The following is a 57,671-nucleotide window of genomic DNA, read 5'->3' on the forward strand; positions in this document are numbered from 1 at the left end:
TTGGCATGCAGCCAATATTTTACGGGAGATTTTCCTGTACTGGCTTCGGCCTGTGCAATTTCGCATTCATGGTGCGGAAATTTAAGGTCCATTCCACCGCCATGGATGTCAAAGGTTTCACCCAAATATTTGGTGCTCATAGCCGTACATTCCAAATGCCATCCAGGGAAACCATCGCCCCAAGGGGAAGGCCAACGCATAATATGCTGGGGCTCTGCCTTTTTCCAAAGGGCAAAATCCTGTGGATTATGTTTTTCATCCTGTGCGGTAAGCTCTCGGGTATTGGCGATCATGTCTTCCAATTTTCTTCCGCTGAGTTTACCGTACTCATGATCCTTGTTAAACTTGATCACATCAAAATAGACTGAACCGTTGGCTTCATAAGCATACCCTTTTTCAAGAATCTCCTTAATGATTTCTATCTGTTCAATAATATGCCCGGTGGCGGTAGGTTCAATACTTGGAGGCAATAAATTGAACTGTTGTAGTGTATTATGAAAATCCACGGTGTAGCGCTGTACCACTTCCATGGGTTCAATCTGTTCCAATTTTGCTTTTTTGGCGATTTTATCCTCGCCATCATCCGCATCGTTTTCCAAGTGTCCGGCATCGGTAATGTTGCGGACATAACGCACTTTAAACCCCAAATGCTTAAAGTACCTAAAAATCATATCAAAAGACATAAACGTGCGGCAATTGCCCAAATGGACATTGCTATAGACCGTGGGGCCGCAAACATACATGCCCACGTGGCCTTCATTTATGGGTTGAAAAACCTCTTTTTTTCCTGTAAGTGAATTGTGTACTCTAAGGTTTTGGTCCTTGTAAAGTTGCATTGAAAAACGTGGCGTTAAAAGTCGGTATCCAGATTGATGTAGTCCAAAAATTCTCTACGTACGGCTTCGTCCTTGAATTTGCCCCCGTATTCTGCGGTAACGGTACTGCTCTCAATATCGCGAATGCCTCGGGAATTGACACATAGGTGCTTGGCATCTATCACGCAGGCTACATCTTCGGTTCCCAATACTTGTTGGAGTTCCTTTACAATCTGTATGTTCAAACGTTCTTGCACCTGTGGGCGCTTGGCATAATAGTCAACCACACGGTTCATTTTTGACAAACCAACCACGGTACCGTTTGAAATATAGGCAATATGGGCCCTACCGATAATGGGCAATAGGTGATGCTCACAGGTGGAGTAGAGCACAATATTCTTTTCCACCAACATTTCACCGTACTTGTATTTGTTTTTAAAAGTGGATGATTCAGGTTTGCGTTTGGGATGTAGTCCGCCAAATACCTCTTTTACATACATTTTGGCCACTCTTTTTGGAGTACCGGCCAGACTGTCATCGTCCAAATCAAGACCGAGGGTCAACATAATTTCACGGACATTTTTCTGTATTCTCTCGATTTTTTCCTCATCACTCAATACAAAAGCATCCTCCCTAATTGGGGTCTCCGTTGAAGAGCCAACATGATCGTTGCCCCTTTCCTCATACTGTTCTTCCAAAGCCTGCTCTAATTTCATAGCTGTTTCTTCAAGACAGCAAAGATAACATTAATGTGTGATTTAACATCCGGTATGGGGAGTTTGACAACATAAATTATTGTTAAGGCAGAGGCCGTACTATTTTTATAATGCCCAAACCTACAGTCCTTTATGGTAAAATTGGTTGTAAGAACTTTACTCTTTTGCCTCTTTTGGCAATTTTCGCATGCCCAAGTTTCGCAAGAATGTGGCAATGCTATTCCTATATGTAGCAATACGCCCATTAATGGAGGAACCAATGGTTTTGGTATGGATGATTTTAATGGGGCGGCCTCCAGCGGATGTTTGGAACAAACCTTATCCGGAGCCATAGAATCCAATTCGGCTTGGTATAGATTCAGAACCTCAGCTTCGGGTCAACTGGGCTTTAATATTGGGCATAATAGTAATGAGGACTGGGATTTTGCACTGTATCAAGCTTCTGATTGCAATAATTTGGGAGAACCCATTCGCTGTAATTTTTTCGATAACAGTGAAAACAAAAGTTTTATTGGGGTAGGGGTGGACCCAACAGGGGATGAGGATTCCGTACACTATGAGGATTGGCTTCAAGTAAACGCTGGGGAGGATTATTATCTCTTCATCAATAATTTCAGCAATATAAATTCAGGATTTTCCATCCAGTTTACGGGAGATATCTGGATTACCAACCCAACCGATGCGTTGGACTGCTCCATTATCAACAATCTTCTGGGACCCCCCGTGGCCGCTTGTGAAAATGAGTCGGTACTTTTGGATGCTACCACTTCTGGAGCAACGAGTTATGAATGGTATAGTGATACCGGAAATGGATTTCAACTTATTTCAGGGGTTAATTCGTCTACCTATACCCCCACCAACTCAGCACAATATCGCGTGGTGGTTGTAACCAGTATGGAAACCATTATAAGTGATGTCCAGGTTGGATTTACTCCAGCACCTGTTACAGAGACTATGGCAGATGTGGTTTTTTGCCATGAGCCCGATATGATTTTTGACCTTGGCACCAAAGATTCAGAAGCCTTGGGTTCCCAAGACCCAGCTAATTTTGTGGTAAGTTACCACAGTTCCCAAACGGATGCCAATTTGGGAGTCAATCCCTTACAAAAACAATACGCGAAGAGTCCTGGACAGGAAACAATTTATGTAAGAACTACCTCTTTGGCCAACCCAGATTGCTATGACGCTTCCCAAAACTTTATTTTGGATGCCATTGAAACCCCAGAACTTACTTTTTCGGAAGAAGCGGTTATTTGTGAAAGTATAGGCTATGTTGAAATCGGCGAAACCATGCCCAACCCTTCATTTACCTATACCTGGAGTACAGGGGAACAGGCCCCTACGATAGTGGTGTCGGAAGATGGTGACTATACCTTAACAGTGACAAATTCTTCCAATGGATTCTCCTGTGAGGCCACTGGAACAGTTACGGTGAGCATGTCTACTTTGCCGAGCATAACTGATGTCTCCATTGATATCCAAGATTTGCGCACCAATAATACGGTGACCATAATTACTGAGGCAGATGCCACAAATTTGGAATATCGGATGGATGATGGCCCGTACCAATCCAGTAACGTTTTTGAAGGTGTTCCCCCAGGCAATCACAAAGTATACTTGCGTGATGTTTACGGTTGTGGAGAGGTTGAGGACGACATTGTTGTGGTTGGATTTTTAACTACTTTTTCACCGAACGGGGATGTTCTTAATGAAAGTTGGCACATTGAGGGATTATCCGAACTCAATTCTGCTATTGTGACCATATATGATCGGTATGGAAAGTTGATAAAACAAATGACCGAATTTGACGCCGGCTGGGATGGCAGCCTTAATGGGCAACCACTTCCTTCCACCGATTATTGGTTTAAACTGTCCTATGTGGACGATAATGGAAATCGGGTCAATGCCAAGTACCTTCAGAGCCATTTTTCCTTAGTGCGATAAGCTAACGTGCATTTTATCGATTAACTGCATATTATTTCGGTCAACGTATACTAAAATTGTGGTTACCGGAGTTATACAGATTAGATTGTAGAATAACCTTTAGCCCCAAAATTCTATGAGAGCTCTATTTAGCGCTATCTGTTTATTACTATTTTCCGTTGCAGTCAGCGCCCAAAACTCCCCAGATTGTAGAACAGCCATACCTGTTTGTGCCGATGCCCCTATTTTGGGAATCACAGATGGAGGTGGTGATATTGACGATTTTGACCCTGAAGTGATTCTTCAAACCGGTTGTTTGGAAAAAGGGAGCAATAGTTCTGCCAATATTGAAAACAATTCGGCGTGGTATGTGTTTAGGGCTGGAACCGATGGACAGATAGGCTTTGACATTGAAGCCCTCCCAGGTCCTACTGGAATTATAACTGCCGAATGGGATTTTGCGTTGTACGGACCTTTTGATGAAACCTCGGGGCAAACCTTTTGTACCATTATTGGAGATGGAAGTGCCCAACCCATTCGATGTAACTACGAGACCAATGATACCAACTTTACTGGAATGGGCGTAAACCCTGTTGATGGTAGGGAAGGGGCTCCTTTTGTAAAACAGAGTCAGAATACATACGATGAATGGTTGGATGTAAATGCTGGTGAAATCTATTATCTATACATCAATAACTACAACACTAATTTTGATGGTGACCCAGAAACGTTTGAATTGACCTTTACGGGAACTTCTGTGGACGCTGATCAAGACAATGCACTGGATTGTACGTTGCGAGATCAATTTTTGGGATTTGACATTTATGCCTGTGAAACTGATCCTCCCATTGATTTAACAGCATTAAATTCTCCCGCAGGTTCCAGTATTACATCAGTGGAATGGACTGTGGATTATGATGATGATGGTACTATTGATGATACTTTAGCGGGAACGGGTCCTTTTGGTGCCGAACTAACGGTAACAAGTCCTAATTCTGGGAGATATTACGTTACTATTGAATGGCCTTTTGGCACTCCAATTGTAGATGATATTTTAATCACATTTTATGGAACTCCGGAACTGGATGAGGTACGGGTTTTGGACGACTTGGTCAATAGTGACCAGACAGATCCCTACAATATTGAAATTGTTCCCTTAGGTGATGGTGACTACGAATATGCCATTAATGGAGGGGAGTTTCAAGATGACCCTATTTTCTTGGATGTTCCTCCTGGGCTCAATACTGTGGTCATTAATGATAAAAATGGTTGTGGAACCAGTGAGCCTTTTGAGTTTTTGGTGGTGGGTTACCCCAAATTTTTCACACCCAATGGTGATAGCTTTCACGACACATGGAATGTTTTTGGTATTGAGGAATTGAGCAATCCGGTGGTGTATATTTTTGATCGCTATGGAAAACTATTAAAAGAATTGGATCCCAGTCTTGGGTGGGACGGCACTTTTAATGGTAGGGAACTACCTTCTTCAGATTATTGGTTCCGTTTGGACTATGAACGTGATGACACTGGAGTTTTGGTAGCACGTTCTGTGCGCAGACATTTTTCCTTGGTTCGCTAGGCACTCCATAAAAAAGGCCGGAATTGCTTCCGACCCTTGTTTCATGTTTTTTTCTGATGGTTTAGAACTTAAAGGTGTACCCCAATGAGATGTTGGTGTTGATTCTATTCACCATAGCTGCACTGTCTATACCGGAGTCAAAAAAGAAAGCATTTACATCTTGTTCTGTTCTGCTGTAGGCCAAATCCAAACGGCTTCCGCCAAAACTGTAACCAATACCTGCGGAGAAACCATTCAGGTCGCCCACAATATCTCCATTTTCATAGGGACTGCTTTCATAACGGTACCCTCCTCGTAGACTAACCTCATCAAAACGAATCTCACCTCCCAATCTGTAGCTATTCACGACTCCCAATGCGTCGGCAATAAAATCATTTTCAGCCGAAAAATTAGGATCAGAAGTAGGTCTAAGCTGTGCTTGCGACATATCTTGATAGCCATAATCAAAGCTCAAGAGTCCATCTTCCCCAAAAACAACGGCAACGCTTCCGGTCAGTTTTCCAGGTGTTTTGATTCGGTATTCTTCATAAAGATTCACAATGCCAAAATCTATAAAGTTGATATCTGACACGGCCAAGTTGGAATTGATGCGTTGCGAAAAATCATCCATCAATTCGTACCAAGTGGGAGATTGATAGCTACCGCCCACACGGACACTTTCATTTAATTTTGCAATGGCCCCCAAACTAAAGGAGAATCCGTAACCTTCGGTATGCAAGAGGTTATCAAATGAGCTAAACTGAACTGGGGAATCCTGATCGTATCCATCTTCATCCAAAAAGCTTACTCTATCATAAAGGACGGTATGAAAATTCAAGGATGCTCCCAAAAATAAATTCTCCTCATACTGGCTGGCAAAGTTCAGCGTGAATTTGCTATTGTATCCTGATGTATTCTGCACATATTCCTGACGCACATTGCTGTAGGCGGCATTGGAAAAGTAGGAGGTGTTGGCATCGTCATCCTCAGTAGGTTCAATAAGACCGGCCTGAAAGCCTAGAAAAGCCTGTTGTGCACCAAAACCAAGACTAGATCCAATATCCAAATAGGCCTCTTCAATGTACTCACCTTGTTGTACGCGGAGTGGGCCCAGGGATTCACCTTGGGCAAAGTTCAAAAAGTAGTTGTCTATGCCCAAAGCCGTGTTTCCAGCGGCATAAAATTCATTGTCAAAATTTTGAACCATGTCATAATTAAAGGCGATAGCAATTTTTTTCCAAGGGCTATTGTTGGACCTAAAGACAAGTACGCCACCCACTTGGTTCAACTCCAATGAGTTTAGGGTGGTATTTCGAACACTGTTGCCGAAAAAAGCATCATTGTTTCTATGGTAGTTGGATCCCGTTACGGTCATTTCGCTGTAATTAAAGATGGCGGATCCTGCTGGGTTAACGTTAAGGGAGGACAAATCGCCACCAAGGGCTCCAAAAGCACCTCCCATGGCCTGAAATCTGGCGGTACCCTGTATATTTTCCGTGCTGTATTTAAGTACATCATCAATAATCTGGGCACTTGAGTATGCACATACCAATACCATGATGAAAGTTGAAATTCGTTTCATTTCCCGAGATTTAGTTTTACGATAAATTTTAAAGGAATTTTAGTTTCTTCCGTTGCCTCTTCCACCTCTTGAAGATCCTCCAGATCTACTGGCACCACCAGAACTTCTGGAGCTTCCACCAGAGCTTCGGTAACTTCCACTGGAACTTCTGGAACTTGAACCACTACTTCTGTAGCTTCTAGAACTGGAACCACTGGAAGACCTGTTATAATTGCTTCTGCTTGGCGTTGAGGTCCTTGGAGAAGATTGATAGCTTCTTGTGCTTCTTCCAGAGCTTCGGTATGTTGGAGAAGAAGAGCTTCTATTCACAGAACCACTTCTGCTATAGGTGCTACTACTTCTGGATGAAGGCGAAGTGCCATATGAACGATAGGTTCTGGAATTATTGCTATAGTTGGGAGAAGTACGGGTACTTCTACTGGTCCTGTAATTTCGGTTTCTTGACATAGCATCGGTGCTAACTGTTCTTCTGGCCGTAGTTCCACTGCTGTATGATCGAGATGTTCTGGATGTGCCCACAGATCTATTGGAGCGACCACTATCTGCTCTGTACCTAGAACTATATCCACTGGTTCTTGAGGCCAAATTAGATCTTCCCCTAAGTGAAGTGCCTGGTATTGTGGAAGAGGAATAACCCCTTCGTCCACGGGTGTAGGCATAGTTTCGGCCATAGTAGTTGTTGTAGTAATAGGGTCTCCAACCGTAGTTGTAATAGCCACCCCAGCCCCAGCCGGCGTAGCCCCAGCCACCACCATAATAAGGGTATCCACCCCATCCATAGTAGCCGCCCCAGCCCCATCGGTTCCATCTCCAAGGGTTGTTCCATCCCCAACCCCAATTGTAATAGGGATATCCGCCCCAGCCATAACCGAAGCCCCAGTATGGACTGTTCCAACCCCATCCCCATCCAGCATTCCAACCCCAACTATTGTCATAGACATTGATGCTGAGACTAGTGGGATTATCGCCCCATCCGGGATTACCATTATAGGTATTGTTGTAGGCAAAGTAATCGGTTTGTTCACCATAAGGAATGGTGTCGTTTTGTGTTTGACTTGAATAGCTGTCGATATCGGTGAAAATCTCATCATCAAGAATTTCTCCATATTCATTGGCTTTATCACCAAAATAATCACCATAAAGGTTGCTTTCTTGTTCTTCAATACGAACGGCCTCAGGAGATTTTTTCTCTACATAAACTGTTCTATTGCCACTGGCATAGATGCCATCATCATAATATGAGGCTTGCTGGTACGATCCACATGATGCTGCAAGAAAAGCAGCCACAAGGAGTACGGCGAAAACCTTAAATTTTGGAAGGGGTGTAGACTTTATCATTGTGCAATTTTTATTGTTGAACATACTAAAAATAATTAGTTTTACCGAATTATTCTTGCTAATAAAAACACAAGTTTTGTGCCAAACTACAGTAGATGGGTAAAAATTTAACAAGTCGAGCCGAAGATTATTCCAAATGGTATAATGAACTTGTCGTAAAATCGGATTTAGCTGAAAACTCAGGAGTTAGAGGCTGTATGGTGATAAAGCCCTATGGGTACGCCATCTGGGAAAAAATGCAGGCCCAATTGGATAAAATGTTCAAGGAAACGGGTCATGAGAATGCCTATTTTCCGCTTTTTATCCCAAAATCATACCTCAGTAAAGAAGCAAGCCATGTAGAGGGTTTTGCCAAAGAATGTGCCGTTGTAACGCATTATCGTCTAAAGAATGCCGAGGATGGTAGTGGTATTGTGGTGGATGAAGAGGCAAAGTTGGAAGAAGAGCTTATTGTCCGTCCCACATCAGAAACCATTATTTGGGATACGTATAGAAGATGGGTGCAGTCCTACCGCGATTTGCCCATTTTGGTAAACCAATGGGCCAATGTGGTCCGATGGGAAATGCGAACCCGTCTTTTTTTACGTACGGCTGAATTTTTATGGCAAGAAGGTCATACTGCACATGCTACTAGACAAGAAGCTGTAGAGGAAGCCGAACTGATTATGAACTTGTATGCAGAATTTGCAGAAGAGCACATGGCCGTTCCAGTGATCAAGGGAATTAAGACCGAGAGTGAACGGTTTGCCGGAGCAGAAGAGACTTATTGTATTGAAGCACTGATGCAAGATGGAAAGGCGTTGCAAGCTGGTACATCCCACTTTTTGGGGCAAAATTTTGCTAAAGCGTTTGATGTAAAGTTTGCCAACAAAGAAGGGCAACAAGAACATGTTTGGGCCACATCATGGGGGGTTTCTACCCGATTGATGGGAGCTTTGGTCATGACCCATAGTGATGACAATGGATTGGTACTTCCTCCTAAATTGGCACCTATTCAAGTGGTGATTGTACCTATTTATAAAGGATTGGACCAGCTGGATGCCATTTCCGAAAAAGTGGAACCTTTGGTGAAAGAACTTCGAGCCAAAGGCATTTCGGTGAAATACGACAAAAGGGATACCCATAAGCCAGGGTTCAAATTCAATGAATATGAACTCAAAGGGGTTCCTGTACGTTTGGCGGTTGGCCCTAGGGACTTGGAAAACGGAACGTTTGAGGTGGCTCGAAGGGATACGTTGCAAAAAGAATTGGTGAAGGCTGAGGATGTTGTGGAAAAGGTAGAATCGTTGATGACCGAAATACAGGAAAACATCTTTAATAAAGCTTTGGATTATAGAAAAGAACACATCACCACGGTTGACTCCTATGAAGAATTCAAAAAAGTGATTGAGGAGAAAGGTGGATTTGTTTCGGCCCACTGGGATGGTACCACCGAAACTGAGGATAAGATAAAAGAAGAGACCAAAGCTACCATTCGCTGTATTCCTTTAGATGCAAAACAAGAGGATGGAAAATGTATGGTGAGCGGAAAACCATCCACGCAAAGAGTGCTGTTTGCAAAGGCCTATTAAACAGAGGTTCAAAAAATAAAAATTACTGTTGCAAGACTTAAAAATAGTTGTATTTTTGCATCCGCAATTGTGCAACCTTATGGCCCGTTCGTCTAGGGGTTAGGACGCCAGGTTTTCATCCTGGTAACAGGGGTTCGATTCCCCTACGGGCTACTGAGATAGATGTAAGACGTTATGATATAAGACAAAAGACGATTAAGGTTGGGGTGCAATCCACAACGAGAAAGTCTAAAATCCAAAGTCTTGCATCTTACGTCTCATGTCTATAATCTAAAAAAGACGGCCCGTTCGTCTAGGGGTTAGGACGCCAGGTTTTCATCCTGGTAACAGGGGTTCGATTCCCCTACGGGCTACAAAAAAGGAATTAGAAAGTATAAATTAAGACAATGGCAAATCATAAGTCAGCATTAAAGAGAATCAGAAGAAACGAAGCGGTTCGTTTGCGTAACAGATACCAACACAAGACCGTGCGTAATGCTATCAAAAAGTTGCGTACCGAAGAGGACAAGAAAGCTGCTGAGGCCTTGTTGCCCACTGTAGTTGGTATGATTGATAAATTGGCTAAGAAAAATATCATTCACACTAACAAAGCCGCCAACTTAAAGAGCAAATTAATGAGCAAGGTTGCAGCGATGTAATCTTTTTTCAATACCATATATTATATGAAGCGTCTCCATCAAGGGGACGTTTTTTTTGATTGTATTTGAAAATTTATTGAAAAAGTTTTCTGCGATGAATCAATATGCCGATTAAAAAGGATCCGTACATGAAAAAAATGAATCCTATCAACCACCCGCGCAAATGAAAATCAAAATAGGTTGAAGGAATAAGGTAGGATAAAAGCGAGTAAATGGGGAAGTAAATATGAAAGCCCAATAGCCCCAAACTTGTCCAGAACATCAAATTATGCCAAGTTGGGTAAATTTCCTGTTTAAACTTCTCTTTAAAATACAGGAGAACGCACATAATCAAAAAGCAAGAAGCAATAGAGTCGGCGTAGAACAACCCAGTATAAAAGGGATCCTGAAAAAATAGGCTGATCAGATAACCTGCCATACTGATTGTAGCGCCAAGCTTCACCCATTTTTTATACTTTTCTGTCCCAAGAACTTTCAAATAGATATAAAAAAAGTACAGATAGGTAACTACGGAATAAATATTATAAATGATAATGTTGTACCAATAATACCTATCGTCTGATACCAGTTGAAAGCTGTCATGGTATTTTACCAGAAACCCCAATAGCTCCGTTAATAGGGTGTACATCAGGAAAATGGGAAAATATTTTAAGACTGTGTCGTAATATGAACGATACCGGATTACCGATGCCAACCACACGATAAAGTAAAAGGGGAGGATTACAAAGGTGGGGTTCATGATTTTTAAGAGTTCCTCAATCATATAGGTGTTGGCATATTAAACAAAGAAATGGGTTTTAAATGGAAAATATAAAAAAAGCCCCAATGTTAGGGGCCTTTATTTTTTTGATGGGATGAAATTTACCGAAATGCTTGTCTTTTTCCTGCCAAAAAGCCTATAATGAAACAACTGTACATAAATGCGATAAGGAAAAGGAATATTTGCCTAAGGTGTAATTTGTAATAGAGTTCTTGCTGCGTAATTCCTACGAGCATCATTACGGGAAAGAAAATATAAAATATCAATAGCCCTATACTTGTCCAAAATAAAAGATTCTGCCATTGGGGAAATGGATTTTTTTCGTCTTTTTTTTCAATAAAATAATATATAATAATAATTACCAACATGATTGATCCTAGAATGTCTCCATAGGTCAAATGATTATGCAGAGGATTAGATATAAATGCATTTATAACATAAGTTAAAGTACATAAATAAGCCCCGTATTTAATCCATTTTTTCGCTGACTTTTCCCGAAGGACATTTCGATAAACCCAATAAAAAAATAAAAAAGTGATTAACTGGTAAAAATTATATATTATCACATTGTGCCAAGAATATCTGTCATCAGAAAAAAACTGAAATTCATTGCTGTATTTAATCAAAATTCCTAGAAGCTCAGTACAAAATGTATAGACGATAAATATGGGAAAGTATTTTAGTGCGGTATCGAAATATGTTTTATATCGATATACAGCGACCACCCATGTAATGAGATACAATGGAACATAGAACTGCTCCATTAACAGATTCATGAACTCTCCAAGCATAAAAAGTTCTAAAAATCACCCCAGGGAGGAGGTCCTGAGCCGCCTTGGTTCATATTAAGGCTTTTGCCTTGTTGTAATGTGGGTGTGGCAAAACTAGGGGCAAAGCTTGCATAAGATCTATTTCCATTTTTTGAGGCGTTGCCTACGGCAGTCTCCCCAACCGCATTTTTAATCAGTTTGGCCTTGCCATCTTCACCAATATAGAAGCCATATTCTCCATCAGGGGTTTCCATTGTGGGCACAATAAAAATGGAATTTTGTCTCGGGTGCACTATTTTTTTGCCATCGGGAAAATCTTCTTTATCCGGATAATTGGCAAAATAGAAGCGCAATGAGGAAATATCCACCTGGGCATCTTTGGACTCTTGCTCAATATAGTCCATATACTGCTTTATGTCGGCATAGCTGAAAGAGGTAAAACGAGCCGCTTCAAATTCCTTTTCGGGACTCCTTTGTGCCTCATATTCTTGAATGATTTCCAACCGGTTCCTTGTGTAATTGTCATACAAAGACTTTGATTCTTCCAAAGAGATAATACCTTTTGGAGGCTCCACTCTTTCTTGTTCCACAGCCGCTTTAGACTCGATGGGCTCTTCTTTTTTTGGCCCTTGTTGGCATGATACAAGCACAAGCAAAATACCACCTAACAAGGTGGCGGTAACTTTTTTGAGGTTTTTCATAGTTAAAGTGTTATAAAGTTCAGTATTGGGGAAACTGATTTAAAGATAGGTTTTTTCTTTAAAACTATTCAAGAAAAAACCCTTTAAGAAATCTTAAAGGGTTTTTAATAATCTGAAAATCAATTGATTAATTTATTCGTTCATCGTAAGCAGAAACTCTTCGTTGTTTTTGGTCTGCTTAATGCGCTGTTCCATAAATTCCATGGCTTCCACAGGATTCATGTCCGCTAAATACTTGCGCATAATCCACATACGTTGAATGGTATTTTCGTCCAGCAACAAATCGTCCCTTCTGGTAGAAGAGGAAATAAGGTCGATGGCAGGAAAGATTCTTCGGTTGGAAATTCGTCTATCCAATTGAAGCTCCATGTTACCTGTACCCTTAAATTCTTCAAAAATTACCTCGTCCATTTTAGAACCAGTCTCTGTAAGTGCAGTAGCAATAATGGAAAGAGATCCTCCATTTTCAATATTACGCGCCGCACCAAAGAAACGTTTTGGCTTATGTAGTGCATTCGCATCCACACCACCACTCAATACCTTACCAGAGGCAGGTTGAACGGTGTTATAGGCACGGGCCAATCGGGTGATGGAATCCAAAAGGATTACCACATCATGGCCACATTCTACCAAACGCTTGGCTTTTTCCAATACAATATTGGCCACTCGAACGTGTTCCGTAGCTTCCTTGTCAAAGGTTGAAGCAACCACCTCACCACGAACATTACGTTGCATATCGGTAACCTCCTCAGGGCGCTCATCAATTAAAAGGATGATTTGGTACACCTCTGGGTGGTTGGCCGCAATGGCATTGGCAATATCCTTCAACAACATGGTTTTCCCTGTTTTGGGTTGGGATACAATCATACCGCGTTGTCCCTTGCCAATAGGCGAGAACAAATCCATAATTCGTGTGGAAATGGTACTCTGCCGTTCGGCCAGTTTAAATTTTTCCTTTGGAAATAGTGGCGTAAGGTGCTCAAAAGATACCCGATCCCGAACCACTTGAGGGTCCAGGCCATTGATTTTGTTCACTTTGATCAATGGGAAATATTTTTCGCCCTCTTTTGGTGGCCTAATGTTCCCAAGGATGGTGTCCCCAGATTTTAAGCCAAACAATCTGATCTGTGATTGCGATACATAAATGTCATCAGGAGAAGACAAATAGTTGTAATCTGAGGAACGCAAGAATCCATACCCATCCTGCATAATGTCCAGTACGCCTTCGCTTTCAATAATACTGTCAAACTCAAATTCAGGCTCTTTGTACCTGTTTTTTAAGTCCTTGTCAAAATTGCTGTTCTTTTTATCGTGACCACCACTTTTTTGGTGCTGGTTGTTTCTCCTGTTGTTGTTTTGGTTCTTTTGGGGATTATTGGGCTGTTTGTTTTCCTTTTTTTGAGGTTGTTGCCCTTGGGATTCCTCATTTTTAACGTTGGAATCACCCGCTGGAGCAGATTGCTTTTCTGTGGTCTCGGCCACTTTTCCCTTTGGCTCATTATTTTTTGGCCTTGGGGTTCTGCTACGCTTGGGTTTTGGAGCAGGGGTACCATTGTTTTGGGGTGCTGAGGTGCTTTCTGTCACTGCTTTTGGATTGGAAGCTTGTACATCTAGTATTTGATACACTAAATCCAGCTTTTTCAGGGATTTGAATTTGGGAACATTAAGACCCTTTGCAATTTCTTGCAACTCAGGAAGCTTTTTAGCTTTTAGATCTGAAATCTCGAACATTAAGTAATGAATAAGTTAAACTGTGTATAATCTGAAAATATTGAAGTAAAAAGTTATTTGAGTGCTACTGGAGGAAAGATTTCCTAGGTAAGTGCTTCGCTAATAACGACACAAGTATACAAATTATTTTTCAAGAATAAGCCCTCATTTCTCAAAAAGACGCCTATTTTTGCATTTTGAAATCAATTTACACAATGATTCAACGAATTCAGACGTTTTTTTTGGTGGTTGTTGCCCTCATAACAGGTGTACTGCCCTTTTTTCTGAATTTATGGATTGATGTGAATGGAAAGGAAATCTATGCCGAAAACGAACTGTGGCTCAGCATTGCATTTTATGCCTCTGCAGTTTTGGCGGTGATTTCAATTTTTATGTACAAGAACAGACAAAATCAATTTGTGGTAAACAGATTGAATATGATATTGAATCTTTTTTTACTAGGATTTTTCGTTTATCGATCGCTAAGCTTATCCGGAGAAGCTGTGGTTTCTGAGAAGGGTATTGGGATGCTGATTCCTGTATTTTCTATCGTTTTTCTGGTCCTGGCCAACAGGGCTATCAAAAAGGATGAAGATCTTGTAAAATCTGTTGATCGCTTACGTTGAACCTAACATCTTAGTAGTATTAGTGCGAGAAAACCCTGGCTTTGGCCGGGGTTTTTGTGTTTTAAAAGCTACAGTTTGAATTGTTGGTCAAAAGCTGAGACATTGTAACCAGCCTCAATAACCTTTTTAAAGGATGTGCTGTTTGGATCTAAAAGTGCATTGGTGTGATTAAAATGGATAAAGTACACTTTGGATTTTTCACTTTTGGGAAGATTTTTGAACAAATCCATACTTTCCACAACAAACGGATGAGGAATTTCAGCAATATTTCTTGAGTTGATTTCAGGCCCATCAAAAAAAGTGGCATCCAAAAAAGCAAAATCTACTTTCCCGATTTCCTTTACAATATCTTTTCTCCATTTAGACCATTTATCAATATCGGGAATAAACAAAGCCGATTTATTTGGTCCGATTATTTTATAGCCAACCGTTTCCGAGTACTCATCACGGTGCGGAACAGTAAATGGAATCACTTTTAGGTGCTCCGTAAGTTCAATTCCAACCTCATTTTGAATGGTCAGGATATCTATGTTGTTCAATTGCACAAGCTGCTGCCAAGGGCCATTGGTTTCTAAAAAAGTTTTCATTTTGGGCATGGCATACACAGGGATCTTTTTTCCGCCCAAAGCTTCTCTTCCAAAATACATGAGGCCAGCATAGTGGCCCACATGGGCATGGGTCATAAAAACCCCATCAGGCGTTTCCTTACCACTTTTTTTGTGCCCTTTCAACATTTTCAATTGGGTGGGCATGTCTGGAGTGGCTTCAAAGAGGTAACTTTTCTCGTTTTGATGATCCACCACGCCCAAGGAAACTACTTTTCTGGATGGGTCTGGATTCGTGAAGAGATTTTCGCAGCATGACTTTTGACAACCAATATGTGGACTGCCTCCATCCTGAACAGTTCCTAAAATATAAAGAGAGACCAAACTCTGTTCATTTTTGGTGGAAGTTTCAACTTTTTGAGAGGAACTGCTGTTGCACGCCTCCAAGAATATCACCAAAAGGATTAAAACGTATTTCATGCTTATCTTTTTCCAAGTTCAACAACCTCTAAATCTGAAATTTTATCCCCATCAATGACAAATCGCAACATAGTACGCATTTGGTGGAATCCCTGTTTCCCACAGGCACCCGGATTCATGTGAAGTAACCCCAATTTTTTATCGTTCATCACCTTAAGGATGTGGGAATGCCCGCAAATTAACAGTTTTGGGGGATTCAACTTGATTTCTTCCCGTATTCGTACATCATAACGATTGGGATATCCACCAATGTGCGTGATCCAAACATCAACCCCCTCACACATAAAACGATTGTGTTCAGGGAACTCCTTTCTAATAACATGGCCATCGATATTTCCATATACGGCCCTGACTGGTTTCAATGCCTTTAGTTGATCGGTAACAGTAATACGGCCTATGTCACCTGCATGCCAGACTTCATCGGCCTGGGCTGCGTACTTTAAAATGGTGGTATCCATATGTCCATGAGTGTCCGACAACAATAGAATTTTGGTCATAACGCTAAAAATATGCTAAAAAATAAGGGTTGGATTCCTATTGGAAGGGATTGAATTATCTTTAACGACTTAAAAGTAAGGCATTCCTTTGAGATATTTTATCCAATTTTCCTATTTCGGAAAAGCATATCACGGGTGGCAGAACCAACCCAACGCCATTACCGTGCAGGAGGTATTGGAAAAAGCCCTATCTACCTTATTGCGACAAAAAGTGGAAGTCGTAGGAGCAGGAAGGACCGATACTGGGGTGCACGCCAAGGAAATGTTTGCCCATTTTGATTTCGATGAAATTGAAGATCGAGAGGAATTGGTCTATCGACTTAATGCCTTTTTGCCTGAGGACATTGCAGTGCAACATTTACACAAGATGTCCCCAGAAGCCCATGCCCGGTTTGATGCGTTGGAACGTACCTACGAATATTGGGTGGTGCAGGAAAAGAACCCTTTTTATGTGGATGCTGCCCATTTTTTAAAATATCCTTTGAATTTGGAAGCCATGAATAAAGCGGTAACCTATTTATTGGAGCACACAGATTTTGAATGTTTTTCCAAATCCAATACCGATGTAAAGACCTACCGATGTGATGTTCGGCATGCTAAGTGGGAAAAAAAGGAAGATAAATTAGTATTCACCATTACTGCCGACCGTTTTCTAAGGAATATGGTACGTGCCGTGGTGGGAACCTTGTTGGATGTAGGTATGGGCAAAATGTCGCCGGAGGAAATCCATACCATTATCGCAAGTAAGAACAGAAGTGAAGCAGGGGTATCCGTCCCCGCAAAAGGATTATATTTGACCAAGGTTTTGTATCCAAAAGAACTATTTAATGAGCAAAAGTGATGAAATAGGTAAAGCGTTTGATTTTAGGTTATTCAAACGGGTCTTTGCGCATACCAAACCCTACCGGGTTATTTTTTGGGTTGTTGCCATCGCGGCTATTTTATCCGCAGCATTTGCTGTTGAGATTCCCATTTTGGTGAGGGATATTATCAATGAGGCACTGGACAATAAAGACAGTCAACAATTATTGACGTTGGTTCTTTTAATGTTGGCCGTACTCATTGGTCAGGTGACCACACAGTTGGGCTTTAACTACTACGCTAACCTTTTGGGGGAATCCGTGATCAAAGACATTAGGGTGAGGCTCTTTCAAAAAATGATGAGCTTTAAAATGACCTATTTTGATAATTCTTCCATCGGTGTCCTCGTCACCCGGGCTGTAGCCGATATGCAGCGCATCGGAGAAATTTTCAGTCAAGGATTTTTTATGATTGTGGCCGATGTGCTTAAAATGTTGTTGGGTGCAGCCATCATGCTTTATACCAATTGGAAGTTGGCACTCATCGTTTTTGCTATTTTACCCGTAATCTTGATTGCAACACGACTCTTTCAGCAAGCCATGAAGGTGGCCTTTATTGAAGTACGTGCACAAGTGTCCAATCTCAATTCCTTTGTGCAGGAACGTATAGCGGGAATGAAAATAGTTCAACTCTTCAACCGAGAGGAGATAGAGAAGGAAAAATTTAGGGTCATCAATGAAAAACACCAAAATGCTTGGTTGAAAACGGTCTGGTACAACTCCATTTTCTTTCCAGTCGCCGAGATTTCTTATTCCATTGGTATTGGATTAGTAGTGTATTTTGGAGTGATTCAGAATATTGAGAATGTTGGGTTGGATGATACAGGTTCCATTTTTGCTTTCTTCTTTTTGATGGATCTTTTGTTCCGTCCTTTGCGACAGATAGCGGATAAATTCAATACCCTGCAAATGGGAATGGTGGCCGCCAATCGGGTTTTTAAGATTTTGGACACCGATAGCCATATTGCGGATGAAGGTTCCTTAGTAAAAGCAGATGTTAAGGGCGATATTGAGTTCAAGGATGTGCGATTTGGGTACATTAAGGACGAAGAGGTGCTGCATGGCATTTCATTTAAGGTGAAAGCCGGGGAGACTGTGGCCATTGTTGGGGCAACGGGAGCTGGAAAATCGACCATCATCAACCTGCTCAACCGTTTTTATGAAATCAATTCAGGAGAAATATTGATTGATGGCGTGGGCATTCAGGAATATACCTTGCAATCATTGCGTTCACACATTGCAATTGTGCTACAGGATGTTTTCCTTTTTGCGGATACCATAGCCAATAATATTTCGCTTCGCGATAAAAACATCTCCGTTAATGAGATAGAAGCGGCTGCCAAACAAATTGGGGTGCACGAGTTCATTTCAAGCCTTCCGGGGGGGTATCAATATAATGTAAAGGAAAGGGGAACCATGTTGTCTAGCGGACAGCGACAGTTGATCGCCTTTTTGCGGGCCTATGTGAGCAATCCCAGTATTTTGATCTTGGATGAGGCCACCTCGTCCGTGGACACCTATTCAGAACAATTGATTCAACAAGCCACGGACAAGATTACCGAAGGTAGAACATCTATCATTATAGCACACCGACTGGCGACCATCAAAAAAGCCAGTAAAATTATTGTGATGGATGAAGGACAGATCGTAGAGATTGGAACCCACAAGGAACTCTTGAAAAAAGGCGGGTATTACAACGACCTATACACAGCCCAGTTTTTGGAGGAAGAGGTAGCTTGATACTACGCCCGAAATTCTTCGAGGGATATACGTCCGGTTGCTATAGAAACAACAACTATTAGCAATCCAATGACCATCATTAGTATGGCAAAGAGGATGAGGTAAATAAATCCGCGGAGAAAAGCGCTCCAAAAACCAATTTGGTATATTTTCTTGAATACATAAAACTGATAGGATATGGTCAGGAACAAGAAAAACCAAGTGAAAAGATCATATTTAACGTCAAAAAGGCCAAATAAAGGTAGACAAATCAAAACCTGAACAAAAGACACCTGCCCAGTGATATATGTATTCACAACCACATGTTCCGTAAAATTAAATTTTTTCTTGTCGAAAAAAAGGAACCAAGTCATTAGGGCATACATAGGCACGATCAAGTACATCAATAAGCCTTGATAATCAAACACATAATCCATATTGGGGCCTTCTGTATCAGTAATACTGTTTGGCGTAAGATCAATGAGATATACATTTCGGAGTACAAAAAAGAGAACTCCAACAAAGGTTATGGCTATGGCAAAATAGCTAATGGGATTCATGTATTTTTTTCGGGTCCCCAAAATGTAACTGGTAATGACAACCTCTGGTTGCGTAAAGAGATGCCTAAAGGTCTTCAATAGTTTGTTATCCAGATTAAAGACCTGGTAGCTTAAATCTTGGCCAACATTTTTTAAGGTGAGCCTTTTGCGAATGACCTTGGCACCACAGGTAGGACAATAACTAAAGTCTGACCTTAGGCTGGTATGGCAATTCTTGCAGTTCATTACCCCAAATCTTTCTTGATGTATTGTGTAAGTTCTTCTGAAGTTTTAAAAGGTACAAACTCCCCATTTTTAATATAGGAAATTGACCCTGTCTCCTCACTCACCACAAGGCAAATGGCATCCGTTTTTTCGGTGATGCCCACAGCGGCACGATGGCGCAGTCCAAATCGGAGGGGGATGTTTCGGTCGTTGGAAACAGGTAAAATTACACGGGTTGCTGTGATAAAGTTATCCTGAATCACAGCAGCACCATCATGCAGCGGGCTGTTTTTGAAAAAGATGCTTTCCAAGATGGGTTGGGTGATTTCAATATTCATGGCATCTCCGGTGGATTTAATAAAATCGAGGGAATTGTTGCGCTCAATAACAATGATGGCCCCCGTTTTGGTGCTTCCCATCCGTTCACAGGCCCCTACGATGGACTCCACATCCGTATCTGTGGGAACCACTTCTTGTTTCAAGAATTTAAAATGACGCATAAAGTTCCGTTTGGAAGCAAAATTGGTGGAACCAATCATCAATAGAAATTTTCGTATCTCTTGTTGAAATACAATGATCAAAGCGATAAGTCCAATGTTCATAAACCCGCCCACCATACTGCTGATCATTTTCATTTGGAGGAGCTCTGTGAGTTTCCAGAGAGCCCAAACAATAACAATTCCAATAAAAATATTGATGGCCACCGTACCTTTGACCAACTTGTAGATGTAGTAGAGTAGCGCGGCCACGAGCACAATGTCGATGATATCTGTGATTTTAAACTCTAGAAAATTTAAAAATTCCAACCGCGGTGTTTTTGTAAAATTAGCAAAAATAGAAGAATCAAAAATTATAGTGCGTTTGCTTTCAACGCTTCCACAAGTTTAACACATTCCACAGCTTCTTTTACATCGTGGGCCCGTAAAATATTGACTCCTTTTAAAAGTGCAATGGTGTGCAGCGCAGTGGTGCCGTTCAACGCCTCTTTCGGGGATGAGTTCAAGACCTTGTAGATCATGGATTTTCGGCTTAATCCGATTAGTAGGGGTGCTTCATAAGTTTTAAAAAGGTCGAGATGGTTTAAAAGCGTATAGTTCTGCTCCGTGGTTTTGGCAAACCCAAAGCCGGGATCAATGATGATGTCATTTATTTTTTTTGAAGTGGCCTCTTGCATTTTTTGTGAAAAATAAAACCGAAGGTCCTTTATTAAGTCATCATAAACTGCCTCTTTTTGCATGGACTGTGGAGTTCCTTTCAAATGCATCATAATATAAGGTACCTGAAATTTTGCAATGGTGCTGAACATTTCGGGATCCAAATTTCCCGCGGAAATATCATTGATGATGGCCGCGCCCCTTTCCAAACTTTCAGCCGCTACTTTGCTTCTAAAAGTGTCCACTGAGATTAAAGTGTCTGGAAAATGGCTAAGAATCAACTCCACAATCGGAAGCATCCGTTTGAGTTCCTCATCTTCGTCAACATGTTCAGCACCAGGTCGGGAACTGTACGCACCCATATCAATGAAAGAGGCACCATCTTCGAGCATTTTCTCAACTTGTTTCATAATAGCGGCTTCATCCTTGTATTTTCCGCCATCATAAAAAGAATCCGGAGTAAGGTTGAGAATGCCCATTACTTTGGGCACGGATAGGTCGATGAGTTTACCTTTGCAGTTTATGGTCATAAAGAATACCTGCTTCGTTTGGGTTTCATTATCTTTGGCAAAGTGCTTTTTTAGCACGCTCATTTGGACGAAATTTACGCAAATTAGCAACAATACATGCAGCAGACTTCCCAACAATATGATGCGGTGATCCAAACCTGCCGGGAATTGTTTTTAAAAAAGGCGCAAGACTATGGTACCGCATGGCGTATTTTGCGACTTCCTTCCCTAACTGATCAGATTTTTATCAAAGCGCAACGCATCCGTAGCCTGCAACAAAATGCAGTTCGGAAAGTGGACGAGGGAGAACAATCAGAATTTATTGGGATTATCAATTATTCCATCATGGCACTCATTCAAATAAAGAAAGGTATTGTGGAACAGCCGGATTTAACGGCTGAGGAAGCCATTGCCCTGTACGATGAGGAAGTTGCTATCACCAAAAAGTTGATGGAGGACAAAAATCATGATTACGGCGAAGCTTGGCGCGATATGCGGGTGAGTTCTTTGACGGATTTGATTTTGCAAAAAGTACTTCGGGTAAAACAGATTGAGGACAATCAAGGGGCTACTTTGGTGAGTGAGGGCGTGGATGCCAATTATCAGGATATGGTCAATTATGCAGTGTTTGCGTTGATACATTTAAACTCCAAATGACAAAAACCAAATTGATAGTAAGGGAATTAGTATTTAGGAGTAAAGAGTAAAGAGTAAAGAGTCAAGAACCAAGACAAGAAGACTGTTGAGTTTTTTGCAAATCACATCTATAACCACCAACGCATTGGTGAAAATTCGTGAGATTTGTGTCAGATTGAGATTTTTTGGTTTTTGTTTAATTGGAATTTATAAGTTGGGATTTAATAAATGACATGAAATATTTGGTTTGGATTTCAAGAATCCTAGTTGGGGTGTTGTTCATTATAAGCGGACTCATCAAATTGAACGACCCGGTTGGGTTTTCGTTTAAATTGGAAGAATATTTTAGCCCCGCCGTGTTGGATTTGCCTTTTTTGGAGCCCATCGCTTTGGGAATCTCCATTTTTGTGGTCATTGTTGAGGTGCTATTGGGTGTCCTATTACTGATAGGCTTCAAACCCAAGTTAACTGTCTGGAGTCTCTTGGCGATGATTATTTTCTTCACCTTCCTCACTTTTTATTCTGCATACTTTAATAAAGTGACCGACTGTGGTTGTTTCGGTGACGCTATAAAATTGACGCCGTGGGAATCCTTCACTAAGGATGTTATTCTATTAGTGCTGATATTGATTTTATTTTTTGGACAGAAGTACATCAAACCGCTTTTCAATACAAAAACCAACTGGATTGTGGGTGGAGCAGCGCTATTGGCATGTATCCTGTTTGCCAACCATGTATTGAACCATTTACCGTCGGTGGATTTTAGGCCCTATAAAATTGGAGCCAATATTGAAGAAGGAATGACCGTACCAGAAGGTGCCCCAGAGCCCATTTATGAATACTCATGGCGATTTAAGGTAAATGGAGAGGACCAAATTGTGGTCACCAATGGTGATTATCCCTCCGTGGATGGAGAGTTTGTGGATGTGGAGACCACACAAATACAAGAAGGTTACGAACCGCCCATTCATGATTTTACCATTGAGAAGGATGGCCAAAATTTTGCCTCTGAACTGTTGAATGAGGACAAATTGGTCATGGTGATTGCCTATGATTTGGCCAAAAGCAACTATGACGTATTTTCTGAAGTGGCCCAAGTAACCGAAAAAGCCAAGCAAAATGGATACAAGGTGATTGGTATGTCCGCTTCCAATGATGCATTGGCCAATAAGGTGGAGCAGCAATACAATTTGCCGTTTGATTTTTATTTTACCGATGAGACCGCCTTAAAAACCATTGTCCGGTCCAATCCGGCTATTTTGGTTTTGGAGCGAGGCACCATTCAACAAAAAGTACATTACAACGACCTTGACGAACTTAGTTTTTAATAATAGAACACAAGAAAAACCAACAACATGAGAACAAAAATAGTGGCAGGAAACTGGAAGATGAACAAGAACATGGAAGAAACTGAGGCTCTTTTGGCCGAACTTTCCGCCAAACTGCCCGATACCAAAGCACAAGTGATTGTTTCACCCACGTTTGTGAATTTAGCCGCAGCAAAAAGGAGCCTTCAAGCTTCTACCATACAAGTGGCGGCCCAGAATATGCATTTTGCAGAAAGTGGCGCCTACACAGGTGAGATTTCGGCAGATATGCTATTGGATATTGATGTGGACATTGTGATTCTCGGTCACTCTGAGCGTCGCGCCTATTTTGGTGAAACCGATGAACTTTTAGCAAAAAAGGTAAAAACAGCTATAGAAAAGGGAATGAAGACCATTTTCTGCTTTGGTGAGGAATTGGAAGACCGAAAGTCTGATAATCACTTCTCCGTAGTGGAGAGTCAATTGAAAAATGCCCTGTTCGATTTGGATGCTGAGGCTTGGAAAAGCATTATTTTGGCCTACGAACCCGTTTGGGCCATTGGTACAGGTGAAACTGCTTCACCTGAGCAAGCCCAAGAGATGCACGCTTTTATCAGAAAGACTATTTCCGAAGCCTACGACACTTCCGTATCCGATGAAGTTTCCATTCTGTATGGGGGTAGTGTAAAGCCGGATAATGCTTCCGATATTTTCTCAAAACCCGATGTGGATGGCGGACTGATTGGTGGCGCATCCCTTAAATCGGATGATTTTGTAGCCATTATAGAGGCGATTTAAGCTGCAGGCCATGGCATTGGTGTATTTGGAATACGATTTTAAAGTAAACCCACTCCAACCTGCAACGGATATTCTCATTGCGGAATTGGGTGAAGCCGGATTTGAAAGTTTTGTGGAAAACGATTCAGGCGTGTTGGCCTACATCTTAAAATCCGAATGGAATGAAAACATTCTGGATGACTTGTTCATTTTGGCGCACCCTGATTTTGAAATCTCGTGGACCAGCAAAGAAATTGAGCAACAAAACTGGAATGCAGAATGGGAAAAGAACTTTCATCCCATAAAAGTAGGAGATAGGTGTATGGTACGAGCACCTTTTCATGAAGCCGAGGATGTGGAGTACGATATTGTCATTGAGCCCAAAATGAGTTTCGGTACGGGTCATCATGAGACCACCCACATGATGTTGGAGCATATCCTTGAAAACGATTTTGACGGAAAATCCGTCTTGGATATGGGATGTGGTACGGGCGTATTGGCCATTTTGGCCAAAAAAAAGGGGGCTGGCCCTGTGGATGCCATCGATATTGATGAATGGTGCTATTTGAACACCCAAGAAAATGTAGAACGCAATGATTGTTCTGATATTCAAGCTTTTCAGGGGGATAGCAATTTGTTGAAAGACAAGAAGTACGATGTTATTTTGGCGAATATCAACCGAAATATCCTATTGGAAGACATTCCCATTTATGCCCAATGTCTCAATCCAAAAGGACAACTTTTTCTAAGTGGATTTTATTTGGACGATTTGGATGCCATTTCTTCAAAATGTAAGGTCAATGGTTTGGAATTTGAAAAAAAGCTACAGAAGAACCGCTGGATTTCAGTAAAATATGTAAATTAGAAAGGCATTAACTCCACGATTATGGGCACAAAAGAAAAAGGCTTGGAAGACCTTCTTCTGGAAGAGGAGACGGTTAAGCAAAATGAGATTGTACTTTTTAATGATGATGTGAATACGTTTGACCACGTCATTGAAACATTGATCGACGTCTGCGAACATACTCCCGAACAGGCGGAACAATGCTCCTTAATTGTGCACTATAATGGTAAATGTACTGTAAAAACAGGGGAGTATTCTTATTTAAAGCCCAAATGTTCCAAGTTGCTGCAAGCAGGTTTAAGCGCAGAAATCATCTAATTTGAACTTAGCAGTCCATTGGGGTAAAATCCAGGTCTTGATCTAAAGCATTGTCCAATACCTTTATCGCTGTGTATTTCATCGTGACAAATTCTTTACATTGAAATTGCGGCGAACAGGGTTTTTATAAGCTAAATTTGTGTGAACAGTAATTCAATCAAAAAACCAACATCTAATTTTCTTTTTCAGGAATGAGCGAATTCTTTAAGGCCGAATTAAAAGACCGTTTTTTGGAATATGCTCTAGAGCGCACTGACTATTTTGAAATACAGACATTGTATGATGAGTTTTTGCGTCCAAATTATAGCTTGCAATTTGTGGAAAAACTGATCAAGGAAATCCAAGAGTATGATATGGAACTTTTGGATGTGATGAGTGGGAATGGAATGGATATCTTTATGTTGGCCTCCACCCCCAGCACCGAGGATTTTTTGGAAGAAGGTGGTTTTAAGGACATGTATGTCAAGGAAGAGGAAAAGTGGGATGTGTTCGTAGAACAGTTGTCCAGCACACGAAAATTGAGTAAGGACGAAAAACAACTTCTTAAAAAAAGCTCTCCTAGGCTAAAAAGGGAAAAAACCTTGCTTATCATCCTTATTTCGGCCATTGCCATTAGTTTTCTGTTCACCCTGATCAGTATTTTAAACAGCTCGTTCTTGGAGCCCGAGTATGTCCCCGCTGATGAGTTTGAACGGCGATTAAATCAGTTAAATCAACAATATTTAGAGGAAAATCAACGCTTGGAACAAGAATTAAAGGCTTCTCAAACACAGTTAGACTCCATTTTACGCGGCCCTTAACACCTGTTTCTGCCAATCTGGTCTTGGTTTAATCACTATTGGTCACAAAGGCAATGTGTTTGCTGTCCTTTGCCCAACTGGGCACATTAATGGTTCCCTGACCGCCATAAAGATATCCGATGATTTTTGGTTCGCCTCCTTCAGCGGACATCAAACGAAGCGTACAGTGTTGGTAAAATGGATGCTCCCCAAAACCAATAGTGGGAGGGAAGGAGATAAACACAATCCATTTTCCATCTGGGGAAATATGCGGGAACCAATCTTTGTATTTTGTGTCATTGGTCAATTGAACTGGATTACTTCCATCAGCATTCATCCGCCAAAGGTGCATATTGCCTGTTCTGTTGGAGTTGAAATAGATGTATTTGCCATCGGGGGAGTATTCTGAGCCATCATCCAAATCTTTGGTGTCCGTTAGCTGAATTTCTTCCCCAGAAGCGATATCCACGCCGTAAATATCAAATTTCCCCTTACGTTCTGCGGTAAATATGATACGCTTGTTGTCTGGCGAAATACTGTGGAGATAGGAAACCCCAACTCCATCCTTGGTTATCTTTTTGGGAAGCGAATCTCCCTGAGGATTCATCAAATAAATGGAAGAGCGCCCACTGTCATCCTGATTGTGATTGCTGATGCCCAAAATGGTCTCATCAAAAGAAAAAACATGATCGTTGTTGTTGTTCACTGCAAATCCGGTATTGATTTGGGATATTTCATCAGACTCAAAAGAATATCGGTATAAAAAACCATTGGAGTTAAAGACCAATTCTTTGTCTTGGTTGACCCAATTGGGAGCTTGAATGGAATGTGCCGAATTGAATAAGGCCTTTCGATTGCCAGTCTCCACGTTCATTATTTCCATAGTACTGCCGATATAATCCCGGTACGGTTGAAAATCGGGAGCAGCTGGTTTAATGATTCTTACATTCGAAAAAACAGCTTTTTCAATCACTTCGGGGTTGTGTGAACACACATAAAGGCCGACAAAAACTTCGTTTCTAAGATTTACATCCTTGAGTTCCACGGTAGTGAATGGTTGGCCAAATTTAGCCGTGGACATATAGTAGGTGCCTGCCCTACGCTCCAATTGGACCACATCAGGCGCCTCATCAGTAGAGACGATTTGCTCAGTTTCGCTTCCGGGTGCCCTTCTATATTGAAGCGATGTAAGGCCATCCCCGTGTATGGAAGCGTTTACATGGGGCGAATCTCCCCTGAGGTTGTTCCGAACAATCCACCCAATTTTTCGATGTGGGTCAACCCCTTCACCAATAAAGCGCACTCGCGCCCTGAGGATAAAATCGCCTTGCATGGATGTATAGAGGTATTGAAATTCATCATTGTTGGCCCACATATTAAATCCGGACCCTTGAATAGTGTATTCTTGACTTTCGGAGTCATACGAAACGGTTCCTTTGATAGTTGGATCGCCAATATTGATTTGATGGTCAAAAATGCCATACTTGCCATAAATTCCCATTTTTTCGAAAGGTTTTGTATTTGATTTGAATCCCAATAAGGAAACGGTCAATACAACCATTAACAGTGTTTTTTTCATCTGCTGAAGTTTGTTTGTTTAGATGCTAGGTTTGTTGAAGTTTTTGAATATTTCACAAAAGATAATCAAAATACGCAATCAAGTATCTGAAAAACAATATTTTAAAGAATTTAGGGGATTTTGTTCAAAAAGTATTGGGATAATGCTAATTCAATGGCTGATACAGTTTTATGATAAAAAATATAACAAATATCATTTTTTGTCCAACCGTGCAATGAGTATTTTTGAATTTAGACTAAATAGCAATAATATTAGGGTAAAGAAGTAAACGTTCTGTTGCTTTGCTTAAGATTATATTTGTTATTTTAATAAACCAACAACTAAATGTCATCCAGCCAAAAAATCGAAAAGAACCTTTTCATCATATTTTATCTCAACGCTATTTATCCCCTAAGTCCAAGCCTTAAATCTTTTTTGGTGGACAAAATCAAAAGCTGCTCTTTCAAAAAAAATGAAATAATTAGTAGGGAAGGGGAAATTTGTGACAAACTCTACCTTATTAAAAAGGGTTTGGTCAGAGGGTATTTTGTAAGTGAAGGAATAGATATAACAACTTGGATAGATACGGAAAATGAGATTTTTACATCCATTACTGGTTTTTTTAAACATGAAAAGACTAGGGAGTATATCCAGGCCATGGAAGATACCCATTGCGACTACTTGGAATATGAGGATTACAAGTACAGTCTCAATAATTTTCCTGAAATACGCCAAATTTATAGGATAATGTTGGAACAATATTATGTGCTTGCCGAACATAGGGTGTATTTGGCACGAATACCAAATGCTGGAAAACGACTGGAGTTTTTTTTGGAGCACTGTAAACCCGAAATTGTTGAACGAATCCCCAGAAAACATTTGGCCTCCTTTCTGGCCATGCGACCTGAGACCCTGTCCAGGTTGATGAAGGAAAAATTTTAAGGCAAAATATGGCCCCTCACTATTTTGACAGGTTTGTGAAGACCAATTCTTGTGTCCTGACATGCCAAAATTCTTATTTTCTGCAACATAGCAAGCTATTCCACCTTTTTGGAGATTACTTTTTATGACTTACAATCCGCCTATGGTTTGTAAGAAAATGAAACGAAATTGATATATGTCAATTCGGCGAACGATTTCTTGAAATAAGACAGAATACCCTCCGTTTCTTAGATGACCAATAAGAAAAATTGTACAATTTCTAAAAGTCCGACTGTAAGAAAATAGTCGATTTAGTAAGTCAAAAATAAGAAACGATTTAAAAAGTTCCCGTTTATGAGAGAAATCTACTAGACACTACACGAAAGAATTTTTCAATTTTTTATTGAAGTCCTAAACTTCATAACTGAATTTGGGACACCCCGTAAATAGCCACTATTCAGAAGGCCTGACCGACCTATGTCCAATCTTTCCTGAAAGTGGAGTCAAAATAAAACAGAATAATAAACCTAAAATCCAAAATAACAAACCAATGAGAAATCTGATGTACAGGAAAACTTTTTCCATAGCAATTTTCCTATTCACTGTAACAATTTCCGGAGTTTTTGCCCAGTCTACGGACGTGGTGCTGATAGACTCCGAGTATGCACAAAAACAACAGGTGGTTGACCATCTTCCATCCGGTGTTTCTGTTGTAGAGATCAAAGGAATTAACAATCCTTGGCAGTCCATCCGCGAGTATTTGGAACAAAACCGTTCCACAACTGTGGTTCACCTGTTTGCAAACACCAGTTACAATGCCTTGGAGCTTGGAGGAAAGACGTATAATTCAAATGCAGTGGACCAAGAGTTTGAGCTTTCCATGCTCGAAGGACTTTACCAAGGCACCAATCTGCAACTCCTTATTTACGACTGTAATCTGGGTTCCAACCCTGAGGGATTGTCATTACTGAAGAAAATTAGTGACAAGGCCTACTTCAACATTGCAGTTCCCACAAATTGCAGTTCTGTTTTTGGAGCCGATTTGGAGTTTGACCATACCACAATGAATCAACCAACCCATAATTCAATATTTCAATAGACCAACCCATCATGAAACAGAATTTTATAAACATTCTATCACTTTTTGCACTATTTCTGCTGTTTGGAACCGTCCAGGCCCAAACGGTGGATATGACCGTGCAACAAGGACCCAATGTTGACGTAATGGTGACCGTAGGGTCGGCCAACCTTGACTTATCCACCTTTGAGGCCGATTTGGAACAAGCCATGCACCTTAAAGGAATCCCTTTAGGGAAACTACGAGTGGAAGCTTTTCAAAGAAGCTCCATCTCTTCCGATCAAGCAGATGCCAGCGATATTTTCAACAGCTGGAACAAGATGAATTTTAACGGAACTGAGCCACCAGTGCATTCCTCATATACAGGGGATTACTTCACTTTTGATTCTGGAACCAACCGAATCATAGCTGATTTTGTGGGCCGTTATAATGGTTATGGCTATGCAATGTACGACCCTACGGGTGATATTGCAGATGGTTCCATTTCTGCAACTTGGGGATTAACAGGAGCACCTTATGTACACGGTGAGGTAGGCTTTATTTTTAGAAAGGTCGATAATCAAAACTTTTATGCCTATATCATCGACAACCATACCGCTTGTGGAAACGTGAGTGGTTATGGAACTGATGGTGACCCAGCTGAAGCCATCATAAAAATCGAGAACGGCGTTAAAACCGTTTTGGCATTGAATACCAATAGTGGTAATTCCGGTACCGCAACCTATGGTTGGAATGGAAATCGCGCCGATATGTTTGACGCGTATTATGATGGTCAGACCATTGACTTTAAGATTGAAATGAGTGGTGACGATATCAAGATTTCAAGAAAAGGAGGTGGTGGAAACGCCGGAACCGATTGGATAGAGTCATTCAACATTTCTGATGCTACCTTTTCCGAAGGGAGTTATGGTTTTTATGTACACGAGCAATCTGGTGCCTACTTCAAGGATATCAATATTGAAAAATTGGAATTACGTGCCTTTAAAGATGTACTTCGTGAACCCCAATGGAGAAACAGTGCATTGCGTTTCAATGTAAACTTGGACGACCTTGAGGTTGCTGATTTTGATAATGATGAGGATTTATCTGAAATTTTGATGCGTACCATCAATGAGGATATCCATTACATTGGTTGGGGTACCAATACCAATGAGACCCAATTTGAACGTTTTATTACCCAGAACAACAACCAAGGTACTTTTATCAATAGGGATGCTGGAAGTTGGTCCACTTGGATTGACGATATGGCCCAGTACATTTATGAGCAGTACCAATTTGGTACCGTAAGTGCTGGGGAGTTTTTCATAGCAGGAACTTCAGTTGAAATTGACGTAGACCCAGCACAGCTGAAAAACAATACCGCCAATGCGAGCTACCCCAGTGGTCGTTGGAAAATAACCCATGATGAAACCTATTTTGAAAACAATACAGGTCGCGTTTCATGGAGTGGGCTGTTCCTGGAAGATGTACCCGAGTATTACGAGAAGCCCGGTAAATATACCTTCACCTTTGAAGAGATGCCTACGGCGCCAACTACCTTGTATTTCCACCGTAAGCCAGTAGCAAGTTTCACCTATAGTGGTGATACAGGTTTTATCAACAACACCTCCTATGACTTGGATGGTGGTGCAAATGATGGAATTAACCAATCCGAATGGAAATGGAAAGCGGTGGATGCTGCTTCCACCAATGACTGGATTGATGGACAGTTCGACAAAAACGCTGTTTCCGATGGTCAATATTTGGTGATGCTTCGCGTTCAGGACCACCAAGGTACCTGGAGTAGTCCGACCAGTATCTATGTGGAAAAAACAGCTGCAACTGGTGGATCTACAGATTTACCGATTGCACAGTTCAATATTCTTCCAGATAAACTTAATACGTATACAGGGAATATGACCATTGTCATCGAAGATAATTCCGTTGATCCTTATGGTAGAACCTTATCAACCCAAGAATGGATTGTTACCCAACGTACTTATGATGGTGACGGGGACCCGACAGATACAGAGATTTACAATGCCTCGACCCCGATGACCGATTTTTCAGCCTATAATAACCTATCCGCTGATTATATCATAAGACTTAGAACACAGACCGATACAGGAGTTTGGTCCGAACCTTTCTATCGCACATTGACCATTGTTGATGATGATACGCTGCCAACAATCACAGCAAATCCGGCCAACGGAAGTTTGGATACGGATACTGATATCCAATTGGTCTTCCAAGATGAGAATGGAGGCAGTGGTTTTGACGTACAACGTTATGCCAAAGTGCAAAGTGCCACCCCACCAGCCACGGATAGTGCTGCTTGGACGTCTTGGAGCAATAGTCAATCCAAAACAACAACATTTAATACAGGTGGTTCAGGGTGGTATATCCATGCAGAGGTAAAAGATAATGCGGGCAATGTGGGCACTGCTTCTTTCGGGCCTTACGACATTACACTTGTGGTAAGTGCGGATGATGACTTGGCCATTTTGGATGAGGATACCCCATCTGACCCTATCGATGTACTGTACAATGACGTTTACGATACCGGGGTTACTCCAACGGTGACCATCACCGCACAGGGTACCAAAGGTACAGCAGTAGTTAATGGAAGCAACCAAGTGGTCTATACCCCAAATGCCAACGAAAATGGGACGGACACCGTTACCTATGAGTTGGATGATCAAGGTCAAAAAGTGACAGCCAATATTACACTTTCCATTTTGCCTTCGGACGATGCGCCAGTTGCAAATGCGGATAGTTTCAATTTGGATGAAAACGCCACCTTAAACGAGGATGTTTCCACCAACGATGTAGAAATTGATGGCGATGATTTAGAATACCACATTATCACAAATCCATCGCATGCTGCTTCCTTTACGTTCAATACAGATGGTACCTTTTCTTATGAGCATGATGGTGATGAGTCTGGAACGGACAGTTTTACCTACAATTTTGAAGATGCTGTTTCTTTCTCTTCAACGGTAACAGTTTCTTTCAGTATCAACAACGTGAATGATGCTCCAGAAGGAGATAACATTGCGGTGGATGTGATTCAAGATGCTGGATACGTCTTTGCCGCAAGCGATTTTACGTTTGCCGATGATGACCCCAGTGATGCCTTCAACGGAATTCAGGTTATTTCACTTCCATCTAAAGGAATATTGGAATACAACGGCAACCCCGTGTCTATAAATCAAATGATTGATGATGTGACCCTATTGGTATACACCACGGCTAGTGGTGAGTATGGTGCAAACTATACTTCCTTTTCTTTCAAGGTAAAAGATGGAGACGATGCATTGAGTGGCACAACCTACAGTGCAAACATTACCGCAGCTCAAGATACTGATGGTGATGGAATCCCAGATGATACCGATGACGATGATGATGGTGATGGTGCTCCAGATGACGAAGATGCCTTTCCAAAGGATTCGACAGAGGACACCGATACCGATGGTGACGGAACTGGGGACAATGCAGATGATGATGACGATGGTGATGGCACTTTGGATATCAATGACGATTTTCCAAAAGACCCAGCCGAAGACACCGATACCGATGGTGACGGGACAGGCGACAACGCAGATGACGATGATGACGGCGATGGTACGTTGGACGTCAATGATGATTTCCCAAAAGATCCATCCGAGGATACCGATACCGATGGTGACGGAACCGGGGACAATTTTGATGATGACGATGACGATGATGGCACTTTAGACGTGAATGACGATTTTCCAAAAGACCCAACCGAAGACACCGATACCGATGGTGACGGAACCGGTGACAATGCAGACGATGATGACGATGGTGATGGCACTTTGGATGTCAATGACGATTTCCCAAAAGACCCTACCGAGGATACTGATACCGATAATGATGGGACCGGTGACAACGCCGATGACGATGACGATGGTGATGGTACGTTGGACGTGAATGACGATTTCCCGAGAGACCCATCTGAGGACACCGATACCGACAACGATGGGACCGGTGACAATGCAGATGACGATGACGATGGAGATGGCACGTTGGATATCAATGACGATTTTCCAAAAGACCCTACCGAGGATACCGATACCGATGGTGACGGGACAGGTGACAATGCAGATGACGATGACGATGGCGACGGTACATTGGACATCAATGACGATTTCCCAAAAGACCCTGCTGAGGATACCGATACTGACAATGATGGAACCGGTGATAACGCTGATGATGATGACGATGGAGATGGCACGTTGGACGTGAATGACGATTTTCCAAAAGACCCAGCCGAAGATACCGATACGGATAACGACGGTGTTGGGGACAATGCAGATAATGATGCTGACAATGATGGCACTCCGGATGATGAGGATGCATTTCCATTAGATCCAAACGAAGATGCCGATGTGGACGGTGATGGCGTTGGCGACAATGCTGATGATGACGATGATAATGACGGTGTTACTGATATCGACAACGATGGTGATGGTCTTGGCGACAACGTTGACACCGATGATGACAACGATGGCATTCCTGATGATCAGGATGCATTCCCAACAGATTTTACTGAGGATACTGATACCGATGGTGATGGCATTGGTGATAATACTGATACCGATGATGATGCAGATGGGTATCCCGATGAACTGGAAATAGAGCAGGGAACAGACCCAACCGATGCTTCAAGTATTCCTGTGGATACGGATGGAGATGGTATTCCTGACAGTTTGGATGACGATGATGACAACGATGGCGTTGTCGATGGTGAGGATGCATTCCCAACGAGTGATGAACCTACCTTGGTTCCAGCTCAGGCCTTTACGCCCAATGGAGACGGTAATAATGATGCTTGGATTATCCCAGGGATTGATAATTACCCCAACAACAGGGTATCGGTCTACAACCGATGGGGCCATGAAGTGTTTGCAACGCAATCCTATCGTAACAACTGGGAAGGATTCTACAAGAGCAGGAATGAAAAACTTCCGGCTGGATCATACCTGTACATCATTGACCTAGGCGATGGAAGTGCCCCGATACAAGGCTGGATTTTCATCAATTATTAAAAATCAACAAGACAAAAAACGCAATACAAAAGACATGAATTTCATTAACAAATTTCAGATACTGATAGCGGTTTTGGTGCTGTCCTTTTCGGGCAAGGCCCAACAGGACCCCAACTATACCTTTTACCGCTATAACATGAACATCTACAATCCGGCTTTTGCAGGAAGCTCAGAAGCAGCCGAGTTCTCATTGGGAATTCGGAGTCAGTGGGCCGGAGTGGAAGGTGCACCGGAAAGCCAGAGTGCCATTTTTGGAATGCCGGTAGGTAGAAATGTGGGACTTGGCGTGTCCATCCTCAACGATCGTACCTTCATTGAGCAACAAACCTGGATGGCCATTGACGTATCCTACTTCATTGATTTGGATGAGGAGCATCGTCTGTATTTCGGTATCAAGGGAAGTGCAAACTCCTATGACGCCAATACAGATGGTTTGGTCACCTACGGTGTAGGGCAGGATGGAGCACTTTCAAATTATGAAAGTCGTTTTACGCCCAATGTGGGTGCAGGAGTGTATTTAAAGCATGATCGGTACTTTGTGTCGCTATCAGCGCCAAAGCTCCTTACCCCAGACCGTATGCAGGAACAAAACGGTAATGCGTATCTGGGTACGGACCGCAGACATGCTTACCTCAGTGGGGGGTATACTTTCCTATTGGGTAAGGCCTTGGACCTGAAAACTATGGGGATGTTCCGATATGTGGATGCATCTCCGATGTCCTTGGAATTAACCGGTATTTTGGATTTTGGGGAACGTTTTGAATTTGGGGCCTCTTATCGATTTGATGAGAGTATCAGCGGATTGTTCCTTTTTAACATCAGCAATGGTTTTAATTTGGGTTATGCCTATGAGACCGCATTGCAAAGTTCCATTGATGGGTTAGATCACAACACCCATGAATTGTTCATGCGGTTAAAAATGTAGGTTTAATTCACAATTTGTTTGGAAAGCCATAATCCGCTTTTAAAGACGCCCCATTTTGGGGCGTTTTTTTTTGACAGCTTGAAGTTATTTTAGGTCATATGTACTAAATTAGGTCAAGTTTACTAATTTTTTGTACATTTGAACCATGATTGATACAAGAGAACGTATTTTAAGAAGTGCTTTGAAATTGTTTAACAAGTATGGTACTTCCAATGTAACCTTGCGTACTATAGCCAAGGATCTTGGAATTAGCCAGGGGAACCTGAATTATCATTTCAAAAAAAGAGAGGATATCATCAACGAACTGTATCAAAGACTGGTAAATGATATTGATGAAATCATGTTAAGCAATCAACAAAAGGAGGTAAGCTTAAAATTGTTGTTTGATGTATCTGAAGTGGTAACCACCAATTTTTATCGATATCGTTTTATCTTGTTGAATTTCACTGAAGTAATGTTGGAGCACCGTCCCATCAGAAATCATTTTCGGGATATGGTAAAATTGAGGGAAGAGCAAATGACAGCTTTGTTCAGTGCCTTTGTGGAAAAAGGCTTAATGCACAATGAACAATATCCCAATCAATTTCAAAACCTCTGCAGACGATTTCAAATTTTAGGCGACTTCTGGATGTCTTCTGCCAAGGTAATTCATCCCAAAGGACTCACCAAAAAGTCCATTCAAGAGTATAGCGGTCTGCTATTGGAGGCCATATATCCCTACCTAACTTCGGTTGGGCAGGAAGAGTTTAAGCAACACTATAACAAATCAACCCTTGAGAACCCAAAAAAGACAACCGTATCATTTTAGGGGGGCAATTTTAACAACAATGTCATGATCAATTTCTATCAAACCTTAAAAGCTCTGGACATTTATAAAAAGGTCATTGTTCGCGATTTACTTTGTGTGGAATACAAATGCTTTTTGGAGGATACAACGTTCAAATTCTGGACAGAGGTGGGGTGTTTGGTGTTCTGCACTTCAGGAAAGAAAATATACAGCTCCAAAAACCAAGACCTTACAGTAACAAAAGGGGCTACTTTCTTCATGAAAAAAGGAGCCTATACTGGGGAAAGCTTTTTTGAGGAAGATTATTGCGCCCTAATGCTTTTTTTGCCAGAAAGCTATGTCAATCATTTTTTGACCAAGTACGATTATATTAAAGTAAACGACCAAGGCAATTCACAAGTCCTGGATTCTTCGGAAAACCTTATTGCCCTGCCACAAGATTCAACCTTGGAGGCCTTCTTTTTTACCATACTCAATTATTTTGCAAATATGTTGGTGATAAACAAGGAACTATTGGAGGTTAAGTTTGATGAATTACTGTTGAACTTATTTACACAGCCAGAGTATACCTCACTTTCAACCTATTTGTTGCAATTGGTGGGCGACGAAAGGATTGGAATCCGACAGGTGATGGAAGAGAATTATGCGAGCTCATTAAAGCTCCCTGAATATGCCGAATTGTGTAATATGAGCCTATCAACCTTTAAACGCGAATTTCCCAAAGTGTACAAAACATCCCCGGGAAGATGGTTGCTAAATAGAAAACTGCAACTATCCAAAAAACTGTTGGGCAATTCAAATTTGCACATCAATGAGATAGCCTTTAGATGTGGGTTTGAAAATACATCACATTTTATTAGAACTTTTAAAAAATACCAAGACACAACCCCTTCAAAATATCGTCTTTTATTGAATTAATTGCCTCTGACCTTATTTGTCTATTCTTTGGGCCAATATGAAAATTGAAGCCCTGGGAACCCCTCTAAGTTTGCACATATAATCAATAAAAAATAAGTTATGTGTAATTCTTGTTTACCCAGAATTCCCAGTGATGCCCATAAAATGGAAGCTTTCGCTGGACAAATGATGTCAGTAATCAACAATGCTGCATTGGGGAATATGATATCCATTGGGCACAGAACCCGATTGTTCGATGTGATGGATACCATGGAACCCGCAACATCAGCTGAAATTGCAACCTGTGCCGGTTTAAGCGAGCGGTATGTAAGGGAGTGGTTGGGTGCCTTGGTTTGTGGCAAAATAGTTGAGTATGAGCCAGAGGGCAAGACCTATCTGTTGCCCGCCGAAAATGCCTTTTTCCTCACCCGAAAATCAAAGGAAAAAAACATGGCCGCAATTGCATCCATCCTGCCAGTTTGGTCCAGTGTTGAGGATAAGATTGTGGACTGTTTTGAAAATGGAGGTGGTGTTCCCTACTCCGAATATGGTAGGTTTTATCAAGTTATGGGTGAAATCAGCAACGCCAATGTGGGCAATAACCTTATTGACAATATCCTTACGCAGAAACCAAAACAAATGGAAGCCCTTACCAACGGCATTGATGTGTTGGATGTTGGGTGCGGTGACGGGAAAATTTTGATGGAACTCGCCAAGAATTTCCCCAATAGTCGTTTTGTGGGTATCGACCTTTGTCCTGAGCCGATACAGAGTGCCCAAACCAGGGCAACAATGTCAGGACTGGAGAACATCAACTTTTTTGAAGCTGATATTCTAGAGTATCAATTCGATAAACACTTTGATTTGATCACAACTTTTGATGTGATACACGACTTGGCTTTTCCAGATAAGGTACTGGCTAAAATAAATGCTTTGCTCAAGGCAAATACAGGCCAATATTTGATGATGGATATCAACGCTTCTTCAAATTTGGAAAACAATGAAGAACATCCGTTGGCACCCTTTCTTTATACCGCCTCCACGTTGCATTGCATGTCAGTATCCCTAGCGCAGGGAGGTATGGGGCTTGGCACCGTATGGGGTGTTGAAAAGGCCAAAGAAATGCTTGCAGAAGCTGGTTTCTCAAGCGTGGCCATAGAAAACTACCAACATGATATGATGAACAATTATTATTTCTGCACAAAATGAAAAAGATAGTATTTAAACTTTTAGCACTTACATTCAGTTTAATGGCTCTAATGTCATGTAGCGATGACGACTACAATGGAGATGTCATTGGCGAAGACCCCACAATTCCCTTAATGTTCGGTATCAATGCAAAAGGGACAGTAACGGGTAAAATGGTCGAAAACTACGAGTTGCCCGGAACTGATTTAACCGTATCAGGTAACGCCTTTGAAATGACCATGTTCAATCCTGCGACCGATGAAGCCATAGGCACCGTAATCGATATCAATGTAGATGCCCAGACCTTTGAAGATGGCAGCATGTTCGGTGAAAATTATACCGTGTTTCTATTTGAAGATTCGCAAAACAGTTCCTTGGTTCTGCACAACCTAATTGAAATGATACCCGCACCACCCGCCAATATGAATGCTTTCATAAAAAGGGAGAACACTTTGGATAATGTGGTAGGGGGTACCGGCATCTATTCCAGCTTTGTTGGCGGGTCAACGCTAAACGCCTCGTTGGACATGAAGGACTTTGCCGAAAACAAGGTAGGTTTTGATTGTTTGTATGGATTTACAAAGATGCTCCACTAGAACAAATTTCAAATTTAGCGTAGGGTTTTATAAAACCCTACGCTCTTTAAAAGTCATGGTATGAAAGTCACTCTTACAACTGTTTTGACATCAACCCAAAAACAAGACCTTTTTAGGATATGGAATGCGGAATATTTTCAAAGTATTACCTATACGCAAATTGAAGATTTTGAGGACTATTTGGCTAAGCTTTCGAATAAAAGATATCTACTGCTCTTAAAAGAGAACCACCTAATAGGCTGTTGTGTAAAATATAGGAAGGACAATGCTAGTTGGTTTTTTATCCTGTTGGATTCAAAACTCCAAGGGAAAGGGCTTGGATCTAAACTCTTGGATAAAGCTAAAGAGGATGAAATGGTATTGAATGGCTGGGTAATACCACACGACGATTATCTTAAAAATACAGGAGAACCCTATAAATCACCATTGGGGTTCTATCAGAAGAATGGTTTTGAGGTTCATTACAAGGAACGTCTTGAACTGGACCAATTTGTGGCTGTAAAAATTCAATGGAAAAAATAGGAACAACAAAAATGAAAAAATATACTTTAAAATACATTCAGTGGCTTTTGGTTCTTGCTATGCCGCTGATACTGAATGCGCAAAAATCACAGGTGGATTCACTAGAAATCTATGATAGAATTCGCTCATATACCTACACCCAACCAAAGCAAAATGGAGGTAAGGTAAGAATCATTTTTGCACTTCATGGCTCTGGCATGAGTATGGGTTTTATGGAACAGGTGGTAGGCACCCAATTTAATGCATTGGCCTATCAGCAGGAGCAGACCATCATGGTCTACCCAGAGGGTTTTAGTGGAAATTGGAACGATTGTAGGGCAAAAGCAACCTATCCTGCCAAAAAGCAACAGATTGATGATGTGAAGTTTCTTTTAAAAATAATTGAGAGGTTAAAGAACCAATACCAGTTCCAAGAAACCGAGGTTTTTGCTGTTGGGTATTCCAATGGGGGGCACATGTGCTTTAAACTGGCCAAAAAGATTCCAAGTGAATTTAAGGGCTTTGCCATAGTGGGGGCCAACCTTCCCATTTCCGTCAATGATGACTGTACAAGTAGCAACGAAGCGGTATCCATTTTACTGATAAATGGCACTGCAGACCCAATAAATCCTTATCAAGGGGGTGAAGTATGGGCAGGAGACGGACAAACCCGTGGAAAGGTTGTATCTGCCCATGAAACCCGCGATTATTGGTTGGACTTGTTGAAGGGAGAACCAAGTTTGGAATCAGAAATCAAATATGAGGATATATATCCACAGGATAATTCAAGAGTAGTTCAAAGAACCTATTCCACATCTGAATCAACTAAAAGAGTGTCAACCGTGGAGGTCATAAATGGAGGCCATCACTTTGCTAATCCAGATTTTGAAGAGTGGCCGGAATACTTGGGCAATCTGAATAGGGATGTGAACCTTCCAAAAATCATCATGACTTTCTTTGATACCCTTTGAGATTAAAGCAGTCTTTTATTGGAATACAAAAACTCATGGACTCAGAAAAAAGCCTCACTTTACTAAATAGGAAAAGGTCTGAAATAGAAAATCAGGAAGGCACCAATGATTCAAGATGGAGGGGCATTCATGATACTGTGCATAACAGGCCTTTTAGTGGGATATTTTTTTTGAAAACAGGATACTAAAAATCCACCCATAAGTTGTTTAAACCATAGCACAATTATCTTGAAACAAAATCTATTATTGGGTATTGTTTCCTAAAGCAACAAAGGCTTTTTGTACATTGATTAATGGACCAATCAGGATATCCTTAATTTTGATTTCAAAAATTTTAGGGAAGGTTGTCACATAAGTGAGTTTTCAATTGTCAGTAACATAGGGAAGGCCCATGGCTTTTCCCCATGATTTCAAATACATGCCATGACAAAGTCCATTTTTTCCAAGTTGCTTACCTACTCTTATAATATTGTGGGGTCTTTTGAGGATGCCCATGATGTTGTGCAGGATGCTATGGAAAAATATATCACACTGGACAAATCCAAAGTAGAGAACGAGGTTAATTACCTCATAAAAATGGTAATCAATCTTTCCATAAACTTTAAGAATAGGAGCAAGAAATTTTCCAAATATGGGATTTGGCTGCCAGAACCCATAACAACTGAGTCGGCGGATGCCCCATTGATAAAGGAACAAGTGGCCAATTATTCCCTAATGGTACTTTTTGAGGAGCTCAACCCCAAAGAAAGGGCTGTATTTATTCTAAGGGAAGGGTTCGACTATGGGCACGGGGATATTGCCGATGTTCTTAACGTATCCAAAGACAATAGCAGACAATTATATGTAAGGGCCAAAAAAAAGTTGAAGAACCAATCTTTTAAAAAAGAATTGCCTGCTAAAGATAGCCTAAATCCCTATGTTGAGGCCTTAATGGCCGCCGATACCGATACGTTGGAGTCTCTCTTTGCCGAAGATATTTGTTTGATGGCAGATGGTGGCAACTCGGTTAAAGTGGTCACTAAAATCACCGAGGGAAAACAAAGAACCGCAGAATTACTTCAGTATGTGTATGGCATGTTCTTGGATGGCAAAGAACGCTCCTTTACCTACATCAACCATCAACCCGCCCTATGGTTTAAGACCAATAATAGAATAATGAGCTGTATTGTGTTCAATTTTAATGAACAGAACAAGTTGTCCGCAATCTATTCCATTGTGGATCCCGAAAAATTAAGGAACCTTCACCAACCCAAAGGAGTTGTGGCCAACCAGCATATTGCAAAATTGTTGGCCTATCTGGATAGGCACATCAACTGAAAATCTCTAATTGTTGTCACGTAAAGGCTTCTTCATTTGTCTATTAAGCAAAACGAAGAAGTATGAAAACACTTTTAAGAATTGATTCAAGTTTTAACTTGGAGGATTCCTTCAGTAGAAAAGCAGCAGACCATTACGAAGCTGTATGGAAGGAACATCATCCCGAATCGAAGGTAGTCTATCGGGATTTGGAAAAGTTTGAGATGCCGCACCTTACGCAATCTGTTTTTTCTGCATTCAATACTACCGAAGCGGATGAAAACGGCCTGCACATATCCAATGTGTTGATTGATGAATTGGAATCAGCAGACACAGTATTGATAAGCTCGCCGGTGTATAATTATTCCACCCCCAGCACCTTAAAAGCCTATATTGATCATGTAGTGCGCATCAACAGGACTTTTGGCTATGATCCGGAAAACTATACCCGAAAAGGATTGCTTACGGGGAAAGATGCAGCTGTAATCGTGTCTAGGGGAGGCATGCCCATAAATGGAGAATCTCCCGATGGTGTGGAAGGATATCTTCAGGGGGTCTTGAATTTTATCGGCATTGTTGAGGTGAATATTTTTTCAATTCATGGTACCGCGCATGAAGGTTCCGCAAACCGATTTAGATCTGCAAAGGAACAAATATCACAATGCTTCAATGGAAATTGAAAATGAATATCATGGAAGAAAATTATCTTGAAGATACGTTGGCGGACAATTCCAAAATTATCCATCCGGATGAAGGAGAGAAAATGGAGTTGGGCAGCGGGTCATTCACATGTAAGGTGACCAGCAATCTCACTAACGACCAGTTGGGCATTTACGAGATTGTCCTGCAACCCAAGACCATTGGGGCAAATTTGCACTACCATAGGTTTATGGATGAAACTTTTATAGTAACTGAAGGTACGTTAACAGTGATGCATGGCACTGAAATGAAGCAGCTTTCAAAAGGAGCGGTGGTTTTCGTCCCCAGATTTACTCCACATGGATTTAAAAATGATTCTGATGCAATAGTTAAGTTGATGCTTGTTTTTAATCCTTCAATGAAAAGGGAAGGGTTCTTTAAAGGCTTACATCAGATATTGGGTGAAGACCCGATAGATCCTGAAAAATATCAAAAACTGTATAACAAGTATGATAGTTTTCCGGTGGACTCAAACCAATTGGAACTGACAAAAGAGTCGCTCCCAAATCACAATAAAAACTAAAAAAACACCAATGAAAAAACAACATATTACCTCTGGATCAACTTTTGAAGAACAAATTGGATATTCAAGAGCTTTGGTGCATGGGGATTGGATTTTTGTTTCGGGAACCACCGGATTTGATTATGAAACGATGACCATATCCGATGATGTAGTGGTTCAGGCCGATCAGTGTATTAGAAACATCCAAAGCGCCCTTCACCAGGCAGATGCTAAATTGGAAGATGTGGTCAGGATTACCTATATCCTTCCAAATGCAAGCGATTTTGAAGCGTGCTGGCCCATATTGAGAAAATACTTTGGTACATCCAAGCCGGCCGCAACAATGATTGCCGCAGGACTTTCGGACCCAAGAATGAAAATTGAAATACAGGTAACCGCAGTAAAACAAACCAACATGCAATCCGAAGAAGTAATGGAAACCCTCAATGCCTTTATAAAAGGAGGTGATACAAGTGATGTTGAACTTTTGGCCAGCACCTTGCATAAGAACTACCGAAATGTGCAATCTGGTTTTTTTGCCAAAAAGGGAATCTTTCATTTAGATAAGGATGAATACATTGGTTTGATCAAGGAAGGAACCTTTGGGGGGATTCCCAGAACCATGGAAGTAATCCATTTGGAGGTTTTGGGCGATTTGGCCTATGCAAGGGTGCGGTTAAAAAGCAAAGAATTACAATTTGAATCCTTGATAGTCTTGGTCAAGGAAGGCCCTAAATGGTGGCTTTTGGGCAATTACCCCAGCATTGTAAATGCATAGATAGAGCTCCTTTAGAATAGATATGGGTTTAAAAATGCTTGGAATCCTCTTGTTCAATGGATTTTGCAGGTTTTTCCTTTAATTTGGTTTACAATAAGGGAACCTAGTTATTTTAAGGAATGATCAACATCGTACCAGTAAAATTAAAAGCAAATATTGGTGTAGTGGCCGATCTGGCGCGGACCATTTGGACCGAACATTACACGCCTATCATCGGATTGGGACAGGTGAACTATATGTTGGATAAGTTTCAGTCGGCCAAAGCGATTCAAGATCAATTGGAAAAGGGAATTGCGTATTACCTACTCCAACTTAAAGATGAGTTTGTCGGATATTTTTCTTATAGTATTAATGAGGATGTTCTCTTTTTGAGCAAGTTGTACGTCTTAAAATCTGCAAGGGGAAACGGAGTGGCCAAAGCGGGTCTTTCCTTTATGCAATCGCAAGCCAAAGAGCTTGATCTTGCCAAAATTAGGTTGACTGTAAACAAGTATAATTCAGACTCCATTGCCGCCTATGAAAAAATGGGATTTAGTAATGTGGATTCCATTATACAGGATATTGGCGGTGGCTATGTAATGGATGATTATGTTCTGGAGCGAAAACTCGATTAATTTGGAATTGCTGCCTATCCCTGTCCCTATGTATTGAAAATCAGAAAGCTACAAAATCGAAAAGCAAGCTTTATGATTTACTACCTTTCTCAATCTGTTCGTGACCGCATGCTTGCATTCCATTGAAAATCTATTTTCATTTTTAGTATATTTAGTTGTTGACAAATCAAAATCGAAATCAAAATCAAAATCAATGAAATTATTTTCTTCGTCCGTAGGCAAAAAGACGTCGCGCCGTTCTTTTTTGTCCAGGACCACTTTGGGTATTAGCGGCGCCATGCTGGCCACCTCCTATAATGGGCTGGCCACCTCTATTCAAAAAACGCCAAAATCATCAGCACCGTCCGATCTTAAAATCACGGCGGTGAAATGCGGGTTTATTCGCAATGAGCACAGCCTTTTTGTGAAGATCTATACCAACCAAGATATCGTTGGTCATGGTCAAGGTGTTGATGGAGTTTACGGAACATACCACGTCGTGCATCACTTGGCTAAAAACCACTTGATTGGTCAAAACCCTTTGAACATTAACCGACTTCAAGAAGAAATGCGCAGGGGAGGTCTTTTTAAAGGAGCCCAAGCCGGCATGTACGTCTGTGTAATGACAGCCTTGGAAACCGCTTTGTGGGACTTGGTGGGCAAGGCTTTGGGGTTGCCCGTTTACCAATTAATGGGCGGCAAATTTCGGGATAAGATTCGAGTTTACTGTGATACAGCGGGAAGTCGGCTTGAGCCACAAGAGATGGGTAGAAGAGCAAAGGAAGATGTGGATAAATACGGATTTACTGCCGTAAAATTTGATATAGACGACCGTCAGGACCCCAATAAATTGGATCCGTACAACTGGAGTGTAAGCATTCCGGAATTAAGACGTATGGAAGCCCAAATTGCTGCGGTTCGGGAGGCAGTGGGCGAAGACATTGATATTTGTGTGGACTGCCATGGTAGATTTGATGAAGCTTCGGGCATGAAAATCGCCAAAGCTTTGGAGCCCTACAATCTTATGTGGTTGGAAGAACCAGTGCCTGCTGAGGTTCCAGAGTCGTATGCACGTATTCGAGAATCGACTACCACTCCGATTTGTGGTGGTGAAAACTGGTACTTGACCTATGGGTTTAGGCATCCTTTTGAAATTGGAGCTGTAGACATTATTATGCCAGATCTTCAAAAATGTGGAGGTTTGGGCGAAGGGTTGCGGATAGCCAATATGGCCAATACCTATAATACGCCTTTTGCACCGCACATGGTCGCTTCCTATCTTGGTGCCGTATCTTCGGCACATGTCTGTGCGGCCGTACCCAACTTCCTTATCCTTGAATGGCAGATTTACTTCCATGAAAATGAAATGTATAAGGATATTGTCACTTTTGAAGGTGATGATTTTTTAACCAAGGACGGATACATACCACTACCGGATAAACCTGGACTTGGGGTGGAGATCAATGAGGAAGCTATGCGAAAATATGCTTCTCCTGGGATACCTTTTTTTGAATAGTATTTTCGTAATGGAAGACTAGGTTTGGCCAAAAACTGCAAAAACCTTGCAATCTCATAGATTTTGCAAGGTTTTTTGCGTTTGTTTGGACGGGGAGAGGCAGGATTGATTCACATCCTTGGCGCTACGCGCTGAAAATCAAAAACCCTCAAAATCAAAAAAGCAAGCTTTATGATTTTGCTTGCTTTTCGATTTATTCGTGACCGCGGCAGGATTCAAACCTGCAACCTTCTGAGCCGTAATCAGATGCGCTATTCAGTTGCGCCACGCGGCCTAATATGTAATTTTCTCCACTTTCTTCCAGCAGCCGATTTCAAGTACTTTTCTCTTCTTCGGGCCTCTGTTAGAGTTTCGAAACTTTCTTTATGAACCATCTCCCAAGGAATAAAGGCCTTGGTCGATTGGGTTTTTCCATTGTTGTGTTCCTTCAGCCGTCTGTCAATATCTGCGGAAAAACCAACATAATATTTTTTAAATTCTCGACTGTACAGCACATAAACAAAGAACATCAAAATGTCATTTTTGCTCCCCGTCCGAATGTGCCCTTCGGCACGGGCGGGCACGCGGCCTTAACAGGGGTGCAAATATATTTCTTTTTACCTTTACTACAAAACCACCTCATCTAAAAATATATATGGATTTTGCTGCCTACGTCCGTGATATAGAAGACTTTCCAAAGCAAGGGGTAATCTTTAAGGATATTACTCCACTTTTAAATAATCCCGAAGCCCTCAAAAAAACTTGCGATGCCCTATTGGGTTTTACCACAAATATGAAAATTGATAAGGTGGTGGGTGTAGATAGTAGGGGTTTTATTTTTGCCCCAATGCTAGCGGAACGACTCAACGCGGGTTTTGTTCCAGTACGGAAAAAAGGAAAGCTGCCATACAAAACGTTTTCCGAGGCCTATGAACTGGAATATGGTTCAGAAATTCTCGAGATTCATACCGACGCCATCAAGAAAGGAGAGAAGGTGTTGATCCATGATGATGTTCTGGCAACGGGAGGAACTGCCAGCGCAGTTTGCAAGCTGGTTGAAAAACTAGGAGGAGAAGTGGTCCAGTGCAATTTCTTGATCGAACTCACTTTTTTGAATGGCACAGAGAAGCTCAACGGGTATCAAATAGAAGCTTTATTGCAATATTAACTGTCCAATGCCCTAGTGGTGACATAATACCGCCATCCTATAATGGCCAATTGTAACCTAGATGCTTTGGCCAGATCCAACCCCCGCTTGGTATAGGAGGGAAGTAGGGCTTTATTGATTTTGGCAAGAATCTTATAGAGCATGGTTCATGGGTTGGTCTTTACAAATATAACCAACTTACAACGAACCATTGTCTTGTTGATAAGTACAAAAAGGGACCATCACTGATGGCCCCTTTTTAAATTTATTTGCTGGCCTCAATCCAGTCGTCAATTTTGTCTTCAAGCAGCGCCAAGGGCACACATCCTGGTTCCAATACTTGGTTATGGAACTGTCCGATATCAAACTTGTCACCAAGCGACTCTTCCGCTTTTTTGCGCAATTCGCGAATCTTCAACTGTCCAATTTTATAGGATAGGGCCTGTCCCGGATTGGCCATATAGCGTTCAATTTCAGAAATGATACTGGCCTCGGGCTCGGCTTCGTTATCCAAGGAATATTGAATGGCCTCCTCGCGGGTCCATCCTTTGGAATGCAATCCCGTATCCACTACCAATCGAACGGCACGGTGCATCTCTGCACCCAGCATACCAAAATATTGATAAGGGTCGGTATATAACCCTAATTCTTTGCCCAAAGATTCAGTATAAAGGGCCCAACCCTCACCATAACCGCTATACCAAAGGGTCTTTCTAAATTGCGGCAATTCCTCATTTTCTTGCATCAACGAAATCTGGTAGTGATGTCCCGGAATGGCCTCGTGCAAAAACAGGGATTCATCCGAATAGATATTGTATTGTGACGCATCAGGAATTGGCACATAAAAAACACCGGGACGGGTACCATCCAACGAACCTGGATTATATTCCGCACTTGCTGATTTTTCACGGAACGCCTCTGTCCTTCGAACCACAAAAGGGGTTTTAGGTTTGTTGTCGAACAACTTTTCCAATTGTGGTTTCATCCTTTCATGGATTTCATTAAAATGTGCGATTACTTGCTCAGCCTCACTAAAAGGCATGAGTTCTTCATTGCTACGCACATAATCGAAAAACGCCTTTAAATCCCCCTCAAAACCAACCTCTTCTTTTATTTTCTCCATTTCGGAACGAATACGGGCCACTTCGCTCAATCCCAGTTCGTGGATTTCAGCGGCAGTCATATTGGTAGTGGTATATTTTTTAATTTGATGGGCATAATATGCATCGCCATTGGGTTCACCTTGAATGCCGCTGGATTCCCGTCCGGCATCGAGATAATCACCGCTCATGAATGCATGTAGTTTGGTATAGGCCGGAACAATTTTGTTGGCGATCATATCTGAATACGCCTCGGTAAGCATAGCTTTCTCTTCGTCGGTAAAATCAGCAGGCATATTTTGTATGGGCTGATAGAACAAGTGCTTCTCCACATCTTCCTCCATTTGGGATTCTAACTGGGGCAGTACTTTTACGATCAATGATTTTGGAAGTACATGTCCTTTTTCCATACCTTCCTTCATCTTATCCTCCGTACTGGAAAGCCACTCCAAATACTCCTCCACACGTTTCATCCAATTTTGATAGTCCTCAACGGTTTCGAAAGGTTGTGCACTGGCTCCACTGGCCAATTGCCCTATAAATAAATTTTGGGACCACATTTGATCAATGGGGGTGAGGTCCGCATTGTAGTTGAACTCTGCCAAATTAATGTCGCATTCCCAGGCCAAAATGGCTTTGCTCATCTGTTCACTTTCAGTGAGTGTTTCGTCTGGAAATTCAGAAAGTTTTTGCTTATAGCTTTCGGAATAGGCCTTATTTTCCGTTTTGTAGGCATCGGAAAGTATGTTGGGAAATGAATCATCATACCTGTGATCGCCAGCCAAGGTCGCCGAGATTGGGTTCAGCTTTAGGCCATCTTCATAATAGTTGTTCAATACGGCCTCAAATTCCGCATTATGGGTGGGCATTTCCTCTTTTTTGGATTCTTGTTTGCATGCGCCCATAAAAACTAGGCCGACAAGCAAAATTGTTATTTTTTTCACTTTTTTAGGTTTGATTTGTTACAGGTGTAAAGTAACTAAATCAAAGCTACAAGCCATAATTCGAGTGCTAAAGTTTTAATAAAATGAAAAGCTACTTAATGAAGTAAGGTAATCGACTGTAAAAATGGATAAAATCCTCATGGGTTACATAAGAATGGTTTCTATGAGCTGTATCAGCAAAAACACTAGAAACTTAACAATGGAAATCATGGTTTGTTTGATTTTAATGGTTACAAATTGAAGCTGTAAACCGGTTTTGTTTTTTGAAGATAAAATGATAAACTTCATGTTTACAAGTATTTACCCTGAAATCTATGCAATTGCATACAAGATTGTAGCTTTTTAAACGAGTTACCGCTTGAATTTTTTAATGCTCCCTTGGATGAAGTTTAAAAGTGTAATATTAAACGACTATATCTATTTCAATTTGTAATAATTGTAGGGGTTTTTTGGAGGTGTTTTTGAAAACCAAGGGAGCTTTCATTTAAAAAAGGGCCTTTTTGGGCAATCTCGTTTCAGCGAAGGACATAAAAAAGGCCAACCTTTTGTGATTGACCTGATCTTTTTTTTTACGTTTTTTGGGAATCAATTCTTCTTTTTAGTGGTGATTTCAATCACACCATTAATACCCTTTCTTCCATATTTTTTTTCCGCCGATTCATCTTTTAAAACATTCATGCTTTCAATTTCTTCGGGTTCCAATCCAAGATCGTTGATATTGGCGTTTGGATGTTCCTTGCCATCGATAACTATCAAAGGTTTATCGCCCGATGAAGATCGTATGGCAACACTGTTGTTTGAACCGCCTTTAAATTTTTTGGTAGTAACTTCAACAACACCGTTCTTTCCCTTTGTGCCATACTTCTCTGTGGCCATTTCATCTTTCAGGACATTTATGTTTTTAATTTCTCCTGGAGCTATTTCAAGATTGTCTATATTGGCGTCTTTTTTTATAATTCCATCTATGACAACCAATGGTTTTTCTTGGGAAGAATTCCGAGGGCTTATAGATACAGTTCGTTTTTGTGACGTGGGAGCACGGCTGTCTACGGAAAGGTTATTCATGCCATCATAATCCTCCTTATTGTCGGCCACAAATACACCACCTCCTTTTAGAGTACCAAAATAACATTGTGAAAAAGGAACAGTGCTTGTAAATTGGCCGGTACCATGGTTAACAATTTTAAACTCCAACGCTACAATATCGCCCTTGGTGTTTCTTTTTAGGGAATGGGTGAATGAACCACCTTTTTGTTCAATGGAATTTTTAATTTCTGCAATTTCAGCGTCGGTTGAATTTTTTTTTATCGAATAGCTATCTTGAAGCTGACTATTATCCGAAGCATAATCAACAATTTTTACTTGTTTTACTTGCGCTATGGTTGTGGTTTGAAAACTGAGAATGAAACCAACCAAGAAGGGGAGAACAATTCCAAACTTCCACACCCTACTTTTCTTTGACTTTTGTTTGTTTAACATGACTATTCGTTTTTTGATTATTGAATTATAAAATGAATTTGAAAAATACGGGTGCGTAGCGTCCACAACGGTCTTCAACATTAAATTTTGATACCCAATTCTATCCCGCCCGGATTGTAACGCACCTCGGTCTGCAATAAACTCAAGATTGTGTTCCACATTGCTCTTGTAAAGCCAAATAAAGGGGTTGAACCATTGAAGGAGGATTACGGTATGTATCAATAGAATGTCCAAGGTATGAAGGCCTTTGATATGCACGCGCTCGTGGGTGACAATGGTATCAAAATCTGATTTGGTCAGTGTTTCCGGATTATATATCAAGTAGTTGAAAAATGAGAAAGGGGTCGTGTTTTTCTGGGTTTCAACAAGATTAATACCACCTTCTTTCTGGCAGTCTCCCTTTGCAACAATTCGTTTTAAGGATAGGAGGTTTATTATCAGACGAATAAATAGAAAGGCTGCTCCCAAACCATAAACTATGAATAGGATGGCCATCCAATGGACTGTTGAGACATTATCCGTACCTGTTTCAAGTTGACTAGTACCACTATTGAAAGGCAGCATAATGGGCTCTATCCATACAATTTCCTTGATACTTACGAGAGGAATTAAGAAAGACAAAACCAAACCGGATAGAAGGAATACCCGATTTGCATTGAAGAATGTTTCTTTTTTCAGGAAAACTACATAACAGAACCAGAAAAGTGTTGAGATTCCAGCTGACCTCAGGATGTAGAGTAAAAAATCTTCCATTTATTTGTTTTTTTCAATGAGTTCAAGAATTTCCCGAAGTTCTTCAGCAGAAATTTTCTCTTCCTTGGCAAAAAAAGAGACTAGGTTTTTATAAGAGTTATCGTAATAATCCATTATGGTGGAATTGATAAACTTTTTGCGATATGCCTCCTTTGTCACCAAGGGATAATATCGATGGGTGTTCCCAAAAGCCTCGTGGCCTACATAATCTTTTTCCTCAAGATTCCGTACAATGGTAGATAAGGTGTTATAATGTGGTTTTTCACCAGAAAGTTCACCCATAATTTCTTTGACAAATGCTTTTTCCAAACGCCAAAGTATTTTCATCACTTCTTCCTCCTTATTGGTCAATTTTTGCATGACAATGATTTTATACTGACCAAAGTAAAACTAATTTTTAAGTTATACAACTATTTTTGTAGTTGAATTACTAAAAATATAGTTATTTCTTTTTTGGCCTTCTCCTTTAAAGCCGTAAATCTTCCCATATATTTGCCATAAATTCTGCTTTTTTGGAAAACTTGCTTTTTATTGTTTTTGGATTGGTCTTGCTTATTGCTGGAGGAAATTGGTTGTTGAAGTCTGCTGTGGCCTTATCATTGCGATTGGCCATTCCAAAAATTGTCATTGGAATGACGGTGGTCTCTTTCGCCACTTCAGCACCGGAACTTATTGTAAGTGTAAAAGCGGCCTTGGATGGTTTTCCTGACCTAGCTTTGGGAAATGTGGTAGGTTCCAACATTGCCAACCTTGGTTTGGTGTTGGCCATTACAGTGATTATGGGAAGTATTGATGTCCGAAAGAGTTTTTACACCACGGATTGGCCTGTAATGATGGTTGCATCATTACTTTTTTGTGGTTTTATATATTTTGATGGACAGCTACAGCAGTATGAAGGGGTTATACTTGTGATTCTCCTATTTGTATTCCTCATTTATCTGCTCAGATTTCAAAAAACAGCCGTTGTGGATGAAATGCCTGAAGATGATGTTATTCTACCGTTGTATAAAATCGTATTGTATTTAGGCATTGGTGGTATTGCGCTTTGGGGTGGTTCTGAGCTCTTGATCAAAGGGGCGGTGGGTATGGCCTCAACACTTGGGGTTAGTGACAGGGTCATTGGCATAACTGTGGTATCCGTCGGGACCAGTATTCCAGAGTTGGCTGCTTCTGTGATAGCCGTATTGAAAAAAGAGAAGGCTATCTCGTTGGGGAATTTAATTGGCTCCAACATCTTTAATCTTTTGGCCGTACTCGGAATTACATCCATAATAACCCCAATCACCGTTATGGACCATGGATTGCTCTCCAATGATATTTTTTGGATGTTGGGTATCTCCTTCTTGATATTGCCCCTTGTGTTTTTTCCAAAAGGATTGCGTCTGGGCTGGCGCGATGGTTTGGTACTGCTCCTATTTTATGGCAGCTTTGTCTATATGACCATAAAATAAAAAACCGCCCCAAAATTGGGACGGTTTACATCTATAATCAACAACTAATTTATATACGTTATACCTTAGCGGATTTAACGGTCTTTATAATTCTGGCCGCAATCTTATACGGATCTCCATTGGAAGCTGGTCTTCTGTCTTCCAACCAACCTTTCCATCCTCTTTCCACAGTAATCAATGGAATACGGATTGAAGCTCCACGGTCAGAAATCCCATAGCTAAAATCATTGATGGAAGCAGTTTCGTGCTTACCGGTCAAACGTTGATCGTTGAACTCACCATAAACCTCAATGTGTTCTTTTACAACAGGTCTGAACGCTTCACAAATTTTCTCGTAAACCTCTTTGGAACCAGCAGTTCTCAATGTAGTGTTGGAGAAGTTGGCATGCATACCAGAACCATTCCAGTCCATGTCCTTACCAAGTGGTTTTGGGTGGTATTCAATATAATATCCGTAAGACTCGGTTAATCTTTGCAGCAAATATCTGGCGACCCAAATTTCATCACCTGCTTTTTTGGCACCTTTGGCGAACAATTGGAATTCCCACTGTCCACAGGCAACCTCTTGATTGATTCCTTCAAAGTTAAGTCCAGCGGCAATACAAAGATCGGCATGCTCTTCAACAAGTTCCCTGCCGTGTGTATTTTTTCCGCCAACAGAACAATAGTACATTCCTTGAGGGGCAGGATAACCACCTACAGGGAAGCCCAAAGGCAATCCTGTTGCAGTGTCCATAATAAAATACTCTTGCTCAAAACCGAACCAGAAGTCGTCATCTTCATCATCAATGGTGGCCCTACCGTTGGACTCGTGTGGGGTCCCGTCTGCATTCATAACCTCGCACATTACCAAATAACCATCTTTTCTGGCAGGGTCGGGATAGATGGCCACAGGCACCAACGAACAGTCAGAAGATCCACCTTCAGCTTGTTGTGTGGATGATCCATCGAAAGACCAGTTACCAAGCTCTTCCAAGGTTCCTTTAAAATTTTCATGATCTTCAACTTTGGTCTTACTTCTAATGTTTTGAGTTGGGTAATACCCATCTAACCAAAGGTATTCTAATTTAATTTTGCTCATAATTCTGGTAGTTATTTGTTCTCAAATTCACGATCAACAAAAATAACTTTTTCATTGAATTATCAATGTTCTGAGGGGGTAAAATCACAAACTGAACCCTATTATTTATATTACCCCATATTTTGGGCGGGGTTAGGTGAAAAAAAACTAATTTTTTGAGAATATATTATTAAATTGTTAATTGTAGCTTTGCGGAATTAATACAAATCGAGATGCCAAAAACGAGATTTCAGGCCTTGGCCGAAAGCCAGAAAAGGGAACATAAGAACATAGACGAATCGGGGAAGCGATCAGAACTTTTTGGAAAGCAAGTGTTCAATGAGGAAAAGATGCTCCAATTCCTAACCAAGGAAGCTTTTGACAATGTAAAATCGGCCATTTTTCAGGGGAGTAAAATCGATAGAAAAATAGCCGACCAAGTGGCCGAGGGAATGAAAGCGTGGGCCCTATCCATGGGTGCAACGCACTATACCCACTGGTTTCAGCCATTGACAGGAGCAACGGCGGAAAAACACGATGCCTTTTTTGATATTTTGCCCGAAGGAAAAGCCATGGAAAAGTTTGGTGGTGCCCAGTTGGTTCAACAAGAACCAGATGCATCCAGCTTTCCAAGTGGCGGAATTCGAAACACTTTTGAGGCTCGCGGTTATACCGCTTGGGACCCCACTTCTCCGGCATTCATTTATAAAACCACGCTTTGTATTCCAACCATTTTTGTGGCCTATACGGGAGAAGCTTTGGATAATAAAGCGCCACTTTTGAGGGCATTGCACGCTGTGGATCAGGCAGCAACCAGTGTGGCCCAATATTTTGATAAAAATGTTCGAAAAGTATATGCCACATTAGGTTGGGAACAAGAGTACTTTTTGGTGGACAAGGCATTGGCCCAATCCCGATTGGATTTAACCATGACAGGTAGGACGTTGGTCGGGAATTTTTCAGCAAAAGGCCAACAATTGGACGACCATTATTTTGGGGTGATACCACCACGGGTCTTGAGCTTTATGAGCGATTTGGAAAAACAGTGCACTCAATTGGGCATTCCTGTAAAAACAAGACATAATGAGGTGGCGCCCAACCAGTTTGAACTGGCCCCGGTCTTTGAAGAGGCCAATCTCTCCGTGGATCACAACCTATTGTTGATGGATGTGATGGAAGAAGTGGCAAGCAAACATAATTTTAAGGTGCTTTTTCATGAAAAACCTTTTGCTGGAATAAATGGTTCTGGAAAACACAACAACTGGTCCTTGGCGACCGATACGGGCGTGAACCTGTTGAGCCCTGGTACCACACCTATGAAGAACCTTCAATTTTTGACCTTTTTTGTGAACACCATAAAAGCGGTGGATACCTATGAGGAACTGCTCCGGTCTTCCATTGCATCGGCGAGTAACGACCACAGGTTGGGAGCCAATGAGGCACCGCCGCCCATTCTTTCCATTTTTATTGGAAAACAATTGAGTGATGTGCTGGATGAATTGGAAGGCGTTTCCAAAGGAAAATTGTCCCCCGAGGAAAAAACGGAACTCAAGCTTAATGTGGTGGGTAAAATTCCCGAAATTTTGTTGGATAATACCGATAGAAACCGAACCTCCCCCTTTGCCTTCACGGGAAACAAATTTGAGATGAGGGGCGTCGGGGCCAAAATGAACTGCGCCAAGCCCATGACGGTGCTCAATACCATTGTAGCCAAACAACTCACTGATTTTAAAAAGGAGGTGGATGCGCTGATTGACAAGAAGAATCTAAAGAAGGATGAAGCGGTCTTCAATATTTTGCGGGAATACATTAAAACCTCTAAAAGAATTCGTTTTGAAGGCGATGGCTATGGCATGGAATGGCAAGAGGAGGCCCGAAGACGTAAACTCAGTTTCAATAAAAATACACCTGAAGCCTTGCAAATAATCACCTCAAAAGAAAGTGTGGGGCTGTTCAAGGAAATGGATGTGATGAGCGAGGTAGAACTCAAAGCACGGCAAGATGTAGAGTTGGGGGCCTATATTTTCCATATCCAGATTGAAGGAAGGGTATTGGGGGAAATGGTGTATAACCACATCATTCCTGCAGCTATCCGATACCAAAACCTTTTATTGGAAAATATTGGAGGGTTGAAAGAAGTATATGGTGCCGCTCACAAGAAAGTAGCCGAAAGCCAATTGAATCTATTGGAACAAGTGGGGGAACATATTCTCGAAATCAAAAAATTGACCGATGAAATGACAGATGCCCGAAAAAGGGCCAATGGACTTTCCACCATTGACAAAAAAGCACAGGCCTATTGCAACAATGTAAAACCGTATTTTGATACCATAAGGGAGCAATCCGATAAATTGGAGAAACTGATTTCGGACGATCTATGGCCTTTTACAAAGTATAGGGAAATCTTGTTTACAAAGTAGAAAGCCTCATCTAAAGAACACTTTTCAAAAGAGCGTGACAACCTAAGTGTGAATTGATGGTTTTCCGCTATTTTTGCCCAAACCAAGATTATGTCGTCGGACACGAGTAAAAGATATGCACAACGTGGAGTTTCTGCCTCCAAAGAAGATGTGCACAATGCCATCAAAAATATTGATAAGGGCCTTTTTCCAAAGGCGTTTTGCAAAATTGTACCCGATTATTTAACGGGTAGCCAAGAGCACTGTTTGGTAATGCATGCCGATGGAGCCGGTACCAAGTCCTCCTTGGCCTATATGTACTGGAAAGAGACCGGAGATATTTCCGTATGGAAAGGCATTGCCCAAGATGCCCTTATCATGAATGTGGATGATCTTATCTGCGTGGGTGCCACAGACAATATCATGCTATCGTCCACCATTGGGCGAAATAAAAACTTGATTCCCGGAGAGGTCATTTCAGCCATCATCAATGGTACTGAAGAATTGATTTCCGATTTGGAAAAGCATGGGATTACCATTCGTTCCACAGGTGGAGAAACAGCGGATGTAGGTGATTTGGTACGCACCATTATTGTGGATTCCACCGTCACCGCCCGAATGGAACGTTCAAAAGTAATTGACAATGCCAATATTAAGGCCGGGGATGTCATTGTAGGATTGGCTTCCTTCGGAAAAGCGAGTTACGAAAGTGAATATAATGGGGGAATGGGCAGTAATGGACTGACTTCGGCCCGCCATGACGTATTCGAGAAATATTTGGCCCAAAAATATCCCGAAAGTTATGATGCTTTGGTTCCTGGAGAGTTGGTCTATTCCGGAAAAACAAAACTAACCGATGAAGTGTCAGATTCCCCATTAGATGCCGGAAAATTGGTGCTTTCACCCACTCGTACGTATGCGCCAATCATCAAAAAAATATTGGAAAAATATAATGCAGACCAAATCCATGGGATGGTCCATTGTAGCGGTGGGGCACAGACCAAGATTCTTCATTTTGTGGAGAACCTTCACATCATAAAGGACAATATGTTCGCCATTCCTCCACTGTTTAAATTGATTCAGGAACAATCGGGCACGGACTGGAAGGAAATGTACCAGGTTTTTAATTGCGGACATCGCATGGAACTTTATGTGAATGAACAAGTTGCGGACGATATTATCAAAATATCCAAAAGTTTTGATGTAGATGCCCAAATTGTTGGTCGTGTAGAAGCTTCAGAACACAAAAAATTGACCATACAAAGTACGTATGGTAAGTTTGAGTATTAGCATACGAATCAAGGTATTTTAACGTTCTTTTTATAAACCTCTTGCTATGGAAAGAAAAGAATTTTTAAGAAGCCTGGGCGCAGGTGCAGCTTTTGCCCTTATGTTTCCTTGTGCTCAAGGATGCTCCAAAGATGGTGAACTGGAAACGTTTCCCGTCTCCAATGGGGTTGATTTTACCATTGATTTAGACTCAGCTTTAGCTGCCCCATTGGCAAACAACGGGGGCTATATTTCTGTGAAATCTTCTCAGGACCTTACCTATTTTGATATTGTTGTGGCCCGAAACTTGCAAGGTGAACTTATTGCGGCAAGTAA

53 protein-coding genes and 3 tRNA genes (2 of these 56 cut by a window edge) are annotated in these 57,671 nt (G+C 41.3%); 36 read left to right on the forward strand and 20 right to left on the reverse strand.

Features of this window, described 5'->3' with window-relative positions:
* A protein-coding gene (cysS, locus tag J0X14_RS06170) for a cysteine--tRNA ligase (RefSeq protein WP_207096898.1) crosses the window boundary here: on the reverse strand, positions 1–836 show its 5' portion. Its footprint begins 646 nt before the window's first position; only the first 836 of its 1,482 coding nucleotides appear in the window; the start codon lies at positions 834–836; its stop codon lies beyond the left edge, outside the window.
* Positions 837–850: 14 nt separating this feature from the next.
* The gene (folE, locus tag J0X14_RS06175; protein WP_207096899.1) at positions 851–1,531 is read right to left on the reverse strand and encodes a GTP cyclohydrolase I FolE; all 681 of its coding nucleotides are present in this window, start codon (positions 1,529–1,531) and stop codon (positions 851–853) included.
* 132 nt (positions 1,532–1,663) lie between these two features.
* Between folE and J0X14_RS06180 the strand changes: the two genes are divergently transcribed.
* Together J0X14_RS06180 and J0X14_RS06185 are read left to right on the forward strand one after the other, a co-directional pair.
* Positions 1,664–3,475, forward strand: coding sequence for a T9SS type B sorting domain-containing protein (locus tag J0X14_RS06180; protein WP_207096900.1), 1,812 nt, complete (start codon positions 1,664–1,666; stop codon positions 3,473–3,475).
* A gap of 115 nt (positions 3,476–3,590) precedes the next feature.
* Positions 3,591–5,033 carry a T9SS type B sorting domain-containing protein gene (locus tag J0X14_RS06185; RefSeq protein ID WP_207096901.1) on the forward strand — a complete coding sequence of 481 codons (1,443 nt, stop codon included), beginning with the start codon at positions 3,591–3,593 and terminating at the stop codon, positions 5,031–5,033.
* 61 nt (positions 5,034–5,094) lie between these two features.
* Here J0X14_RS06185 and J0X14_RS06190 read toward each other — a convergent pair whose 3' ends face one another.
* Both J0X14_RS06190 and J0X14_RS06195 read right to left on the reverse strand, forming a co-directional pair.
* Positions 5,095–6,594 carry an OmpP1/FadL family transporter gene (locus J0X14_RS06190; RefSeq protein ID WP_207096902.1) on the reverse strand — a complete coding sequence of 500 codons (1,500 nt, stop codon included), beginning with the start codon at positions 6,592–6,594 and terminating at the stop codon, positions 5,095–5,097.
* Positions 6,595–6,633: 39 nt separating this feature from the next.
* Entirely contained in the window at positions 6,634–7,932 is a 1,299-nt protein-coding gene (locus J0X14_RS06195) for a hypothetical protein (protein ID WP_207096903.1), read from the reverse strand.
* Between the two features lie 95 nt (positions 7,933–8,027).
* Here J0X14_RS06195 and proS point away from each other — a divergent pair, with 95 nt between their 5' ends.
* The 4 genes from proS (at position 8,028) to rpsT (ending at position 10,141) form a co-directional block, all read left to right on the forward strand.
* Positions 8,028–9,503: a proline--tRNA ligase gene (gene proS / locus J0X14_RS06200; protein WP_207096904.1), complete on the forward strand. Its 1,476-nt coding sequence runs from the start codon at positions 8,028–8,030 to the stop codon at positions 9,501–9,503.
* Positions 9,504–9,584: 81 nt separating this feature from the next.
* Positions 9,585–9,656: transfer RNA gene (locus J0X14_RS06205), tRNA-Glu, on the forward strand.
* Positions 9,657–9,784: 128 nt separating this feature from the next.
* Positions 9,785–9,856, forward strand: a tRNA-Glu gene (locus J0X14_RS06210).
* A gap of 33 nt (positions 9,857–9,889) precedes the next feature.
* On the forward strand, positions 9,890–10,141 hold the full coding sequence (rpsT, locus tag J0X14_RS06215; protein WP_207096905.1) for a 30S ribosomal protein S20: 252 nt from the start codon (positions 9,890–9,892) through the stop codon (positions 10,139–10,141).
* A gap of 73 nt (positions 10,142–10,214) precedes the next feature.
* Here rpsT and J0X14_RS06220 read toward each other — a convergent pair whose 3' ends face one another.
* The 3 genes from J0X14_RS06220 to rho all read right to left on the reverse strand — a co-directional run bounded on the left by J0X14_RS06220 (position 10,215) and on the right by rho (position 14,103).
* On the reverse strand, positions 10,215–10,880 hold the full coding sequence (locus tag J0X14_RS06220; protein WP_207096906.1) for a hypothetical protein: 666 nt from the start codon (positions 10,878–10,880) through the stop codon (positions 10,215–10,217).
* An 820-nt stretch (positions 10,881–11,700) separates the two neighbouring features.
* Positions 11,701–12,372 (reverse strand): hypothetical protein, encoded by a 672-nt coding sequence (locus J0X14_RS06225; protein WP_207096907.1) that lies wholly within the window; start codon positions 12,370–12,372, stop codon positions 11,701–11,703.
* 132 nt (positions 12,373–12,504) lie between these two features.
* Entirely contained in the window at positions 12,505–14,103 is a 1,599-nt protein-coding gene (gene rho / locus J0X14_RS06230; RefSeq protein ID WP_207096908.1) for a transcription termination factor Rho, read from the reverse strand.
* Positions 14,104–14,297: 194 nt separating this feature from the next.
* On the opposite strand from rho, the gene J0X14_RS06235 reads away from it, so the two are divergent.
* A complete protein-coding gene (locus J0X14_RS06235) occupies positions 14,298–14,708 on the forward strand; it encodes a DUF4293 domain-containing protein (protein ID WP_207096909.1) in 411 nt (136 codons plus the stop codon).
* 68 nt (positions 14,709–14,776) lie between these two features.
* Here J0X14_RS06235 and J0X14_RS06240 read toward each other — a convergent pair whose 3' ends face one another.
* Positions 14,777–15,733: an MBL fold metallo-hydrolase gene (locus tag J0X14_RS06240; protein WP_207096910.1), complete on the reverse strand. Its 957-nt coding sequence runs from the start codon at positions 15,731–15,733 to the stop codon at positions 14,777–14,779.
* Positions 15,734–15,735: 2 nt separating this feature from the next.
* On the reverse strand, positions 15,736–16,230 hold the full coding sequence (locus J0X14_RS06245) for a metallophosphoesterase family protein (protein ID WP_207096911.1): 495 nt from the start codon (positions 16,228–16,230) through the stop codon (positions 15,736–15,738).
* A gap of 88 nt (positions 16,231–16,318) precedes the next feature.
* On the opposite strand from J0X14_RS06245, the gene truA reads away from it, so the two are divergent.
* Positions 16,319–17,071, forward strand: a complete 753-nt coding sequence (truA, locus tag J0X14_RS06250) for a tRNA pseudouridine(38-40) synthase TruA (protein ID WP_207096912.1) — start codon at positions 16,319–16,321, stop codon at positions 17,069–17,071.
* A complete protein-coding gene (locus J0X14_RS06255) occupies positions 17,058–18,830 on the forward strand; it encodes an ABC transporter ATP-binding protein (protein ID WP_207096913.1) in 1,773 nt (590 codons plus the stop codon). The genes truA and J0X14_RS06255 overlap by 14 nt, the downstream gene beginning before the upstream one ends.
* Before the next feature lie 2 nt (positions 18,831–18,832).
* On the opposite strand, the gene J0X14_RS06260 is transcribed toward J0X14_RS06255, so the two are convergent.
* From J0X14_RS06260 to folP, 3 genes are read right to left on the reverse strand one after another with little or no spacing between them, the layout of a single operon-like run.
* The gene (locus J0X14_RS06260; protein ID WP_207096914.1) at positions 18,833–19,594 is read right to left on the reverse strand and encodes a DUF3667 domain-containing protein; all 762 of its coding nucleotides are present in this window, start codon (positions 19,592–19,594) and stop codon (positions 18,833–18,835) included.
* Positions 19,594–20,379: a diadenylate cyclase CdaA gene (gene cdaA, locus J0X14_RS06265; RefSeq protein ID WP_207096915.1), complete on the reverse strand. Its 786-nt coding sequence runs from the start codon at positions 20,377–20,379 to the stop codon at positions 19,594–19,596. The genes J0X14_RS06260 and cdaA overlap by 1 nt, the downstream gene beginning before the upstream one ends.
* Before the next feature lie 44 nt (positions 20,380–20,423).
* On the reverse strand, positions 20,424–21,257 hold the full coding sequence (gene folP, locus J0X14_RS06270; RefSeq protein ID WP_207097502.1) for a dihydropteroate synthase: 834 nt from the start codon (positions 21,255–21,257) through the stop codon (positions 20,424–20,426).
* A 96-nt stretch (positions 21,258–21,353) separates the two neighbouring features.
* Here folP and J0X14_RS06275 point away from each other — a divergent pair, with 96 nt between their 5' ends.
* From J0X14_RS06275 to J0X14_RS06300, 6 genes are all read left to right on the forward strand, one after another.
* Entirely contained in the window at positions 21,354–21,893 is a 540-nt protein-coding gene (locus tag J0X14_RS06275) for a DUF1599 domain-containing protein (RefSeq protein WP_207096916.1), read from the forward strand.
* Positions 21,894–22,105: 212 nt separating this feature from the next.
* On the forward strand, positions 22,106–23,200 hold the full coding sequence (locus tag J0X14_RS06280; RefSeq protein ID WP_207096917.1) for a BT_3928 family protein: 1,095 nt from the start codon (positions 22,106–22,108) through the stop codon (positions 23,198–23,200).
* A 27-nt stretch (positions 23,201–23,227) separates the two neighbouring features.
* Positions 23,228–23,977 carry a triose-phosphate isomerase gene (gene tpiA, locus J0X14_RS06285; RefSeq protein WP_207096918.1) on the forward strand — a complete coding sequence of 250 codons (750 nt, stop codon included), beginning with the start codon at positions 23,228–23,230 and terminating at the stop codon, positions 23,975–23,977.
* A 10-nt stretch (positions 23,978–23,987) separates the two neighbouring features.
* Entirely contained in the window at positions 23,988–24,821 is an 834-nt protein-coding gene (gene prmA, locus J0X14_RS06290; RefSeq protein ID WP_207096919.1) for a 50S ribosomal protein L11 methyltransferase, read from the forward strand.
* A gap of 21 nt (positions 24,822–24,842) precedes the next feature.
* Complete coding sequence (locus tag J0X14_RS06295; RefSeq protein WP_036379465.1) at positions 24,843–25,118, forward strand: ATP-dependent Clp protease adaptor ClpS; 276 nt, start codon at positions 24,843–24,845, stop codon at positions 25,116–25,118.
* Between the two features lie 191 nt (positions 25,119–25,309).
* Positions 25,310–25,918, forward strand: coding sequence for a hypothetical protein (locus tag J0X14_RS06300; RefSeq protein WP_207096920.1), 609 nt, complete (start codon positions 25,310–25,312; stop codon positions 25,916–25,918).
* A 28-nt stretch (positions 25,919–25,946) separates the two neighbouring features.
* On the opposite strand, the gene J0X14_RS06305 is transcribed toward J0X14_RS06300, so the two are convergent.
* Positions 25,947–27,476, reverse strand: a complete 1,530-nt coding sequence (locus tag J0X14_RS06305; protein WP_242527939.1) for a TolB family protein — start codon at positions 27,474–27,476, stop codon at positions 25,947–25,949.
* Between the two features lie 324 nt (positions 27,477–27,800).
* Between J0X14_RS06305 and J0X14_RS06310 the strand changes: the two genes are divergently transcribed.
* The 16 genes from J0X14_RS06310 (at position 27,801) to J0X14_RS06385 (ending at position 45,754) form a co-directional block, all read left to right on the forward strand.
* Positions 27,801–28,397 (forward strand): Crp/Fnr family transcriptional regulator, encoded by a 597-nt coding sequence (locus tag J0X14_RS06310; protein WP_207096921.1) that lies wholly within the window; start codon positions 27,801–27,803, stop codon positions 28,395–28,397.
* Positions 28,398–28,926: 529 nt separating this feature from the next.
* Positions 28,927–29,475: a DUF4347 domain-containing protein gene (locus J0X14_RS06315; RefSeq protein ID WP_207096922.1), complete on the forward strand. Its 549-nt coding sequence runs from the start codon at positions 28,927–28,929 to the stop codon at positions 29,473–29,475.
* Between the two features lie 11 nt (positions 29,476–29,486).
* Positions 29,487–34,505, forward strand: coding sequence for a gliding motility-associated C-terminal domain-containing protein (locus J0X14_RS06320; protein WP_207096923.1), 5,019 nt, complete (start codon positions 29,487–29,489; stop codon positions 34,503–34,505).
* A gap of 34 nt (positions 34,506–34,539) precedes the next feature.
* The gene (locus J0X14_RS06325; protein WP_207096924.1) at positions 34,540–35,430 is read left to right on the forward strand and encodes a type IX secretion system membrane protein PorP/SprF; all 891 of its coding nucleotides are present in this window, start codon (positions 34,540–34,542) and stop codon (positions 35,428–35,430) included.
* A 145-nt stretch (positions 35,431–35,575) separates the two neighbouring features.
* On the forward strand, positions 35,576–36,238 hold the full coding sequence (locus tag J0X14_RS06330; protein ID WP_207096925.1) for a TetR/AcrR family transcriptional regulator: 663 nt from the start codon (positions 35,576–35,578) through the stop codon (positions 36,236–36,238).
* A gap of 24 nt (positions 36,239–36,262) precedes the next feature.
* Complete coding sequence (locus J0X14_RS06335) at positions 36,263–37,135, forward strand: helix-turn-helix domain-containing protein (protein ID WP_207096926.1); 873 nt, start codon at positions 36,263–36,265, stop codon at positions 37,133–37,135.
* A gap of 99 nt (positions 37,136–37,234) precedes the next feature.
* Positions 37,235–38,323 carry a class I SAM-dependent methyltransferase gene (locus J0X14_RS06340; protein WP_207096927.1) on the forward strand — a complete coding sequence of 363 codons (1,089 nt, stop codon included), beginning with the start codon at positions 37,235–37,237 and terminating at the stop codon, positions 38,321–38,323.
* Positions 38,320–38,898 (forward strand): hypothetical protein, encoded by a 579-nt coding sequence (locus tag J0X14_RS06345; RefSeq protein WP_207096928.1) that lies wholly within the window; start codon positions 38,320–38,322, stop codon positions 38,896–38,898. Before J0X14_RS06340 ends, J0X14_RS06345 begins: the two co-directional genes overlap by 4 nt.
* A gap of 60 nt (positions 38,899–38,958) precedes the next feature.
* Positions 38,959–39,420, forward strand: a complete 462-nt coding sequence (locus J0X14_RS06350) for a GNAT family N-acetyltransferase (RefSeq protein ID WP_207096929.1) — start codon at positions 38,959–38,961, stop codon at positions 39,418–39,420.
* A gap of 11 nt (positions 39,421–39,431) precedes the next feature.
* Entirely contained in the window at positions 39,432–40,370 is a 939-nt protein-coding gene (locus J0X14_RS06355) for an alpha/beta hydrolase family esterase (protein WP_207096930.1), read from the forward strand.
* 423 nt (positions 40,371–40,793) lie between these two features.
* A complete protein-coding gene (locus J0X14_RS06360) occupies positions 40,794–41,687 on the forward strand; it encodes a sigma-70 family RNA polymerase sigma factor (RefSeq protein ID WP_207096931.1) in 894 nt (297 codons plus the stop codon).
* A gap of 62 nt (positions 41,688–41,749) precedes the next feature.
* Positions 41,750–42,346, forward strand: a complete 597-nt coding sequence (locus J0X14_RS06365) for an FMN-dependent NADH-azoreductase (protein ID WP_207096932.1) — start codon at positions 41,750–41,752, stop codon at positions 42,344–42,346.
* Positions 42,347–42,357: 11 nt separating this feature from the next.
* Entirely contained in the window at positions 42,358–42,888 is a 531-nt protein-coding gene (locus J0X14_RS06370; RefSeq protein WP_207096933.1) for a cupin domain-containing protein, read from the forward strand.
* Positions 42,889–42,898: 10 nt separating this feature from the next.
* Positions 42,899–43,645, forward strand: coding sequence for a Rid family hydrolase (locus J0X14_RS06375; RefSeq protein ID WP_207096934.1), 747 nt, complete (start codon positions 42,899–42,901; stop codon positions 43,643–43,645).
* 119 nt (positions 43,646–43,764) lie between these two features.
* On the forward strand, positions 43,765–44,259 hold the full coding sequence (locus J0X14_RS06380) for a GNAT family N-acetyltransferase (protein WP_207096935.1): 495 nt from the start codon (positions 43,765–43,767) through the stop codon (positions 44,257–44,259).
* A gap of 193 nt (positions 44,260–44,452) precedes the next feature.
* On the forward strand, positions 44,453–45,754 hold the full coding sequence (locus J0X14_RS06385) for a mandelate racemase/muconate lactonizing enzyme family protein (protein WP_207096936.1): 1,302 nt from the start codon (positions 44,453–44,455) through the stop codon (positions 45,752–45,754).
* Positions 45,755–45,954: 200 nt separating this feature from the next.
* Here the strand turns inward: J0X14_RS06385 and J0X14_RS06390 are convergent.
* A tRNA-Arg gene (locus J0X14_RS06390) sits at positions 45,955–46,028 on the reverse strand.
* Positions 46,006–46,263 (reverse strand): GIY-YIG nuclease family protein, encoded by a 258-nt coding sequence (locus tag J0X14_RS06395; RefSeq protein ID WP_207096937.1) that lies wholly within the window; start codon positions 46,261–46,263, stop codon positions 46,006–46,008. Before J0X14_RS06395 ends, J0X14_RS06390 begins: the two co-directional genes overlap by 23 nt.
* A 125-nt stretch (positions 46,264–46,388) precedes the next feature.
* Here J0X14_RS06395 and J0X14_RS06400 point away from each other — a divergent pair, with 125 nt between their 5' ends.
* Positions 46,389–46,901: an adenine phosphoribosyltransferase gene (locus J0X14_RS06400; RefSeq protein ID WP_207096938.1), complete on the forward strand. Its 513-nt coding sequence runs from the start codon at positions 46,389–46,391 to the stop codon at positions 46,899–46,901.
* Here the strand turns inward: J0X14_RS06400 and J0X14_RS06405 are convergent.
* From J0X14_RS06405 to J0X14_RS06420, 4 genes are all read right to left on the reverse strand, one after another.
* Positions 46,898–47,044: an SsrA-binding protein gene (locus tag J0X14_RS06405; protein ID WP_207096939.1), complete on the reverse strand. Its 147-nt coding sequence runs from the start codon at positions 47,042–47,044 to the stop codon at positions 46,898–46,900. The two genes, J0X14_RS06400 and J0X14_RS06405, sit on opposite strands and share 4 nt — an antisense overlap.
* Before the next feature lie 101 nt (positions 47,045–47,145).
* The gene (locus J0X14_RS06410; protein WP_207097504.1) at positions 47,146–48,885 is read right to left on the reverse strand and encodes a DUF885 domain-containing protein; all 1,740 of its coding nucleotides are present in this window, start codon (positions 48,883–48,885) and stop codon (positions 47,146–47,148) included.
* A gap of 624 nt (positions 48,886–49,509) precedes the next feature.
* On the reverse strand, positions 49,510–51,156 hold the full coding sequence (locus J0X14_RS06415) for a M56 family metallopeptidase (RefSeq protein WP_207096940.1): 1,647 nt from the start codon (positions 51,154–51,156) through the stop codon (positions 49,510–49,512).
* On the reverse strand, positions 51,157–51,516 hold the full coding sequence (locus J0X14_RS06420; protein ID WP_207096941.1) for a BlaI/MecI/CopY family transcriptional regulator: 360 nt from the start codon (positions 51,514–51,516) through the stop codon (positions 51,157–51,159).
* Between the two features lie 152 nt (positions 51,517–51,668).
* On the opposite strand from J0X14_RS06420, the gene J0X14_RS06425 reads away from it, so the two are divergent.
* Complete coding sequence (locus J0X14_RS06425) at positions 51,669–52,607, forward strand: calcium/sodium antiporter (protein ID WP_207096942.1); 939 nt, start codon at positions 51,669–51,671, stop codon at positions 52,605–52,607.
* Between the two features lie 58 nt (positions 52,608–52,665).
* On the opposite strand, the gene J0X14_RS06430 is transcribed toward J0X14_RS06425, so the two are convergent.
* The gene (locus J0X14_RS06430; protein ID WP_207096943.1) at positions 52,666–53,688 is read right to left on the reverse strand and encodes a glutamine synthetase beta-grasp domain-containing protein; all 1,023 of its coding nucleotides are present in this window, start codon (positions 53,686–53,688) and stop codon (positions 52,666–52,668) included.
* Between the two features lie 212 nt (positions 53,689–53,900).
* Here J0X14_RS06430 and J0X14_RS06435 point away from each other — a divergent pair, with 212 nt between their 5' ends.
* The 3 genes from J0X14_RS06435 to J0X14_RS06445 all read left to right on the forward strand — a co-directional run.
* Positions 53,901–56,087, forward strand: coding sequence for a glutamine synthetase III (locus tag J0X14_RS06435; protein ID WP_207096944.1), 2,187 nt, complete (start codon positions 53,901–53,903; stop codon positions 56,085–56,087).
* A 90-nt stretch (positions 56,088–56,177) separates the two neighbouring features.
* Positions 56,178–57,356, forward strand: a complete 1,179-nt coding sequence (locus J0X14_RS06440) for an AIR synthase related protein (RefSeq protein WP_207096945.1) — start codon at positions 56,178–56,180, stop codon at positions 57,354–57,356.
* A 46-nt stretch (positions 57,357–57,402) separates the two neighbouring features.
* Positions 57,403–57,671, forward strand: partial view of a ubiquinol-cytochrome c reductase iron-sulfur subunit gene (locus tag J0X14_RS06445; protein ID WP_207096946.1) — the 5' portion only. Its footprint extends 187 nt past the window's final position; 269 of the gene's 456 nt are visible here — the first part of the coding sequence; the start codon lies at positions 57,403–57,405; its stop codon lies off the right edge, out of view.

This window comes from Allomuricauda sp. CAU 1633, assembly GCF_017313225.1.
In the GTDB taxonomy this organism is placed as follows: Bacteria; Bacteroidota; Bacteroidia; order Flavobacteriales; family Flavobacteriaceae; genus Flagellimonas.

Excerpts from the sequence above, each read along its gene's own strand:
- folE (WP_207096899.1), bottom strand. The coding sequence starts at position 1,531 with ATGAAATTAGAGCAGGCTTTGGAAGAACAGTATGAGGAAAGGGGCAAC.
- J0X14_RS06180 (WP_207096900.1), top strand. The coding sequence starts at position 1,664 with ATGGTAAAATTGGTTGTAAGAACTTTACTCTTTTGCCTCTTTTGGCAA.
- J0X14_RS06185 (WP_207096901.1), top strand. The coding sequence starts at position 3,591 with ATGAGAGCTCTATTTAGCGCTATCTGTTTATTACTATTTTCCGTTGCA.
- J0X14_RS06190 (WP_207096902.1), bottom strand. The coding sequence starts at position 6,594 with ATGAAACGAATTTCAACTTTCATCATGGTATTGGTATGTGCATACTCA.
- J0X14_RS06195 (WP_207096903.1), bottom strand. The coding sequence starts at position 7,932 with ATGATAAAGTCTACACCCCTTCCAAAATTTAAGGTTTTCGCCGTACTC.
- proS (WP_207096904.1), top strand. The coding sequence starts at position 8,028 with ATGGGTAAAAATTTAACAAGTCGAGCCGAAGATTATTCCAAATGGTAT.
- rpsT (WP_207096905.1), top strand. The coding sequence starts at position 9,890 with ATGGCAAATCATAAGTCAGCATTAAAGAGAATCAGAAGAAACGAAGCG.
- J0X14_RS06220 (WP_207096906.1), bottom strand. The coding sequence starts at position 10,880 with ATGAACCCCACCTTTGTAATCCTCCCCTTTTACTTTATCGTGTGGTTG.
- J0X14_RS06225 (WP_207096907.1), bottom strand. The coding sequence starts at position 12,372 with ATGAAAAACCTCAAAAAAGTTACCGCCACCTTGTTAGGTGGTATTTTG.
- rho (WP_207096908.1), bottom strand. The coding sequence starts at position 14,103 with ATGTTCGAGATTTCAGATCTAAAAGCTAAAAAGCTTCCTGAGTTGCAA.
- J0X14_RS06235 (WP_207096909.1), top strand. The coding sequence starts at position 14,298 with ATGATTCAACGAATTCAGACGTTTTTTTTGGTGGTTGTTGCCCTCATA.
- J0X14_RS06240 (WP_207096910.1), bottom strand. The coding sequence starts at position 15,733 with ATGAAATACGTTTTAATCCTTTTGGTGATATTCTTGGAGGCGTGCAAC.
- J0X14_RS06245 (WP_207096911.1), bottom strand. The coding sequence starts at position 16,230 with ATGACCAAAATTCTATTGTTGTCGGACACTCATGGACATATGGATACC.
- J0X14_RS06255 (WP_207096913.1), top strand. The coding sequence starts at position 17,058 with ATGAGCAAAAGTGATGAAATAGGTAAAGCGTTTGATTTTAGGTTATTC.
- J0X14_RS06260 (WP_207096914.1), bottom strand. The coding sequence starts at position 19,594 with ATGAACTGCAAGAATTGCCATACCAGCCTAAGGTCAGACTTTAGTTAT.
- folP (WP_207097502.1), bottom strand. The coding sequence starts at position 21,257 with ATGACCATAAACTGCAAAGGTAAACTCATCGACCTATCCGTGCCCAAA.
- J0X14_RS06275 (WP_207096916.1), top strand. The coding sequence starts at position 21,354 with ATGCAGCAGACTTCCCAACAATATGATGCGGTGATCCAAACCTGCCGG.
- J0X14_RS06280 (WP_207096917.1), top strand. The coding sequence starts at position 22,106 with ATGAAATATTTGGTTTGGATTTCAAGAATCCTAGTTGGGGTGTTGTTC.
- tpiA (WP_207096918.1), top strand. The coding sequence starts at position 23,228 with ATGAGAACAAAAATAGTGGCAGGAAACTGGAAGATGAACAAGAACATG.
- prmA (WP_207096919.1), top strand. The coding sequence starts at position 23,988 with ATGGCATTGGTGTATTTGGAATACGATTTTAAAGTAAACCCACTCCAA.
- J0X14_RS06295 (WP_036379465.1), top strand. The coding sequence starts at position 24,843 with ATGGGCACAAAAGAAAAAGGCTTGGAAGACCTTCTTCTGGAAGAGGAG.
- J0X14_RS06300 (WP_207096920.1), top strand. The coding sequence starts at position 25,310 with ATGAGCGAATTCTTTAAGGCCGAATTAAAAGACCGTTTTTTGGAATAT.
- J0X14_RS06305 (WP_242527939.1), bottom strand. The coding sequence starts at position 27,476 with ATGAAAAAAACACTGTTAATGGTTGTATTGACCGTTTCCTTATTGGGA.
- J0X14_RS06310 (WP_207096921.1), top strand. The coding sequence starts at position 27,801 with ATGTCATCCAGCCAAAAAATCGAAAAGAACCTTTTCATCATATTTTAT.
- J0X14_RS06315 (WP_207096922.1), top strand. The coding sequence starts at position 28,927 with ATGAGAAATCTGATGTACAGGAAAACTTTTTCCATAGCAATTTTCCTA.
- J0X14_RS06320 (WP_207096923.1), top strand. The coding sequence starts at position 29,487 with ATGAAACAGAATTTTATAAACATTCTATCACTTTTTGCACTATTTCTG.
- J0X14_RS06325 (WP_207096924.1), top strand. The coding sequence starts at position 34,540 with ATGAATTTCATTAACAAATTTCAGATACTGATAGCGGTTTTGGTGCTG.
- J0X14_RS06330 (WP_207096925.1), top strand. The coding sequence starts at position 35,576 with ATGATTGATACAAGAGAACGTATTTTAAGAAGTGCTTTGAAATTGTTT.
- J0X14_RS06335 (WP_207096926.1), top strand. The coding sequence starts at position 36,263 with ATGATCAATTTCTATCAAACCTTAAAAGCTCTGGACATTTATAAAAAG.
- J0X14_RS06340 (WP_207096927.1), top strand. The coding sequence starts at position 37,235 with ATGTGTAATTCTTGTTTACCCAGAATTCCCAGTGATGCCCATAAAATG.
- J0X14_RS06345 (WP_207096928.1), top strand. The coding sequence starts at position 38,320 with ATGAAAAAGATAGTATTTAAACTTTTAGCACTTACATTCAGTTTAATG.
- J0X14_RS06350 (WP_207096929.1), top strand. The coding sequence starts at position 38,959 with ATGAAAGTCACTCTTACAACTGTTTTGACATCAACCCAAAAACAAGAC.
- J0X14_RS06355 (WP_207096930.1), top strand. The coding sequence starts at position 39,432 with ATGAAAAAATATACTTTAAAATACATTCAGTGGCTTTTGGTTCTTGCT.
- J0X14_RS06360 (WP_207096931.1), top strand. The coding sequence starts at position 40,794 with ATGACAAAGTCCATTTTTTCCAAGTTGCTTACCTACTCTTATAATATT.
- J0X14_RS06365 (WP_207096932.1), top strand. The coding sequence starts at position 41,750 with ATGAAAACACTTTTAAGAATTGATTCAAGTTTTAACTTGGAGGATTCC.
- J0X14_RS06370 (WP_207096933.1), top strand. The coding sequence starts at position 42,358 with ATGGAAGAAAATTATCTTGAAGATACGTTGGCGGACAATTCCAAAATT.
- J0X14_RS06375 (WP_207096934.1), top strand. The coding sequence starts at position 42,899 with ATGAAAAAACAACATATTACCTCTGGATCAACTTTTGAAGAACAAATT.
- J0X14_RS06380 (WP_207096935.1), top strand. The coding sequence starts at position 43,765 with ATGATCAACATCGTACCAGTAAAATTAAAAGCAAATATTGGTGTAGTG.
- J0X14_RS06385 (WP_207096936.1), top strand. The coding sequence starts at position 44,453 with ATGAAATTATTTTCTTCGTCCGTAGGCAAAAAGACGTCGCGCCGTTCT.
- J0X14_RS06395 (WP_207096937.1), bottom strand. The coding sequence starts at position 46,263 with ATGTTCTTTGTTTATGTGCTGTACAGTCGAGAATTTAAAAAATATTAT.
- J0X14_RS06400 (WP_207096938.1), top strand. The coding sequence starts at position 46,389 with ATGGATTTTGCTGCCTACGTCCGTGATATAGAAGACTTTCCAAAGCAA.
- J0X14_RS06405 (WP_207096939.1), bottom strand. The coding sequence starts at position 47,044 with ATGCTCTATAAGATTCTTGCCAAAATCAATAAAGCCCTACTTCCCTCC.
- J0X14_RS06410 (WP_207097504.1), bottom strand. The coding sequence starts at position 48,885 with ATGGGCGCATGCAAACAAGAATCCAAAAAAGAGGAAATGCCCACCCAT.
- J0X14_RS06415 (WP_207096940.1), bottom strand. The coding sequence starts at position 51,156 with ATGGAAGATTTTTTACTCTACATCCTGAGGTCAGCTGGAATCTCAACA.
- J0X14_RS06420 (WP_207096941.1), bottom strand. The coding sequence starts at position 51,516 with ATGCAAAAATTGACCAATAAGGAGGAAGAAGTGATGAAAATACTTTGG.
- J0X14_RS06430 (WP_207096943.1), bottom strand. The coding sequence starts at position 53,688 with ATGAGCAAAATTAAATTAGAATACCTTTGGTTAGATGGGTATTACCCA.
- J0X14_RS06435 (WP_207096944.1), top strand. The coding sequence starts at position 53,901 with ATGCCAAAAACGAGATTTCAGGCCTTGGCCGAAAGCCAGAAAAGGGAA.
- J0X14_RS06440 (WP_207096945.1), top strand. The coding sequence starts at position 56,178 with ATGTCGTCGGACACGAGTAAAAGATATGCACAACGTGGAGTTTCTGCC.